This is a genomic window from Lentzea sp. NPDC051838, assembly GCF_040681245.1.
GTDB lineage: Bacteria > Actinomycetota > Actinomycetes > Mycobacteriales > Pseudonocardiaceae > Lentzea.
Map to the genome: position 1 here is coordinate 452,233 of NZ_JBFAYI010000005.1, position 52,614 is coordinate 504,846.

Consider the following 52,614-nt stretch of genomic DNA (forward strand, 5'->3'; position numbering starts at 1 on the left):
TGGCTGCGGCACGAACGCCGTCCGCCGGTAGTACGCGAGCTCCCGGATCGACTCGATGATGTCCGCGAGCGCCCGGTGCGCGAGACCCTTGCCCGGCTGCGCGTAGTAGATGCGCGGGTACCAGCGCCGGCACAGCTCCTTGATCGACGACACGTCGACCATGCGGTAGTGCAGGTGCGCGTCCAACGCCGGCATGTCGCGGGCGATGAACCCGCGGTCCGTGGCGATGGAGTTGCCCGCCAGCGGTGCCGTGCGCGGGTCCGGGACCCACTCCTTGATGTAGGCGAGCACGGCGGCCTCGGCTTCCTCCATCGAGACCGTGGACGCGCGCACCTCCTCTGTCAGGCCCGACTTGGCGTGCATCTCCATGACGACCTCTGGCATCGAGGCGAGCACTTCGTCATCCGCGTGGATCACAATGTCCACGCCGTCGCCGAGCACGTTGAGCTCGGCGTCCGTGACCAGTGCCGCGATCTCGATCAGAGCGTCCTTGCCCAAGTCGAGTCCGGTCATCTCGCAGTCGATCCACACCAGACGATCCATCACGCCCCGAACATTACTGCGCGAGGCGTCAACTTCGAGTGGCGGCGTGCAGCAACCTGGTTACGCTCCTCGTGCATGACGGCTCAGGGTGACATCGCTGCTGGGTACGCGTCCGAGAGCGCGGCCATTGAACTTGGTGCTGTTCTGGTCGACGGATCCGTGGAGTCGACCGCGCACGTCCGCATCCCGTTGTCCATGGTCAACCGGCACGGACTTGTCGCGGGGGCAACAGGAACCGGCAAGACCAAGACCCTGCAGCTGCTCGCCGAGCAGCTGTCCAACAACGGCGTGCCGGTGCTGATGGCCGACGTGAAGGGCGACTTGTCCGGTCTGTCGCAGCAGGGCACCGAGAGCGACAGGACCAAGACGCGCGCCGCGGACACCGGCGACGACTGGCAGCCGCAGAACTTCCCCGTGCAGTTCCTGTCGATCGGCACCGGCGGTCTCGGCGTGCCGCTGCGGGCGACGATCACCAGCTTCGGGCCGATCCTGCTGTCGAAGGTGCTGGGCCTGAACGACACCCAGGAGTCGACGCTCGGCCTGATCTTCCACTGGGCGGACTCGCGCGGCCTGCCGCTGCTCGACACGAAGGACCTGCGCAGCGTCATCCAGCACCTCACCAGCGACGAGGGCAAGGAGGACCTGAAGGGCATCGGCGGTGTGTCGAGCAGCACAGCGGGTGTGATCCTGCGCGCTCTGGTCAACCTGGAGGCGCAGGGCGGCGACCGGTTCTTCGGCGAACCGGAGCTCGACCCGGCCGACCTGATGCGGCAGCGCGACGGCAAGGGTGTCGTGAGCCTGCTGGAACTGGCCGAGCTGCAGGGCAACCCGGCGTTGTTCTCCACGTTCCTGATGTGGCTGCTGGCGGAGCTGTTCGAGACGCTGCCGGAGGAGGGGGACGTCGAGAAGCCCAAGCTCGTGTTCTTCTTCGACGAGGCGCACTTGCTGTTCTCGAACGCGTCGAAGGCGTTCCTCGACCAGATCACCCAGACCGTGAAGCTCATCCGGTCCAAGGGAATCGGCGTCTTCTTCTGCACGCAGCTGCCGACCGACATCCCGAACGACGTGCTGTCGCAGCTCGGCGCGCGCGTTCAGCACGCATTGCGCGCGTTCACGCCGGACGACCAGAAAGCGTTGGCGCGCACGGTGAAGACGTATCCGACGACGCCGCACTACGACCTGGAGAAGGCGCTCACGTCGCTCGGCATCGGCGAGGCGATCATCACCGTGCTGAGCGAGAAGGGTGCGCCGACACCGGTCGCGTGGACTCGTTTGCGCGCACCGAGGTCGTTGATGGACACCATCGGCAACGACGCGATCAAGCAGGCCGCGCAAGGGTCTGATCTCCACGGCAAGTACGCGGAGACCGTCGACCGCGAGTCGGCCTACGAGCAGCTGATGCAGAAAGTCGCGCCACCGCAAGAAGAACAACAAGCCCCGGAAGCTCCTCCGCAAAGGCACGAGAAGGAGGAACCGGGGCTCGTCGAGAAGGTGCTCGGCAACAGTGCCGTCAAGTCGTTCCTGCGGTCAGCCGGCAGCGCCCTGGCGCGCGAGATCACGCGGGGCCTCTTCGGGACTTCGCGCAAGCGACGCTGACAGCACCGCCGCGCCAATGCAGAGCGCACCCGCGACGTACCAGGCCAGGTCGTAGCTGCCCAGGTGGTCGCGGGTGAGCCCGGCCGCGGACGCCGCCAGGGCTGCACCGAGCTGGTGCGACGCGAACACCCAGCCGAACACGACGGGCCCGGACATGCCGAAGTACTGGCGGCACAACGCCACCGTCGGCGGCACGGTCGCGACCCAGTCCAGGCCGTAGAAGATGATGAACACCAGCATCGACGGGTGCGCCGACTCGCCGAACAGCTGGGGCAGCAGCATCAACGACAGCCCGCGCAGCGCGTAGTACGCGGCCAGCAGCAGCCGCGAGTCCATCTTGTCGGTCAGCCAGCCGGACACGATCGTGCCCACGATGTCGAACACGCCGACCAGCGCGAGCAACCCGGCCGCGGTCGTCGTCGGCATGCCGTGGTCGTGCGCGGCGGGGATGAAGTGCGTGCCCACCAGGCCGTTCGTCGAGGCGCCGCAGATCGCGAACCCACCTGCCAGCAACCAGAACGGCTTCGTGCGCGCCGCAGAACCCAACGCGGTCAGCGCGCGTTTCGCGGCCCCACCGGACGGCGGCGGGGGAGGGTTCTCAGTCGCGCCCAGCGGGAAGAGCCCGACGTCCTTCGGGTACTCGCGCAGGAAGAACGCCGCCAGCGGCACCACGGCCAGCGCGGCGACGCAGATCAGCAATGCCGCGGTCCGCCACCCGTAGGAGTCGGCGAGCCACGCCACCAGCGGCAGGAACACCAGCTGCCCGGCCGCGCCACCGGCCGTCAGCACACCCGTGACCAGGCCTCGGTGCTTGACGAACCACCGTCCGGTGATCGTCGCGACGAACGCCAGCGCCATCGAGCCCGTGCCCAGGCCGACGACGACACCCCAGAGCAGGACCAGCTGCCACGACGCCGTCATGAACACCGTGAGCCCGCTGCCGATGGCGACCATCGTCAACGCGAAGGTCACCACGACCCGCACACCGAACTTGTCCATCAGCGCGGCCGCGAACGGCGCGGTCAACCCGAACAGCAACAGGTTGATCGAGATGGCGAGCGAGATCGTGCCGGTCGTCCAGCCGAACTCCGCCCGCAACGGCTCGATCAACGCACCCGGTGCCGCGCGGAACGACGCGGCACCGACCAAGGCGATGAAGGACACGCCTGCGACAACCCAGGCCCAATGCAGTCTCACGCCGACAAGGTTCGGCGATGAGCGGTCCTGCGACCAGTGGCCCGATGGCCAACATGTGAAAGAATCAGGCCATGCACCGCATCGCCGTCCTCGCGCTCGAACCGTCGGTGGCTTTCGACCTCGGCAGCTCGACGCACATGTTCGCCCGGCTCGGCGACCTGTACGAGGTCGTCGTCTGCTCGCCGGACCGCCGCCCGATCCCGACCAGCGGCGGCTTCACCATCGCGCCCGAGCACGGCTTGGAGGCCCTCCAAGACGCCGACACGGTGCTGGTGCCCGGCACCTACTACAAGCCGGCCCGCGAAGGCTGGCTCGAACCGGCCGTCCTCGAGGCGCTGACCACCACGAACGCGCGCCGGATCATGTCGATCTGCACCGGCGCGTTCGTGCTCGCCGCCGCCGGGCTGCTCGACGGCAGGCCCGCGACCACCCACTGGAACACCACCGACGAGTTCCGCGCGCTCTACCCGAAGGTGCGGCTCAACCCGGACGTGCTGTTCATCGACGACGGCGACGTGCTGACCTCGGCGGGAGTCGCCGCGGGCATCGACCTGTGCCTGCACGTCATCAGGTCCGACCACGGCAGCGAGGTGGCGAACTGGATCGCCCGCTACTGCGTCGTGCCGGCGTGGCGGCAGGGCGGCCAGTCGCAGTTCGTCGACCGGCCCGTGCCGAGCTACCCGGACACGTCGACCGCGCTGGCGCGCGAATGGGCCTTGGAGCGCCTCCAAGAACCGCTCGACCTGGCCGGGATGGCCGCGCAGGCGCGGATGAGCGTGCGGACGTTCACGCGGCGGTTCCGCGCCGAGACGGGGATGTCGCCGGGGCAGTGGCTGACGCAGCAGCGGGTGGAGCGGGCGCGGCACCTGCTGGAGTCGACGGACCTGCCGGTGGACCAGGTGGCCCGGCACGCCGGGTTCGGGACCGGGGCGGCGCTGAGGCAACAGCTGGCAGCGTCGATCGGGGTGTCGCCGACGGCTTATCGCCAGACGTTCCGCACGGCCTGACCGCTAGCGCTCCAGCTTTCCGCGCACCCGATCCGCCTCGGACGTCCCCAGCTCGTCGAAGATCTCCAGCGCCTGCTCCCAGTGCTCAGGAGCACCCTCGGCACCGGCGCCGTCCAGCGCGTCCCCGAGCTGCTCCAGCGACGTCGCCTCGTGCATCCGGCTGCCGTGCTCCCGCGCGAGCCCCAACGCGATCAGCGCACTGGTCTGCGCCTCGGCGAAGTGCCCCAGCTCCAACCGCATCTCCGCCAGGTCGTAGTGGCAGTCGATCACGCCGACGTGGTGCCCGGCCTTCTCGTACAGCGGAAATGCCTCGGTGAACTCCTCTTCCGCCTCGCCGTGCCGCCCCACCCGGCCCAGCAGGCGAGCCAGGTTGTGCCGGATCTGCGCCTCGGTACCCGGCTGGTCCGCCACCAGCGCGGCCTCCTGGTAGCGCTGCTCGGCCTCGTCGTACCGCTCGAGCTCCAACAGCGCGTGGCCCATCGACGAGAGAGTCAGCGCCCGTGCGTTCAAAGCGTTCACGGGCAGCTCGGCGGCCACCGGGAGCGCCAGCGAAGCCCACCGCAGCGCCTCCTCGTAGGAGCCCAGCCGGTGGTGCGCGGCGCTGATGTTGAACAACGTCCGCATCCGCGCCTCGGGCACACCTTCCGTGCACGGCAACGCCACCAGGCAGATCCGCAGCCACGTCGACCAGTCCGCGCGCAGCCACAGGTACCGCGACAGCATGTACGTCAGCTGATGTGCGTGCGTGGGGCGGCCACGAGCAGCAGCGAGCTCGATCGCGCCGATGACGTTCGACAGCTCGACGTCGAACCACGCCATCGCGTCTTCGGGCGTGTCCAACGGCGGAGTCGACGAGGGCCGGTGCCGCACGGGGAAGTCGGTGTCGCTGCGGGGCAACGGCATCAGCGCGTCGGCGAGGTCCGCGCAGTGCAGGTAGTAGTCCAGCAGGCGATCCAGCGCGGTCGAGCGGCCCAGGTCCAGCTCCGCCAGTTCGGCCGCGTAGGCGGCCAGCAGGTCGTGACACCCGAACCGGTCCTCGGCGACCATCTCCAGCAGTCGCGCCTGAACCAGCTCCGCGAGTGACGAGCCGACCCCACCTGCCAACGCCGCCAGCGCATGGACGCCGATGGTCCCGCCACCGGGCACCCCGAACAGCCGGAACAGTCGAGCCGCCGCGGGGGAGAGCTGCTGGTAGGACCACGAGAACACAGCCCGGACATCGGTCGGCGAGTCGTCGGAGCTCAGCACGTCGAGGCTGCCGGCCAGCTCGTCCGCGAGGTCGCGCAACGAGAACGGCGTGGTCGCCGCACGTGCCGCCACCACCGCCAACGCCAACGGCAACCCGGCGCAGCGCGAGACCAGATCGCGCACCGCTTCGGGTTCAGCCCGCAGCCGCGCGACGCCGAGATGGCGCGCGAGCACGACCTCGGACTCCGGCCGGGTCAACGTCGAGAGCGTCAGACGAGCACTTTCCAAGCCGGACAGGCGATTGCGGCTCGTCACCACCACGAGACAACCGGGGCTCGACGGCAACAACGGCAGCACCTGGCCGACATCCCGTGCGTTGTCCAGCAGCACCAACACTTTCCGGTCGGCGAGCACTGAGCGGAACAACGACGAACACGCGTCCACAGTGGACGGAACGTCGGCGACCTGCAGGGCGTCGAGAAAGCCGCGCAGCACGTCCACCGGCCGCGCCGGTGCCGAGTGCGGGTCGAACCCGCGCAGGTTCACGTGCAGCTGGCCGCCCGGAAACCGAGACGCCACGGCATGACACCAGCTCACGGCCAGAGTCGTCTTGCCGACACCGGCAGTTCCGTCGATCACCACCACCGAGCCGCCACCGACGGAGTCGAGCAGCTCCAGCTCGGACGAACGGCCGGCGAAGTGCGGGTTCACCGCGGGCAGCTGGTGCGGCACCGGCAGATCGGCCGCGCCGGTGAGGATGCGCTGGTGCAGGTCGCGCAGGTCCTGGCTCGGCGTGGTGCCGAACGAGGCGAGGTACCTGGTCACGGCCAGGTACGCCTCCCGAGCTTCCCCGGACTGGCCGTCGCGGTGCAACGCGAGGATCAGGTGCGCCCAGAACGTCTCCCGCGCCGGGTGCTCACCGGTGAGAAAACGCAGCTCGGACACCACCGACGCATGCCGCCCGTGCGCCAGGTCGTCCGCGATCCGAGCCTCCAGCGCGGCCAGGCGTTCCTCCGCGAGCGGCGCGATCTCCTCGCGCTGCAACGTCTCCGACACGACGTCGGTGAGCACCGGCCCGCGCCACAACGACAACGCGTCGGCCCACTCACCCGAAGCCACGAGCGAGCGGAACCGGGCCAGATCGAGCTGGTCGGGCCGAACCACGGCCATGTACCCGCCCGGCGCGGTGGCGACGACGTTCGCCTCGCCCAGCGCCTTGCGGAGCCGGTTCATGACCATGTGCACGGTCTTGGCAGCACGATCGGGATTGGGCGGCGCACCGCCGAACAGCCAGTGCAGGATCCGCGAGACGGGCACAACCTCGTTGGCGTGCAACAACAATCCGGCGAGAACGACCTTGCCGTGCCCAGCGGGGAGCGGGACGACCCGCCCCCGCACCGACACGGCCAGGGTGCCGAGCACCCGGAACGCAGCTGTCATTCGTTGACGAGGAACGGGCGCAGCAGGTCCGGCACCGCCTCATCAGCCAGTGCCAGTCCATCGGACTCGCCGACGTCCGTCACGTGGTAGACGCCCGCACCCGCCGCGGTGGTCGCGCCGATCGTCATCAACCCGCTGCGGCGCTGGAAGAACGACCGCCGGATGCGCCAGCCGATGATGCCGGTGCGCTGCAACGCCACGGTCGAGCGGACGAGAGAGTTGTTGCGCGTCACCAGATAGCGGTCGTCCAGAGCGTTGCCGAGCGACCGGTAGTTGTCCCAGCCGACCAGCGCGGCGAACGGGAGGATCGCCACCGGGATCGGCCACGCCCACGACGGCGCGAAGATCGCGAGGCCGGCCGCGATCACGATCCACGGCACCACGTGCCGGATGATGCTGCGGCGCAACGCGGCGAACGGGTGCTTGCGCAGCTTGCGGAGCGTCGGGTCGTCGGCGACCTTCAGCACGTCCTGCGACACCTCGTGCGCCACGGACAGCGGCGCGGGCGGCAGCAGCAGGTTGCTCTCGCCCTTCGAACCCAGGCCCGTGGTCACCGCGGCGAGCTTCGCGCCCTTGCCGAGGCGCACCAGCAGCGGTTCCTGGATGTCGACGCCGCGAAGCCTTTGCTCCTCCACCGAAACCGAGCGGGTGGTGAGCAGACCCCGTTGCACGCGCAGGGTTCCGTCCGGCTCACGGGTCAGCTGGTAGTTCCAGAACTGAAGAACGTAGAGCGGGACGGACAGGATCAGCCCGATCACGACCAGCGCGATCACGAACGCGCCGATCAGCGTGAAGCTCGGGTGCTCGAACAGCCACTCCGACAGGTCCTGGATCGGGTGCAGGCCGAGGTCGTCCGCGTAGTTGGACAGCAGGCCGAACACCGCGCCGATCGCGACCAGGCCGGACAGCGACAGCGGCGCGAACTTCAGCCACTTCAGGTCGAGCCGCGAGATCACCTCGGACTCCGCGACCACCGGCGCCACATCAGGCGCGTCGGCGGACGCCGGCCGCGCGACTGCCTTCTGCAGCAACAACACCCGCAGCCGCTCGGCCTCCGCCGACGTCACCGCGTCGAGCGTGAGACCGTCGGTGCCGGGCACGTCCTGCTGCCCCGTGCCGATCCGCACCGCCGACAGGCCGAAGACGCGGTGGCCCGGCTTGGAGGTGAGGTCGACCGTCCTGATGCGATCGCGCGGGACGGCGAGCTGCTTGCGGGTCAACAACCCCGTGTGCAGCTCGACCTGGTCGTCGGTGATGCGGTACTTGGTGGTGCGCCAGATCAGGTAGCTGAACGCGAGAATCGCCGCCACCGTCACGCCGCTCGCGATGAGCCGCCACTTCTCGCCGTTGCCGGTGATCAGCAGGACGCCGATCGGCACCAGCATCGCGATGCCCTCGTTGAGCGGCCGCACGATCAGCATGCGCACGTGCAGGCGGTGCCACTCCGTCAGCGGTTCGGTGAACTCGGGCGCGGCCGGCAGACCCGCGGGCATTTCCGGGGTCACGTGGCATCACCCGGCGTGGCCTGCGTGGTGTTGGTCAGCTCGACCACGAGCTGCTGCGCCACCTCGTGGTCCAGGCCCTCGATCTCGACGGGACCCGCTGCCGACGCCGTCGTCACCGTGACCGTCGCGAGGCCGAGCATCTGCTGGAACGGCCCGCGCTTGGTGTCGATGGTCTGGATCCGCGACACGGGCGCGACCCGCCACTCCTGGTTCAGCCAGCCGGAGAGGGTGTACACGGCGTCCGGCGTGGTCTCCCAGCGGTGCACGCGGTACCGCCAGCTCGGCTCGACCGCGGTGTGCGCGATCCCGACGACCAGCGTGGCGATCAGCAGGGCGAGCTCCCACGTGGGCGGGGTGTTCACCATCAGGTACACGACGAGCTGGGGGATGAACAGCACCAGCCAGAACACGGCCGCCTGCATCGTCCACAGCAGGACGGACTTGGGACTCACCTGGTGACGAGGCGTGCGCAGTTGCAGAGTCACCCCACAAGGGTGCCTCACCGGTACCTGGCGATGTGGCCAGGTGTGTCAATTGGTGTGTCGGTGCAGAGGTGGTCTTGCTTGCGAGGGAGGCAAGACCACCTCTACCGGGCAAAACGATCAGACCGGCTGGCAGTACGGAGGTGTGAAGACCTCACCGGGCCCGTCCGCGGAGGCCATTCCGGCCGCTGCCACCAGCGCCCCCAAACTGAGGATCACTGCGGCGGCGATTCGAGCGATAGTGTTCAACTTCATTGATGGGCTCCGTTCCGATAGGTGGCGGCCGTGGATGAGGGCAGGAAGTCTTTGACGAGGTTCGGTGCGAGGCTGCGAGCGGTCCGGCTGCAACGCGGTTTGTCGCAAAAGGACCTCGCGTGCCCCGGTGTCTCCATGAGCTACGTGTCGCGCCTGGAGTCCGGCGAGCGCGTGCCGTCGCCCGCTGTCGTGCGCAGGCTGGCCGAGGTGCTCGACGTCGACCCGTCCGAGCTGATGGTCGACGAGGACCGCACCGCGATGCAGGACGAGGCGCTGGCGTGGTGCGAGGCTCTCCTCGCCTACCACGACGGTGACCTGGTGATGGCCGTCGACCTGCTGGAAACGCTGGGAAAGCGGTCCGACGAGGAGATGTTCGGCTGGTGCGTGCGCTGGACGCGCCTGGTCATGCTCGCGCGGCAGCGCGACCACGAAGGTCTGCTGCTGGCGGCGGCGAAGCTGCGCAAGTCCTGGTCTCCCGGTCCGGCGGTGGACGCGTTGGTGGAGATCCTGCGCGCATCCTCGTTGCGGCGCCTCGGCCGGACGGCCGAATCCGTGCGCGCCGCGACCGAGGCCGTTGAGCTGGCGAACGGTGACGGCGAACGGGTGCGTCGGGTGAACACGCGCGCGCTCATCGCGTTGTGCGCGGAGCTCACCGCGGCCGGACGTCTGGCTGACGCCGAACAGGTTGTCGACCAGCTTTCCGTGCGGCTGCCCGAACTCGGCCGCGACCGGCTCGCGATCTCCACGTGGTGGGCGCGCGCCAAGGTCGCGGATCGGCTGGGGGACAGGAGCGAGGCCGCGCACTGCATCCGCGAGGCCGTCGCGATGCTCGACGACTTCGACGGCGATCCCGAGTACCGCTGCCGCGTTCGCCTCGCGGGAGCGTCCATCGCGTTGCGCACTCCCGGCGCGAACCTCGACGAGGTCGTGGCGTTGCTGGACAAGGTGGAGACGACGGTCGCCGCGATGCGCCGGCAGGACGGCCTGCTCGCCCACGCGCGGGCGTTGCGCGCCGAGCTGGCGTTGCGCGACGGCGAGGTCGACAAGGCCCGCGAACTGGCCGAGGAGGCTCTCGCGACGAGGCAGCTCGACGCCGAGCAGCAGCTGCGGTGCCACCTGCTGCTGGTGCGGGCGGCGGACGAGGTCGACCCCGAGGGCAGCACCGGCGCGCGCACGGCCCTGGCCGCGCTGCTGGAGCACATCAACCCCGAGGGCGTTGATCCGCTGCTCTGGCGCGACGTGGCGCGGATTGCTCTGCGCAAGCACTGACCGTCGGCGACGTTGCCCGGCCATGACCGCCCCTCGCTCGTTAACTGGACACCTTGTTAACGGAGCATGACACAGACCAGTTACCCGTCACATCACCCAATTCCACGCCGCCGACGTGGGTAAATCACCCAAGAACCGCGACCACCCCGTCGGCGGCAAGCGACCGAACGGGCGATTGCACCCCTGTCTGGTTGGACCAATTGTCAATTACTTGACAATGGATGACTCGTGGGTGGTCAGGCTCATCCACCACACGATGGCGCCGGAGCGGCCGTTGACGTCAAGCGTGGTGTAGATCCGCTGGAGGTGGTTCTGCACGGTCTTGGGGGACAGTCCGAGCGACTCGGCGATCATCGCCGTGCTCGCTCCGGCCGCCACGAGCCGCAGCACCTCGATGCCGCGTTTGGTGAGCCCGGCTCGCAACGCGCTCGCGATCCGGGTGTTCGTGTGCTCCGCGGTACCGGTCTCGTGCAGCTCGCCGGAGTGCGGCACGCGCACCACCGCGTCCTCGCGCTTGGGCTCGAAACGCCTGTGCGCCAACTGTTCCACGAGTCGCGACGACAGGTCGTGCTCGCGCATCCGCAGCAGATCGCGGCCTTCCTGCAGTTCCCACAACCGGTACTGCTCCAGCTGCAGCCGTGCGTGCCTCAACGCCCGTTCCAGGTTCCCAGATCGTTCGTACGCCTCACTTAGTTGCTGATGGGCGTGCACGGCGACCTCGCGCGCCAGGCAGCTCATCGCGAGCTCGGCGGCCTGCGTCAGCTGGGAGATCTGGTCCTGGTACCGCTTGCGTCCGCCGGACAGCCGGGCGCGCGCCATCAGCGCCTCGGCCCGCGCCACCGGGCGGTTCCTTCCGGCAAGCAACTGGTCAGCGCGCTGCCAGCTGCGGTGCGCGCGGTCAAGTTCACCCAGATCGATGCGCACGTGTGTCAGCAGGACGTTGACCATCGCCATCCGCACCGGATCGCCGACCTGCTTCCACCTGTCCCGCACCTGCGCGCACAACGCCTCCGCGCGCCGCAGCTTGCGCACGCACGGTTCGCCGTCGAGGCTGCAGCGGCTCTCCTCGGTGCGGATCATGCAGTGCTCGTGGTACTGCATGCGCATCACGCGGGCCTGTTCGAACAGCACCGAGCCGATCAGCTCGTTGTCGCCGGTGAGCTCCGCGAGACCGAGCGCCCTGGCGAACGAGTTGAAGCTGCGTTCCCGCGAGTCGAGCCGCAGTTCCACCACAGCGCGGGAAAAGCTGCACCGCGCCTGCAGTCCGATGTGGCGGTTCGCGGCCGCGATCTCCTGCACTCTGTCGATGGTGTCGAGCGCGCTGGGCCACAGCCCGCGCTTGCCCAGTGCCACGGACTGCGTCAGCACGCCCTCGGCGACGCCCTCGACGTCGTCCAACCAGGCGAACGCGGCAACCGCTTTCTCGGCGTACTCCAGCGCTTCACCCGGCCTGCCCTCGTCCAGGGCGATGCGTGCCTCGCGCAGGTTGTGCACAGCGTTGGACCGCGGATCCGCCGTCCTGCTTGGAACCGTCATGTGGATCGAGCCCCTCTCCCGGGGCTGAGCCTAGACCTGGTCGCGCAATTGACGTTTCAACACTTTTCCGGCTGCGTTGCGAGGCAGCTCGTTGACGAAGAAAACATCCCGGGGCACCGAGAACCGCGCCAGGTTCGCCTTCACATGTTCACGTATGTGTTCGGCCGTCAGGGTTTTTGCGCCGACAACGAACGCGACCAAACGCTGGCCGAACTCGTCGTCCTCCACCCCGAGCACGGCGACCTCGGTGACGCCATTCAGGTTCGACAGCAGATCCTCGACCTCGCGCGGGTAGACGTTCTCACCGCCGGACACGATCATCTCGTCGTCACGGCCGGCCACGAACAGCAGACCGTCCTTGAGGTAGCCGAGATCGCCGGTGGACATGAGGCCGTTCAACGACTCCTTGCTCGTGCCGTTGGTGTAGCCGTCGAACAGCATCTCGTTGCCCACGAAGATCCTGCCGGTCTCGCCGGGCGCGACGGGCTTGCCCTGATCGTCCACAATGGCCAGCCGGGTGCCGAGCGGCGGCTGGCCCGCGGTGCCGGGCGACCTGAGCATCTCCTCGGGCGTCGCGATGCTCGCCCAGCTCACTTCCGTTGAGCCGTAGAGGTTGTAGAGCACCGGGCCGAACTCCTCCAGCGTGCGTGCGGCGACCTTCGGCGGCAACGAGCTTCCGCTGGACGCGATGATCCGCAGCTTCGGCCGGTGCGAGGTCTCCAGCATGCGTTGCAGCATCACGGGAACGACGAACATCGCCGTGCACTTCTCGGCGTCCTGCAACGTCTGCGCGGGGTCGAACTTGCGACGCAGCACGAGCGTGGCGCCGAGCACGAGGCCGAGCTGGAAGGCGGCGAGGCCCCAGGCGTGGAAGAGCGGTGAGGTGATCGCGATGACCTCACCGTGGCGCAGCGGGATCCGGGACAGCAGCGCGGCGGCGGGGGCGAGCGACGCGGGTTCCGGCCGGCGCGCGCCTTTCGGGGTGCCGGTGGTGCCGGAGGTCAGGATGATCAGCCGGCCGCGCGGAGGCCTGCGGGGGAGCGGGGCGGTGGGCCCGTTGAGGATCAGCGATTCCAACTCGTCGCTGAAGTACACGGGGAGGTCGGGCAGTGCTTCGGCGAACTCGCGGTCGGCGACGATCCTGTCGATCTTCTGGTCGGCGGCGACCTGGGCCAGTTGTCCTTTGCTCAGACCGGTGTTGAGCAGAACCGCGTCGGCGCCGATCTTCGTGCACGCGGTCATCGTCTCGATGAACCCGCGGTGGTTGCGCAGCAGCAGGCCGACGCGTTCCTTGGCGCGGAAGGCATGCGCGAGCCGGCTCGTGCGCTCGTTCACCTCGGCGTACGTGAGCACGCCGTCGTCGTCGACGATCGCGGCACGATCAGGGTGTCGCCCGGCGCCCGTCTGGTAACCCCACGCCAGCGTGATGTCCCACTGCAGATACCCGCGCACGGTCCCGGACAGGCCGCGCGGGCCCAACGGCCGGATCACTCCGGCTTTGACCAGGGTCAGCAGCACGCGGGTCACCATGAGACCCACTCTGCCACGTACCTACTGGTGAGTAGATAACGGTGTGACGGCAGTCACACGTCGGTCTCGGACGCGGCGACGACGGCTTCACGCAGCGCGGCCCGCAGGCGGCCGACCTCCAGTGGCGTCAGCACGGCTGCCTCTCCCGGCGGCACGTTGATCACGATGTGCCCCTGGCTGACGAACACCGTCAAGTCCCGTCGGCGCGAAGCGATGTCGCGGCAGCTCACCTGCCACTCCTCTTTGGCTCCCACGGGTTTCTTCCTCCAGCTCACTCGGCGCGCCGGCCCGGTGGTTCCGGCGCTCGCGTTGATGAGACGCGTGAAGCCGACGGTCGTGACGAAGTTTTCGCGTTCTCCATCGCGCGACCGTGCCGAGCTGCGGATAGCGTCGCACGTGGGATGAGTCTTGGTCACCTGGAGGGGTGAAAATGGCGGAACCGCAACGCATCGTGATTGTCGGGACGGGCCTCGCCGGTGCCTCCGCCGCCGGAGCGCTGCGAGACCGCGGCTACGGCGGCAAGATCACCATGTTCGGCACCGAGCACCATCGCCCGTACGAACTTCCCGCGCTGTCCAAGGACGTTCTGCTGGGAAAGGCCGGCGAACCGGCGTGGGTGCACGAGCCGACCTTCTACGCCGACAACGAGATCGAGCTCAAGCTCGGCGTGTCGGTGCTGGAGCTGCGGCCCGACGATCACGCGATCGTTGACTCCGATGGAGCAGTGCGTTCCTACGATCGGCTCTTGCTCGCGACGGGATCACGGCCTCGTGTTCTTCCTGGCGCGCAAGGACATGTGCTGCGGACGATCGACGACTCGCTGGCGTTGAGGTCGAACCTGCGCGAGGGCAGGCACGTCGTGATCGTCGGCGCGGGCTGGATCGGCTGCGAGGTGGCGTCCGCCGCGCGCGCCCGCGGTTGCCTCGTCACGGTCGTCGACCCGCTGGCCGAACCGCTGGTCCGCGTGCTGGGCGCCGAGATGGGCCGGATGTTCCGCGGCCTGCACGAGGAGCACGGCGTCGACTTCAAGCTGGGCACCGGAGTCGCGGGTTTCTCGCCGTCGGGCTTGCGGCTGGACGACGGCACCGAGCTCCTGCCGGACGTCACCGTGCTGGCCGTGGGCGCGACCCCGCGTTTGGAGCTCGCCGAAGCCGCCGGTCTGGAGCTGGCCGAAGGTGGCGTGGCGGTCGACGCGACGTTGCGGACGTCCGCGCCCGACGTGTTCGCGGCCGGAGACATCGCGGCGCACGACCATCCGCGTTACGGCCACCGCGTCCGGGTCGAGCACTGGGCGAACGCCAAGGACCAGGGCACGTACGTGGCGGGCCCGTTGCTCGGGCTGGACGAGCCGTACCTGAAGTCGCCGTACTTCTTCACCGACCAGTACGACCTGGGCATGGAGTACCGCGGGCTCGCGGATCCGTCGGACGAGGTCGTGGTGCGCGGTGACCTGGCGAAGCGGGAGTTCATCGCGTTCTGGCTGCGCGACGGGCGGCTGCGGGCGGCGATGAACGTCAACGTCTGGGACCACGGCACGGCGTTGAGCGCACTGGTGGACGCGCAAGCAGCGGTGACTCCCGTTCAGCTGCGGGAAGAGGATCTGGGCTCGCTGGTCTAGATGCAGGAGCCGTGCATGGGGCCCTCGCCGCGCGCGAGGTCCCCGAGCACCTTGAGGATGGTCGCCAGCTCTTCCGGGGTGTAGCGGTCGCGGAAGCCGCGTTCGACCTGGGCGAGCGCGTCCGCGGCCTTCTTCTGCAGCTCGCGGCCGTCGTCCGTGATCACCGGCGTGCGCACCCTGCGGTCCTTGGGGTCGGGCACCCGCTGGATCAGGCCCTGGCGCTCCAGCTTGTCGAGCTCGCTCGTCAGCGTCGTCTTGTCGAGGCCGAGCATCGCGCCGAGCTTGAGCTGCGTGCGCTGGACCTCCTCGTTCGCGAGCGCCTGGAGGATCAGCTGGCTGCGCAGCGAGATGCCGAACTTCTCGATCTCGTCGGCGAACGCGGCGCCGACCCGCTGGGTGGCGCGGTGCAGCAGCCAGTTGAAGTCCCACCGCTCCACACAGGCAGAAATCAGCTGCTCCTCCATGTGGTCCATCCTACATCCCAGGAGAGATGTTCTCGGCTCAGAACATCTTGACTCGGAACTTCTTCACTCGTATGTTCTGAGTATGACCAATCTGCTTCACATCGACTCGAGCATTCGGTACGAGGGGTCCGTGACCCGCGAGGTCTCCGGCTCGTTCGCCGACACGTGGCGGGCGGAGAACCCTGGCGGCGGCTACGTCTACCGGGACCTGCACGCGGCGCCGATTCCGCACAAGGACGGCACCGAACAGGGCATCGCGGCCGAGCTGATGGCCGAGATCGACGCCGCCGACGTGATCCTCATCGGCGCGCCGATGTACAACTACTCGATCCCGTCGACCCTGAAGGCCTGGATCGACCAGGTCGCGACGTCCGAGCACTTCGCCCGCGAGGACGGCACGTTCGCGTGGGGTGGCAAGCGCGTCGTCGTCGTGACCGCGCGTGGTGGCTCGTACAAGCCGGGTACGCCGCGCGAAGGCTTCGACTTCCAGGAGCCGTACCTGCGGGCCGTGCTGTCGATGGTCGGGCTCGACCAGAGCCTGGAGTTCGTGCACGCCGAGATGACGCTGGCGAACGTGGTGCCGCAGCTGCACCAGTTCCGCGAGGTGGCCGTCGAGTCGCTCGCCGACGCGCACCGCGTGGTGAAGGAGCTCGCGTCCGCCTAGTGTCGGTGCCGTGATCGACAAGGTGGCTTGGGTGCACGTCGTGGACGGCCGGGTGCTCGTCGCCCGTTCGCACGGCAAGGACACCTTCTACGTGCCCGGCGGCAAGCGCGAGCCGGGTGAGTCCGACGTCGAGACGCTCGTGCGCGAGATCCGCGAGGAGCTGTCCGTCGACGTCTCCGGACCTGAGTTGCTGGGTGTTTTCGAGGCGCAGGCGCACAGTCGCGCACAGGGGGAGACCGTGCGGATGACCTGCTACACGGCGTCTTTCTCCGGGGAGCTGAAGCCGGCGAGCGAGATCGCCGAGCTGGCGTGGTTCACCGCCGCCGACGCGGACCGGGTCTCACCGGTCACGCGGATCATCTTCACTCATCTGTACGGCGCAGGGCTGCTGTCCTAGGCTGGTAAGCGCTTTCCCAATCCTGTCCACCTACCGCCGCCACGCTGTAGGGAGTGACACGCATGGGGTTTCGCAACAGATCAGTGGTGCTGGTGGCGGTGTCCGCCGCCGTCGCCGGTGCACTGGTCGGGACGACTCCCGCCGTCGCAGAATCCGGAGAATGGCGCGTCGGGGCGCCTGTTGGGACGCAATCCGTTGCACCGGAAGCACTTGTACGGCTCGACAAGGGGAGGTTGAGCCTTTCCGTTCAGCGCGGCGGCACCACGGTGCTGGAGCCGTCCGCGCTGGGCCTGCGCACCGCCGACGCCGACCTGACGTCGGGGCTGAAGTTCGTCGGGTCGGCGTCGCGGCTCGTCCAGGACTCGTACACCACGGTGTCCGGCAAGAAACATGAGCATTCCTACGTCGGCACGGAGACGACGTTCCACCTCCAGCGGCTGGCCGAGCGGCTGGATCTGGTGGTGCGCACGTCTTCCGACGGCGTGGCGTACAAGTACGTGCTGCCGTCGGGCAAGTGGACGACCGTTCTCGGTGAGGCGTCGGAGTTCGCGGTGCCCGCTGCGGCCGAGAAGTTCCTGCTGCCGTACGACAACGGGCGCAGCGACTACGAGTCCGCGCACGTTCGCACGCCGGAGAAGGGCGTCGAGTACGGCTATCCCGCGCTGTTCAACGTCTCCGGCTCCTGGCTGCTGCTCGGTGAGTCCGACGTCGACGGGCGCTACGGCGGTTCGCGGGTCGTCTACGACGGGTCGCGCTATCGGCTCGTTCTGCCCGATCCCGCAGAGACGTCCGCCGGTCCGCTGGCGACTCCGTGGCGGGTGCTCGGGGTCGGATCGCTGGCCGAGGTCGTCGAGAGCTCGTTGATCACGTCGCTGGCGCCCGCCTCGAAGATCGCCGATACCTCGTGGATCAAACCCGGCACGGCGGTGTGGTCGTGGTGGGGTGACGGCACGGGGAACCTGGCTCTGCAGAAGCAATACGCGGACTACGCCGCGAAGCAGGGCTACCCGTACAACCTCGTCGACTCCGGCTGGAGCGCCGACTGGATCCCCGAGCTGATCACGTACTCGAAGGCGCGCGGCGTCGACACCTGGCTGTGGGTGCGGTGGCAGACCATCGACACCGACAGCGAACGCGAGCGGCTCTTCGCGCAGTACAGCTCGTGGGGCGCGGTCGGCCTGAAGATCGATTTCGTGGAGTCCGACGGCCAGGACCGCATGCGCTGGTACGACTCGGTGTACGCGGCGGCCGCGAAGTACAGGCTGATGCTGAACTTCCACGGAGCGCCGATTCCACGTGGCGTGCAACGAACCTGGCCGCACGTGCTGTCCGCGGAAGCCGTGAAGGGTGCGGAGGGCACTCGCCCGCGTCCCGGCAGGGAGCCGTTCCCGATCGAGCACTACCTGACGCTGCCGTTCACCCGGAACCTGACCGGGTCGATGGACTTCACCCCGGTGACGTTCTCGGGTGTGCGCCCGAACTCCGACGCCGCCGAGCTCGGTCTGGGCGTTCTGTACGAGTCGGGCGTCCAGCACTTCGCGGACAAGATCTCCAGCTACGCGGCCTATCCCGTGGCCGAGCAGTTCCTGCGAACCGTTCCGGCGGCCTGGGACGAAACTCGGATGGTGGCGGGTGATCCCGGCAAGCTCGCGGTGCTGGCCCGGCGATCCGGCTCGACGTGGTTCCTCGGCGCCGGCGTCGCGGGTGATCCGCGCGACCTTTCGGTCGGAACGGGATTCCTCGGCTCCGGTTCCTGGTTGGTTGAGCTGTACCACGACAGTCCGACGGGCAAGATCGCGTTCGACACCAAACGTGTCGCGGCGGGAGACTCCCTGACGGTGCCCGTGGCTCGCAACGGCGGTTACGCGGCCCGGCTCTGCCAGGTTCCGCCGACCGCCACGACCTGCGGCTGATCACTCCATCTGGTCAGCCGCTTCGCGCGGGGGCCGGCGCGCAGTGAAGCGGCGCGCCCGGCCCCCGCGTGCCCACACCGCGGCGGCCGTCGTCAGGACGGCGATGATCACGTAGATCGCCTCGAAGCTGAGGTGCGAGACGAGTGCCGCACCGGCCGCGAGCCCCAGCGGCGCGGCACCGAACACGATGCTCATCGCGGTCGCACTCACCCGCCCCAGCACCGACGGCGGGGTGCGCTGCTGCACCAGCGTCGCCACCGCGATCACGGCCCACGCGAGCCCGACGCCGGTCACGAACCCGGAGACGAGCACCAGCGGAAGCCACGCGGTCGTCCTGGCCAGCGCGGCCACGGCCATGAGCAGCAGCCCCACCCTCACGTCGGCGCGTTTCCCCAGCAGCCCGGCGAGAACCGAGCCGGCACCCTGGGCGGCGGCGATCGGCCAGGCGAGGGCCTTGAGATGTGGCCAGCTCGGCGATTCGCGCGGATCGGGCGGTGGTTCGTCGACCTTGATCATGCTGGTGGCCGCGGCGGCGAGCACGAACGACAACGCATCGATCGCGATGACCGGCCACGCGCCGTACCCGGCGAACAGCGCTGCGGCCGTCAGTGGCGCTGACCAGGACGGCTTTCACGCCGTAGATCAGCAGGACGGCGTAGATCACCGGCACCTCGTCGGTGAAGAACAGGACCGCGAGCACCGGTGCCATCGCGAGGCTGGTCCAGACGAGCAGGGGTTTGCGGCGGTAGGAGTCCGCGAGCCGGCCGATCCACGGCGACAGCACGCCCGGCGCGTACACGCACAGGATGGCGATCGTGGCGAGTGCGTCGCTGCCCGTCAGGGACTTCACCCAGACGCCGGCGACGAGGTACATCGCGCTCGTTCCGAAGAACGACAGAGCCAACCCCGCGAAGTACCAGCGAACCATCTCTCTCCCCACTTCAACATATAGCGCACACGGGGGCTTGCCACAAGGCCCCGGGCATGCTTCATCATTTCCCGGCCAACGTCATCTACCTGGGGAAATGGGGAACTCCATGATCGACGTCATCATCGCTGGCGGTGGGCCGACCGGCATGATGCTGGCCGGCGAACTGCGGTTGCACGGCGTGGGAGTGGTGCTGCTGGAACGCGACCCGGAGCCGACGAAGGTGGTGCGCGCGCTCGGGATGCACGCGCGCAGCATCGAGATCCTGGACCAGCGGGGGATCGTGGACCGGTTCCTCGCGCTCGGCACGAAGCATCCGCTGGCCGGGTTCTTCGCGGGCATCGAGAAGCCCGCGCCGGACCGTCTCGACACCAAGTACCCGCACACCCTCGGCCTGCCGCAGCCGGTCACCGAACGGCTGCTGACCGAGCACGCGGTGGAGATGGGCGCGGAGATCCGGCGCTCGTGCGAGGTCGTCGGGCTGTCGCAGGACTCCGAGAGCGTGAGCGTGTCGTTGGCCGACGGCACGGTGTTGCGCGCGCGGTATCTCGTGGGCTGCGACGGCGGCCGCAGCACCGTGCGGAAGCTGGCCGGGATCGACTTCCCCGGCGAGCCGACGCGCGTGGAGACGTTGCTAGGCGAGATGGGGATCGGCGTGCCGTGGGACGAGGCGATGCCGATCATGCTGAAGGTCCGCGAGACGCAGAAGCGGTTCGGCCTCGCCCCGTTCGGCGAGGGCGTCTACCGGGTCGTCGTGCCTGCTGAAGGTGTGTCCGAGGACCGCGCGGTGATGCCGACGCTCGAGGATTTCCGGTCGCAGCTGGTCCGGATCGCGGGGACCGACTTCGGGGTGCACTCGCCGCGCTGGATGTCCCGCTTCGGTGACGCGACCAGGCAGGCCTCCCGGTACCGGTCCGGCCGGGTGTTCCTGGCGGGCGACGCGGCGCACATCCACCCGCCGACCGGTGGCCAGGGGCTCAACCTCGGGTTGCAGGACGCGTTCAACCTCGGGTGGAAGCTCGCGGCGGCGGTACACGGGTGGGCGCCCTCCGATTTGCTCGACAGCTACGAGGCCGAGCGGCACCCGGTCGCCGAGGAGGTGCTGAACAACACCCGCGCCCAGATCGAGCTGATGAAGGTCGAGCCGGGGCCGCAGTCGGTGCGCAGGCTGTTCACCGAGCTGGTCGGGTTCGAGGAGGTCAACCGCTACCTGATCGAGAAGATCATCGCGATCTCCGTGCGGTACGACCTCGGTTCCGAGAACGATCTGGTGGGACGCCGGATCGGCGATCTCGCGCTGAAGGAGGGCGGGCTCTACGACCGGATGCACGCAGGTCACGGGATTCTGCTCGACCAGACCGGGTCGTTGTCGGTTGGGGCATGGGCTGATCGGGTCGACCACCTCGTCGACGTGAGCGAGGAGCTGGAGGCTTCCGCGGTGCTGGTGCGGCCGGACGGACACGTGGCGTGGGTGGGGTCGGACCAGGAGGCACTGGACGGGGAGTTGGCCCGCTGGTTCGGCGAGGTCTGAGGTCACCCGTTCGGTGGCCGGGGGCGCGCTGTCACACTGTGCGGCGTGTCCGAGCCGATGACCGCGGTGCTGTTGCGCGCCGCCGAGCTCACCGCCTCGGGGAAACCGCGGCAGGCCATCGACCTGCTGCGGCCCCTGGTGGCGGCGAACCCTCGGCACGCCGAGGCGTGGTGCCGGCTCGCCGCCGCCCACCTCGACCTCGGTGAGGCGGACCAGGCACTCGACTCGGCCAAGCGCGCGATGACCCTCGACGGCGAACCCGCGTGGCCGCAACGGCTGGCGGCGCTGGCGTTGAGCGACCTCGGGCGGCACGCGGAAGCAGCCGTCGCGGCGCGGGAGTCGGTGAGGCGCAAGCCGGGCGACTGGCGGTGCTACGTCGTGCTGGCCGAGGTGCTCGCGGACTCCCCGGACGGTGCCGTCGAGGCGTTCGACTCGGCCCTGCACGCCTCCCAGCTCGCGCCGAGCGAGGCGCGGGCGTTCCAGGTGCTCGGCGACGCGGCCCTGCGCATGCGTGACTGGGGCACCGCTGAGCACGCCTACCGCACGGCGATCAAGCTCGACCCGTCCGACGCGGACTCCAAGGCCAACCTCGCGACCGTGCAACGGCGCCGTGCCACGAAGCCCGCGCCGATGCAGCTGAACAAGGTGCAGGTGTGGCGGGCGCTGCGGATGCTGTCGTTGCTGCTGGTCGGTGGCGGCTTACTCGCGTTGGTCGCCGGCATGCCGCGCCCCACGCCCTACCTGGGCTTCTTCACCGGCGCGCTGGTGCTGTGCTGCCTGGTCGTGGCGTTGCGGCTGCGCCCGTACAAGCTGCTCTTCAGCCTGCGCAAGCTCGCGATCACGGTGTCGCTGCTCGCCGCTTCGGCGCTGATTCTGGTGGGCTGGACCGTCGCGTTGTTCCTCGGAGCAACCACGATGCAGCCACTTGTGCTTTCCTGGTTGTGCGCTGTCGTGGGGGGAGCGCTCGTGTACGTCGGGGGAGGCAGGAAGCGGTGATGCGTCGCAACGCGGTCGCACTGGCGTTCCTGCTGTTCCTCGGACAGCTGTTCATCGTCGCCGCGCCCGCACCGGCGCCCGCCGAGGGTTCCGTCGTCCGGTACGCGCAGAGCATCGCGAACCTGCCGGGCGCCGCACCCAAGCCGCACAACCACCACGCCGCGCAGGTGCCGCAGTCGCAGCTGCCGATGGACGTGCCGCCGGTCGTTCGCCCCGGCCTGCCGTTCCGCTTCGTCGTCTCGTTCGCCCGCCGCGTCCACCGCACGCCCGACGGCATCCGCTGGACGCCGCAGCGAGACCGCTCGCCGCCTTCCGGTCGCTGAATTCCCTTACTCAGCAACCACTTTCCCGGAAGGCTCATTCACCCATGTCGCGCTCTGATGCGCGGCGGGGTCTCCTCGTGCGCGGTCTCATAGCGCTCGGGATCCTCGTCGCATCCGCTTTTCTGCTGCTCACCACTGATCCCCGCCTCGGCCTCGACCTGCGCGGCGGCACCCAGATCGTCCTCGAAGCCAAGGGCGACTCCGACGCCGCCGACCGTTCCTTGGAGGTGTTGAGGCGCCGAGTCGACGCACTCGGCGTCGCCGAACCCGTCATCGCCCGCTCCGGCGAGAACCGCATCGTCGTGGAGTTGCCCGGCGTCCAAGATCCGGCCGAAGCGGTGAAGGTGCTGGGCCGCACCGCTCAGCTCGTGGTGCAGCGCAACGGCCAGACCGTCATGACCGGCGAAGGCATCTCGGACGCCTCCGCCGTCCGCAACCCGCAGGGCGCCGGGTTCGTCGTGAACATCTCGTTCCGCGGCGACGCGCCTTCGGTCTGGCAGAAGGTCACCGGAGAGGCGGCCTGCGAACCGTCCGGCACGCCTGGCCGTCAGATCGCCTTCGTCCTGGACGGCAAGCCGATCTCGTCACCCGAGGTCAGCCTCGACACCGCTTGTGGCGCTGGTCAAGCCGGTGGCTCCACGACGATCACCGGCCGGTTCGGTCAGGCCGAGGCCAAGGAGCTCGCGCTGGTGATCCGTTCCGGCGCGTTGCCCGTGCCGGTCGAGGTGATCGAACAACGCACCGTCGGCGCCACTTTGGGTGCGGAGGCCATCGAGGCCAGCGCGCAGGCCGCGATCATCGGTATCGCTCTGACGTCGGTGTTCTTGATCTTCGCTTATCGTCTGGCCGGTTTCTTGGCCGTCGTAGCGCTGGCGGGCTACGCGGGTGTCGCTTACGCGGGGCTTCTGGCTGTGGGCGCGACGTTGACGTTGCCCGGTCTGGCCGGGTTCGTGCTGGCGATCGGCATGGCGGTCGACGCGAACGTCCTGATCTTCGAACGAGCGCGCGAGGAGTACGCCCGAAAACCAAATCTTCGCCGTGCCGCGGAGGGTGGTTTCCGCGGGGCTCTGAGCGCGATCGCCGACTCGAACGTGACGACGCTGCTGGCCGCGGGCTTGCTGTTCTGGCTGGCCACGGGCCCGGTGCGGGGCTTCGGTGTCACGTTGACCATCGGTGTGCTGGCGTCGATGTTCAGCGCGCTGGTGTTGTCGCGAGTGCTGGTTCTGTGGGTGCTCAGGACTCGGTTCGTCGCCGCCCGGCCTCGGTTGAGCGGCCTGCACACGTTGGGCTGGGTGCGGCAGCGGCTTTCCGTCGTGCTCTACCGCAAGCCTTCTCGCTGGCTGCTGGCCGCGGGTGTGGTGGTGCTGGCGGCGTTCGCGGGCCTGTTCGTGCGCGGCCTGAACCTGGGCGTCGAGTTCACCGGCGGCCGCATGCTCGACTTCACCGCGGGAAGCCCGATCGACTCGGGCCGCGTGCGCAGTGCCTTGTCCGACGCGGGTTTCTCCGACGTCGTGGTGTCCTCCTCCGGCAACGAGGTCTCGCTGCGCACCGGCCCGATCGACGAGGCGCAGTCGTCCCGCATCGGGCAGGTCGTGTCGTCCGCCGTCGACGGTGGCGCCCGCCAGTCGAGCAACGAGCTGATCGGCCCGTCGCTGTCCTCCGAACTGCGCCGCAACGCCGTGATCGGCCTGGCCATCGCCGTCGCCGCCCAGCTGGGCTACCTGGCCGTGCGCTTCGACTGGCGCCTCGGCGTCGCGACGGTCGCCGCGCTGCTCAGCGACGTGCTCGTGCTGATCGGCGTGTTCGCGTGGATGGGCAAGACCGCCGACGGCGTCTTCCTGGCGGCGTTGCTGACCGTGATCGGCTACTCGGTGAACGACTCCGTGGTCGTCTTCGACCGCCTGCGTTCGCTGCGCGGTTCGCGTTTGAAGGCGCCTTACCCGGACGTCGTGTCGGACGCGGTCGTGCAAACCGTGCCGCGCACCGTGAACACCGGCATCGGCGTGCTCTTCGTGCTGTCGGCGTTGCTGGTGCTCGGCGACGGCTCCCTGGCCAACTTCGCCACGGCGTTGCTGATCGGCCTGATCGCGGGCACGGTGTCCACAGTGGTCACCGCCGCCCCGGTAGCCCTGTGGCTGGAGTCGCGGTGGCCACGTCGAGCAGTTTCGAAGAAGCGTCCAGCGGTGGCGCGGGCATAGCTTCTTCGCATGATTACTCATGCGCACTCGGTGACGATCAACGTCCGCTCGCTGGACGACGCGGTGTCGTTCTACGTGGACGTGCTGGGCTGGGAGAAGCGGCAGGACAGCAATGAGGCGGGCATGCGCTGGCTGACCGTCGCTCCTCCCGGCGCCGAGACCGCGTTCGCGCTGTCGCTGAACGACACGCCGAACGTGTCGTTCTCGATGGGCTGCGGCATCTCGCTGATCACCGACGACATCGACGGGGACGTTGCCCGTTTCGCGGAGAAGGGAGTGCAGGTCAAGGGCGCGCCGGAGACCATGCCGTGGGGTGATCGGGCCACCTGGTTCAGCGACCCGTTCGGCAACGAGTTCTTCCTAGTCCAGCTCGCTTCGTAGCAAGCTAGGCGGCATGACCTCCTTCGCCTCGTACCAGAACGAGATCTACCTGCAGGGCCTCGGTGGGGCCGTGCCGCCGTTCACCACCGATCCGGACGCGCTGGAGCAGTCCGCGCGCGACAGGCTGGGGCCGGGGCCGTTCTGGTACGTGGCGGGAGGCGCGGGGTCGGGCGCCACCGTGCGGGCGAACCGCGAGGCGTTCGACCGCGTGCGGATCGTGCCGCGGATGCTGACCAACGCGACCGAACGGCACCTCGGCGTCAACGTGCTGAGCACCGATCTGCCCGCGCCGGTGATGCTCGCACCCGTTGGCGTGCAGTCGATTCTGCATCCTGACGGTGAGCTGGCGACGGCGCGGGCGGCGGCCGAGCTCGGGATTCCGATGGTGTTGTCGACGGCGTCGTCGCACACGATCGAGGAGGTCGCCGAGGCTTCCGGGGACGGGCCGCGCTGGTACCAGCTGTACTGGCCGAACGACCCGGACGTGTGCGCCTCGCTGCTGGAGCGGGCGAAGAAGGCCGGGTACACGGCGTTGGTGGTCACGCTCGACACGTGGACGCTGGCGTGGCGGCCGCACGACCTGGACCAGGCGTACCTGCCGTTCCTGCGCGGGGTGGGGACGGCGATTCCGTTCAGCGACCCCGTTTTCCGGGCCGGGCTGCAGAAGTCGCCGGAGGAGGACCTGCCGATGGCGATCCTGCGGTGGGTGCAGCTGTTCACCGGCACCGACAAGTCGTGGGACCAGCTGGCGTTCCTGCGTGAGCACTGGGACGGGCCGATCGTCCTCAAAGGAATTCAGCACGCTGACGACGCGCGCAAGGCTGTCGAGTCCGGAATGGACGGTGTGATCGTCTCGAACCACGGCGGGCGTCAGGTGGACGGCGCGGTGGGGTCGTTGGACGCGCTGCCGTCGATCGTGGAGGCGGTGGGGGAGCAGGTCGACGTGCTCTTCGACTCCGGCATCCGGACCGGCGCGGACGTCGTGAAGGCGCTGGCGCTGGGAGCCAAGGCCGTGATGGTCGGGCGGCCGTTCGCCTACGGGCTCGCGCACGGCGGGCAGGTCGGGGTGCGGCACGTGCTGCGGAGCCTGCTCGCGGACTTCGACCTGACGCTCGGACTGTCAGGGCACCGCAGCCCGGCCGAACTGGGTCCGGACGCGCTGCGGTTCACCTGATCACGGCATCGTCGCGGTCATCTGGGCCAGGGTGCCGAAGTCGGCAGGCTGCACCCGCAGCCAGCCCTGGTCCTTCGCCGCGATGTAGCGCCCGCTCGGCGTGTCGATGAACGTGAGCGGGGCGACGCAACGCTGCTTGCGGCCGAGGTGGTCGCGCTTGGCCGAGTAGACCTGGCCGGCGCCGGTGCGCGGCTGGTTCATGATCTCCTTGAGCTGCGCGACCAGCTGGTCGTTCGGCGTGCTCGTCGGACGGCTCTGCTGCATGAACGAGCCGGTGTCCTCGTAGGACGGCTGCCGCTTCTGCTCCAGGGCGTCCTCGGGCAACGTGATCGGGTTGCCCTTGCCCGCGGGCGTCGGAGGCAGCGCGCCGACCAGCGCCTGCGGTGCCTCCTCCGGCCGCACCGGCTCCAGCACGAACTGCTGGTCCGGCGTCAGCACGATGCGCAGCGCGTCCTCGCCGTTCGACACGACCAGCGCGCTCTGCTGCGGCCCGTCCTTCAAGCTGAAGTACGCCCAGTACTCGACGCTGGCCTCCACGACGAGCCGCAGTGCGCTAGCCAGGTCCGGGTGGATCTGGCTGCCGCGCGCGAGCCCGTACTGCTCGAGCTGTGCCCACGCCGAACGCTGCAGGCGCTCGAGCTCGCTCAGGTCGCCCGACTCGAGGAGATCGGAGTCGTAGTCGACCTGGGCGAGCAGCGCGCGGTGCAGCGTCGGCAGACCCGCCGCCTGCCACGCCTGGTAAAGCGCGGTGACCGGAATGGCGACCCTGCTTCTCAGCACGTTCTCTCCTTATCCGCCGATGACCGGCGGAGCCACCATCGTGCCGTCGCCGAAGATGTCCTCGGTCTCCTGCAGGTAGGACGCGGACTTGTGCTCCGTGTCCTCGTCCCCTTGTCCCTTGCCGCCGGCGCCGCCCATGCCTCCGGCACCCATGCCGGCCGCGCCACCACGACCAGCCGCACCCGCGGCACCCGCAGGTCCGAAGCCACCGGCACCACGGCCGGCGCCCTCACCGGCGACACCGGCCGCGCCACCGAAGCCGCTGCCCATACCGCCAGGTCCGCCGGCACGCGCCGCCGCGGCCCCACCGAGGCCACCGCCGCCCATGCCGCCACCACGACCGCCACCGGCACCGCCGCCACCGGACTTTCCGCCGGGTCCGCCAGGGCCACCCTGACGGTTGCGCGGGTCGTTGGGGTCGAGCCGGCCGCGGTTGCGCGGGTCGTTCGGGTTGTTCGGGTCCCACCTGCCGCCGGGCGGGATGCCCGTGTCGGTGGGAGGCCTGTTGCGCGGGTCGTTCGGGTCGCCGATGCCCGGCGGCCTGTTGCGCGGGTCGTTGGGGTCGTTCTGCCACGACGGGTTGGTCGTGTCGTCGCCGCTGCCCGGCGGCTTCCAGCCCGACAGGTCGGTGCGGCCGTCCGAGCCGGGAGGCTGGCCGGTGCCGGGCGGGTTGCCCGTCTTGGGCGGCGTGTACGGGTCACCCGTGCCGGGCGGGTCGACCTTCTCGATGATCTTCTTGTTGCCGTCGTCCACCATGCCCGCGTCGCTGGCGGTGGGCGAGATGAAGGTCGGCATGGTGTTGACGCTCGCCTGAACGGCCTGGCCGTACTGCTGGTACGCCCGGACGTTCTGCTCGTTGGCCTTCTGGTTGTTCTCGACGGCCTCGTCGTAGTCGGTCGTCCAGGGCCGCCAGTCGTTCAGCCACGGCTTGTCCGGGATGACGGGCGGCTTCGACATCGAGTTCTTGGCGTCGACGTACGCCTGCCCGATCTGCTCGGTGCTCTTGCCCGCGGAGGTCGCGGACTCACCGGTGACGTCGGCCCAGGTCGCGAGGGGTGACGTCGCGCCACGGGCCGCGTCGGCCGCCGCGCCCTCCCAGCTGGCGCCGGAGTCGCGCACGGCCTGGTTGATCAGGTCCGACACTTCCACGTGGCCCTTGGAGAGCCCGTTCCAGGCGTCCGCGGCCGGTGAGGTGCTCTGGCTCGGGCCCTTGCCCTTCTCGAACCACTTGTACACAGCATCGCCGGTCGCGCAGGGGATCATCACGAAGCCTGCGGTGTTCGGCGCTTCCCCAGTCATATGCCTACCCCTTCAGGTTTGTGATGATCAACTGCGCGACTCGCTCGGCCTCGGGACAGGCCTTCTTGGTGGCCCGCTCGTCCGCGGAGGCGGAGACCTGCACCGTGACCGAGTCGGTCTTGGAGACCTGGACGGAACTCATGCAGGCCAGCTCGCCATCGACCGAATCAGTGGTGATAACCCGGATGCCGTTGAGCTTCTTGTCGGTGAAGACAGGGTCGTTCTTGACGTTGTTGACCATGTCGTCGAAGTCTTTGTCCGCAGTCACGTTGACCGTGTAGGACGAGTTCTTGATGACGTTCTGACCGTCCCAGGTGCAGTTGGGGCCGAGCAGTCCTGTGCCAGGCGCCGGCGCCTTCACAGCGCCGAGCGTGGTCACCTGGTCGGGCTTGAGGATGGTGCACGGAGCGGATACGAACTTGGCGATGCTCAGACCGGTGTCCGACCCGTCGCTCGTGGGCTTGTCGCTCGTCGTCTGGGCGCCCGTCGTAGGGGTCCCGCCGGTCTGGGTGCTCGTGCACCCCGCGAGTGCGCCGAAGGCGAACACCGTGGCCAGCAGAGCGGTCATGCGCTTCAAGATCGTGTCAGCCCTTCAGCGCGGCGTGTGCCGCATCGTCGGTGCCCCGGTACTTGGCCAGAGCCTTCTCGATGTTCTTGACGGTCTGCTCAAGCGCTTTCCGCGCTTCCCTGTTCGCCCACTGGTAGCCACCTGGGTTTTCACCGGCGGTCTTGGTCATAGAGGTCTTCGCTTGTTCGCTGACCGGGTCGGGACCGGGAGCACCCGCGAGCTTGAGCTGGCCGCTCTTCTTCTCCAAGTCGACCAGCTTCTGGATGGCGAGGTTGAGGCCGTCGATCATCTTCTGGGCCTGGTCCGGGTCCACGCTGAACTTCGTGACCCCACCGGCGGGCGCTCCTGCCGCGCCTCCCGCGGCCGCACCGGCTCTCATGGGTACGAGTGCGTCGAACATCAGCATTCCGGCCAGCTCCCCTCAGAACTCCACACCCCTGTTGGAGGATTTTCGCACAAGCGTGGTTCCCCTTGGAGGCGAACGAATCAGCTGATCAGGTCACATGGCCGATTCGTTCAAGACCCAGCGTGATGAGCCGCCTACGGTCGAGACATGATCGAACGAGCGAGGAACTTCATCTGGCACAACGCCCGCACGCTGGAACAACGCTGGTTCGAGCACGCTTTCGACGGCGGCTCGGCTGACGGTGTGGTCCAGGCCGTGCTGGCTTACCGCAACGACGACGGCGGGTACGGGTTCGCCCTCGAACCGGACCACCGCGGGCCCACCAGCCAGCCGCTGCACGCCCTGCGCGCGCTGCAGGTGTTCGGCGAGGTCAACGCCCCGGAACACGCGGAATCGATCCTGAACTGGCTGGAGGCGACCTGCCCGGGCGGGAGCGTCCCGTTCGGCCTGTCCACCTCGAAGGACCACCCCAAGGCGCCGTGGGTGCAGGCCGACGACCAGGGCGGACTCCTGCTCACAGCGCAGATCGCCGCCGCGCTGAAAGCCCTCGGCGTCACCCACCCCTGGCTCGACAGGGCCAGTGACTACTGCTGGCAGGAGATCGACGCGCTCGAGAAGACCCATCCGTACGAGCTCCGGGCAGCGGTGATGTTCCTGGACGAGACGGACGACCGGAAACGAGCCGAGCTCGCGGCCGAAAAGATCAAGCACCTCTACCAGGACGGCAACGAGGAAAACCTGGCCCCGCACCACTACGCGGCCAAACCGACGAGTCTCGCCCGAAGCTGGTTCACCGACGACGAATTCAGCAAGGATCTTGACGAACTCCACGACGGCCAACAGGAAGACGGCGGCTGGAACTTCGGCTTCCCGGCCTTCACACCGGTCGTCAATTTCGAATGGCGTTCCATCGCCACGATCGACGCGTTGTTGACCCTCAAACGCTACGGCCGGATCAGCTGACCCAACGGCACCCCGGCCAGCGACCGCACCTCACGAGCCAGATGCGCCTGGTCCGCATACCCGGCCTCGACAGCCACCGAAGCGAACGGCATACCCCTCCAGGCCAGGCGCATCGCAAGATCGAACCGCAACACCCGCTGCAACACCTTGGGCGGATACCCGAACGCGTCCAGGCAACGGCGACGCAGCTGACGCGAGCTCAACCCGATCTCCCAGGCAGCGGAAGCCACATCGGAAGTCCGCAACAACGACGCCGTGGCCGCCAACGCCGGATCCACCACAACCCGTGACGCGCAGAACTCCACCATCTCCGAGAACGAGGACAGCCGCGCGTCCGGCACCAGGGAAGACAACGGCACCCGCAGATCCCGCACGGCATGCGCAGGCACCCCGAACACCGACGGAAACGCACCGGGCGGCAACCGAACGCCGTACAACGTCCCCGGCGCGACGACAGCGAGCTGCGCGGCAGTATCCGGTCCGGCCACGAACAGCGAACCGGTCGCCGGCGACCACATCAGGTCCGTACACCCGTCCGGCACCACACGCTGCACGGTCTCGGAAGACACCGTGCGCGTCCACAGGCAAGCCAGACCCGCGGGTGCGGGACGTTCCGCGTACACGACCTCCATTATGACCGGCCCGAAAACCGGTCCGCCAGTTCGCTCTCTCCCGTGGTACGCAAGACAAAACACCCGTCGCCACACCACCAGAGGAGACGAACGAAGGACAACTGCATGCAAGGCAAACCCCTGCACAAAGCCTTGGCCGCGCTGGTGCTCGCACTGAGCATCACCCCTGTCGCCAACGCCGCACCGCCGACGTTCACCCACCCCGGAGTGCTCGTCAGCAAGGCCCAGCTCGACGTCGTGCGCACCCGCGTCAACGCCGGCACCCAACCGCAAAAGCGTGCCTACGACTCGATGATGGGCTCCCGGTACGCATCGCTCTCGTACACCCCGCATCCCCGTGCGGTCGTCGAGTGCGGACCGGTGTCCAACCCGAACCTCGGCTGCACCGACGAACGCGAGGACGCGATCGCCGCGTACACCCACGCCCTCGCGTGGTACGTGACGCGGGATGTCAGGTACGCCACCAAGTCCATCCAGATCATGGACGCCTGGTCGGCCACGATCCGCGACCACACCAACGACAACGCGCACCTGCAGACCGCGTGGTCGGGCTCGAGCTGGCCGCGAGCGGCGGAGATCATCAAGCACGTCTACGGGAACTGGCCCAACGCCACCAGGTTCGGCACGATGCTGCGCAACGTCTACTACAACGAGATCCAGGGCAGCGACCCGCGCACCGGCAACTGGGAGCTCAGCATCGCCGAGGCGATCGTCGGCATCGGCGTGTTCCTGGACGACAAGGCCATCTACGACCGCGGCATCTCCCTCTACCGCGCGAGGGTTCCGGCGTTCATCTACCTGACGTCCGACGGCGCGTTGCCGAAAACCGTGCCCAGCAACAACCTCAACACCCGCGAGAAGATCATCGGCTTCTGGCACAACCAGTCGACGTTCGTGAACGGCCTCACCCAGGAGACCTGCCGCGACTTCGTCCACACGGGATACGGCCTGTCGAGCATCTCCCACGTGGCCGAGACGTCGCGCATCCAGGGCGTCGACCTCTACCCCGAGGTCGGCACCCGCCTCAGGGAAGCCCTGGGCTTCCAGACGACGTACGAGCTGACCGGACCGCCGTCCTGGCTGTGCGGCGGAACGGTGAAACGCGGCCTGGGCCCGATCACCGAGGTCGGCTACAACGCGATGCACAACCGGCTCGGCAACCCCATGCCGAACACCGAGACGTGGACCACCCAGCGCCGTCCACACGGAACGAACAACCTGTTCGTCTCGTGGGAGACGCTGACCCACGGTGACAACCCGGCCTAGAACAGCAAGAAGGGCCCGTCAGCGATGACGGGCCCTTCTTCGAGCGTGGACGATACAGGGATTGAACCTGTGACCCCTACCGTGTCAAGGTAGTGCTCTCCCGCTGAGCTAATCGTCCGCAGCAGTACGGACGAGATTCTAGCCCAAGGCGGAGCCGGGCCGCGCTCCCGGGGGTCAGGTTCCGAACTTCACCCAGTTCACGCTCACATAAGGCGCGGGCTGACCGGACGTGAACGTCACGTACACGTCGTGCACCCCGCTGATGTTGGAGATGTTGGCGGGAATGGTTCTCCACGCGTCCCACCCACCGGTGTTGCCGACCGCGAACGTGCCCACGGGCGACGCCGTCCGCGAGTCCAGCCGCACCTCGACCAGGCCGCTCACGCCACCGGAAGCACCCGACGCCACGCGGGCGTAGAACTGCCGGGCCGGACCCGAGCCGAAGTCGACGCCGGAGAACTTCAGGTAGCCGCCGTTCGCGATCTGCTGCACGGCCGAGCCGCCGTCACCGACCCCCACCGAGCCACCGGACCGTTCGGACGCGCTCTCCGCCTGCAGCTCGGAATAGGCCGAGCCGCCGCCACCCGGAGGGGTCGTCGTCGTGGTCGTGGTGGTCGGGGGAGTGGTGGGACCGCCGCCAGACGAGTAGACGGCCACGTAGTCCACGACCATCGAATGCCCGGACTGGGTGGCCGCGACAGGGGTCGGCTGGCCGGGGTTCAGCGCGTCCGGGAACGCGCCGCCGATCGCGAGGTTCAGCAGGACGAAGTACCCCGCGTGCGACGTCATCTGGTTCCACACGCCGGTGCCGACGCGGGCCTGGGTGACCTGGTGGAACTGCTGGCCGTCGACGAACCAGGTGAACGTCTTGGCGGCGTCGTCCCACTCGAAGCGGTAGGTGTGGAAGGCCGACTGGCAGGACGCGCCGGGGCACGCCCGCGAGGCGCCGATGCCGGTGAACTCGCCGCAGGCACCGCCGGGCGCGACGTCGCAGTGCAGCACGCCCCAGACGGAGTTGATGCCGTTGACGTTCTCCATGATGTCGAACTCGCCGATGCCCGGCCAGTTCCAGTAGTTGCCGCGATAGGGCGAGCCGAGCGCCCAGAACGCGGGCCAGTAGCCCAGCGCGGCCTGGCCGGTGACGTTCGGCATCTGGACGCGGCCCTCGATGGCGAGCTTGCCGCCGGGAGCCGGTTTGAAGTTCGAGCGCTGGGTCTCGATGCGCGACGACGTCCAGTTGCCCGCGCCGTCCTTCAGCGCGGTGATCCGCAGGTTGCCGGACCCGTCGAGTTTGATGTTCTGAGTGCTGTTCGTGTAGTTCTGGATCTCTCCGGTGCCCCAGTTCGCGGGGCCTCCCGGGTACGCGTGACCCAGGTCGAAGATCCAGTTGGAGCTCGACGGCAGCGATCCGTTCGGGCCGTTGAAGTCGTCACCCCACACCTGCGTCCATCCCGCAGCAGGGGGTGGGATCGAAGCGTTGGCGGACATGGCGGCGATCGCCAGGGGTACCGCGGCAATAAGAGCTGTCGTGGCCGCGAGGATGCGGCGGCGTTGCCTCATGCGCGAGTGACCTCCTTGTCACGGGTGCAGTCCATTTATGAGAGCGCTCTCACGGAATCGATACAAGCGGCCGTTCGGAGCAACGACGTCGAACGGCGCAGGTCGCGCAGCGTCTCGTTTGGACTTATTTCGCGTCGGCGTAGCAGTCGACGGGCACGGCGGTCATCGGGAAACGCACCGCGGTATCGCCGAACAGCAGTCGCGTCGCCTCACGTCCGGCTTCCGCGATCGCCTCGATCACGGCGTCGGCGTCCTCGCGCGGGCAGTGCACGAGCACCTCGTCGTGCTGGAAGAACACCAGGTGCGCGTCGGCCGGCAAACGGTTGCGCAGCACGCCGAGCAACGCCGCCGTCCAGTCCGCCGCGCTGCCCTGCACCACGAAGTTGCGGGTGAAGCGGCCCCAGTTGCGCGCCGCCTGCCGCGACGAGCTCGACACCTCACCCGAGTCGTCCGCGCCACCGGTCAGCTCGCGCCACGCCTCCGACGGCGCCGGCGAGGTGCGGCCGAGCCGGGTGCGCACCATGCGGCCCTGCTCACCGGCCTGCGCGGCGGACTCGACGTACCCGACGGCCTGCGGGAATCTCTTGCGCAGCACGGCGAGCAGCGGTCCGGCCTCGCCCGAAGTGCCGCCGTACATGGCGGAGAGCATCGCGATCTTCGCCCGCGGCCGTTCACCCTTGAACGAGTCGGCGGCCAGTGCGGCGTACAGGTCGTCGTCCGTGCACACCTCGATCAGCCGCTGATCTCCTGACAGGGCAGCGAGAATCCGCGGTTCGAGCTGCGAGGCGTCGGCCGCCACGAGACACCAGCCCTCGTCCGCGAGCACCGCTTTCCGCATCAGCCGGGGAATCTGCAGCGCCGCACCGCCACGCGACGCCCACCGCCCCGTCACCACGCCGCCGACGACGTAGTCCGGCCGGAACCGCCCGTCGCGCACCCACGCGTCGAGCCACGTCCAGCCGTGCGCCACCCACACGCGGGCGCGCTCCTTGTAGTCCAGCAACGGTTCCACGGCCGGGTGGTCGATCTTCTCCAGCACCCACTTCCGCGTCGACGACACGTCGATGCCTTCGCGCGCGAAGGCTCGCACCACGCTCGCCGGCGCGTCCGGGTTGACCTCCTTGCCGCCGAACGCCTCCCGGATCTGATCCGCCAGCGCCTGCAACAACTTCGGCCGCACACCGGGCGCCGTCCGCGGCCCGAGCATCTCCTCCAGGATCGCGTTGTGCACGTCCACCCGCCACGGCAGCCCGTGGTGCGTCATCTCGGCGGCCACCAACGCCGAGGCCGACTCGGCCGCGATCAGCAACCCCATCGCCGGATTCCGTTGCTGGGCCCGGAAAACCATCGACAACGCGGCCAGCTCGTCCGTGCCGCCGGGCAGCCCCATCGGTTCCGGCGCGAACAACGTCAGCTCGACGTCCTTCTTGCGCGGCCCCAGATCCGGCGGGGCGGGCAGCCTCAGCTCGCGCGCCACCGCCGCGGCCAGCTCCTTCGGCTCGCGGTGCCTGCCCTCGACGCCGAGCAGGATCGCCTCGGTCAGGTGCAGGTCCCAGCACCGGTCGACGCGCACCCCGGCGGCGAGCAGTACCGGATAGGTCTCGCTGGTGTCCGCCCAGACCCAGCGCGGTTTGTGGGCACGCTCCAGCGACGCGACAGCGGAGGCCAACGACGAGGCTGCCATCTCGGGACCCGCGGGCGTCCCGTCGTCGTGCAGCTTCTGCCATCTGCCTGCGCCGTCCGCGTCCGGGACGAGGGCGACCAGCACGAACCGATTGTGCCTCGGGGGTCTGACAGTTTCAGTCCAGGCTGAAAGCGAGTTGGACCGGGAAATGAACCGGGAAGTTTTGGAAAGGTTTACAACAATCGTTTTCTCAGCTGAACTCTATGAATTCACTCGAATTGAACGCACGAAAGGGCATCTCCTAGTGGGAGCGCTGCCACAGTGCGAACCCAAGGAACGCTCACCTTGGGAGAGCCTCATGACCAACGGCAACGCGGCTACCGGCCTGCGCGACCTCAACGCCGGCATCCCCGGCGCTGACCAGATCAAAGGCGCCGTCTCGGCGGTCTACGACGACGTGGCGTCGTGGTCGCGGACAGGCGACTTCTGGAACTGGGGCATGCACTGCCCGGAACTGCTGAATGAACTGACCGGTATTTGCCCGAACTTCAACGCGGGCGTCAGCGACGGTTTCTCGGAGCAGCTCTACTTCCAAACACTGCGCGGCCTGCCGCACAGCAAAAACGAGTTCAGGACGCTCAACGTGCTGGAGGTCGGCTGCGGCATGGGTGAGGGGCTGAACTTTCTCAGCCGCCTCGTCGACCCTGCCCGAGCGGTCGGTCTCGACATCTCCGGTGCGGCCGTCCGCAGGGCCAACGCGCTGCTCGGCCGCGGCGACCGCCTCTCGTACGTCGAGGGCGACGCCGAGCAGCTGCCGTTCGAGGACGGCGAGTTCGACCTCGTGATCAACGTCGAGAGCTCGCACAACTACCCGGACGTCGAGCGCTTCTACGGCGAGGTCGTCCGCGTGCTCAAGCCCGGCGGCCACTTCTCGGTGATCGACGTCTACGACGCGCGCAGCTACGAGCGGTTCGGCAAGCTCCAGCAGGAGATCGGCGAGCTCGCGTGGATCCACGAGCGCGACGTCACGGAGAACGTGAAGAGCTCGATCCGCCAGCGCATGGCTCCGGGCAGCTTCTTCCGCAAGGAGTACTCGCGCAAGCAGATGCCGCTGCGGGCCCGGATCATCGGCGGTCTCAACGGCGCCCACTACGCCGGCGCGGACTTCATCGGCCACCGCGACGCGTTGTCCCGCGTCCTGGAGCTCGCCCGCATCCGCCCGAAGTTCGTCGGCCAGTACGAGAGCTACCGCCACCACCTGGCAAGGCGCAGCTAGCTGTTGGAGGATCTCCAAGCCAGTCAGCAAAGGAGTGAAGGAAAAACGGGAAAACTCCACGATGGTGTGGTCTTCCTACCCCTTGCCTGACCATCAGCCGACTATGAGGCTGTGGACCGAGCACTCAGCGTCGCCGCACTGCTGGACCCCACCCATCAGGTGGTCCCCTTTCACGGCAGAGAATCCGAACTGCAGGCACTCACGCAGTGGCGTGACAGCCCTGCGCTGAAGGCATCTCTGCTGTTGCACGCTCCAGCGGGCGCGGGCAAGACCAGGCTGCTGCAGCGCTTCGAGGAAGACCACGACGAACAGCACGGCAGGCTGCTGATCGTCGACGACGCCGACCGCCTCACCTGGAACGACATCTTCCTGAGGCTGCAGGACACACTCCGGCACGGCCCGGAGCGCACCCGCGTGCTGCTGGCGGCGAGGACCACGGGCTGGTGGTGGTCCTCGACCCGCCAGCGCATCGCGGACTTCGACCACGAGGTCGCCGATCTCGAGCTCGAACCCTCGATGCGAGACCGCGAGGAGTCGTTCACCCTCGCCTGCAGGCACTTCGCGAAACAGCTCAACGTCACGGCGCCGGACGAGCCGCCGCCCAACATCGCCGGCGAGACGGTCCTCGACCTGCACCTGGCCGCGTTGACCGCGGTCCACGGCGACCCGTGCGACGTGAACCGCACGCAGCTCGTCCGCCAGCTCCTCAAGCACGACAACGCCCCCATGTCCGGCCGCATCGCCGAGGACCACCTCGCCGTCGCCACCCCGGACACCCCCGACCCGGACCTGCTCGCCCGCGCCGCCCACCGCTGGCCCCATCTCAGGGCCAGGCTCGACGAACTGATCTCGGACGACCCGAAGGTCGTGCTGGACATGCGGCCCGACAGCCTCCGGATCGCCGTCGAGATCGGCAGCTTCACCACCCTCGACCACATCGCGAGGCAGGTCTTCCGCGACGAACGGTTCGCCACCTGCTCGATCCCCGCCACGCTCACCCAACGCCTCATCGAACGCGCCCAGGACACCCTCGAACGCGCCGAGATGTACGGGATGCTCAGCGCCCGCACGGCACTCTGCGGCCTCAGGGAAGAAGCCGTCGACGCCTCGAAGGCTGAGGTCGAGTGCTACCGCGAGCTGGTAGAGCAGGACCACGAGAACCGGCCGTTGCTCGCGGACTCGTTGGGAGACCTGGGTCTCCGGCTCATCGCCGTGCACCGCAACGAGGAAGTCCTGAAGGTGTCGGAGGAGGCGATCCAGCTCTGGCACGAGATCGCGGTCGACGACCCGGAGACGGTTCCACAGCTCGCGTCGGCGCTGGAGCAGATCAGCTACCGCTACCAGGCACTCGGCATGCCCGAGGCCTCGATGGACGCCATCAGCCGGGCGACGTTGATGTACCAGGAGCTCGCGAAGAACCACCCGGCGCTGTTCCGCGTCGACTTCGCCAGGGTCGCGGCGACGGTCGCGCGCCGGTACCACGCGGAGGGCGAGCACGCCTACGCCGCCGACTCGATGCAGCTCTCGACCGCGAACTGGCGCATCCTCGCCCAGGAAGACCCGCGCTACGAACCGGAACTGGCCCGCAACCTCGCCGCGGCGGGCACGATGCTCGTCGAGCTGCGCCGGGCGGAAGCGGCGAACGAGACTCTCAAGGAAGCCGTCGAGGTCTTCCGCCGGCTCGCCGTGGTGAACCCGCAGACGTTCCAGCCGGAGCTGGCGGACGCGTTGATGCGGCACAGCCAGGCGTTGCGCGACCTGTGCGAGGACCCGGACGCCAAGCTCACCGCGCAGGAAGCCGTGATGCTGTGGCGGGAAACGGACGACCGCAAGGGCCTCGGCACCGCGCTGCTCAACGTCGTGAAGGTCGCGCACGACTTCGACGCCGAACTGCGAGCGGCCCAGGAAGCCGTTGAGGTGTATCGGGAACTGGCCGCCGAGAACACCGTCTGGCACCAGGTCGACCTCGCGGTCGCACTGGCGACGCTGACCGAGCAGCAGCTGATCCACGACGACATCGACCTGGCGCTGATCAGTGCGAGCGAGGTGTTCGACATCGCGCGGCGGCTGCCGTCCCAGCTCGTCGACTTCTTCGGCGTCAAGCTCGCGGTCGCCATGCAGCCCATGACGTCCTCACTGTCCGAAATGGAGTATCACGCGCACGCGCTGGAGTCGTCCGAGCTGATGGTCGACCTCTGGCGGGCGCACAAGGACAAGGCCCCGGCGTCGTACATCAGCGCCGTGCAGCACCACGCGTGCAAGCTCCGCGGCGCGGAACGACGCGTGGAGGCCAGGAACACCGCGCACGCCGCCGTCGTCCTGTGGCACCTGCTCGGCAAGGACCTCGACCGGGAGGTCGGGTACGCCGACGCGCTCACGATCTACGCACGGCTGTGCGCGGAGACCAAGTACCAGCTGCAAAAAGCACTCCGGCTCACCCACCGCGCCGTGGAGATCATGCGCGAGGTGGGTGAGCCGGTGAAGCTGGAGTTCGCTCTCGAAACGGTCGAGGCGCTCAGCTCTTCGTGAGCAGCGACCGCAGGAAGAACGCCACGTTGGCCGGACGCTCGGCGAGCCGGCGCATGAAGTAGCCGTACCACTCGTCGCCGTACGGGACGTAGACGCGCATGCGGTTGCCCTCGGCGGCGATGCGACGCTGCTCCTCGGGCCGGATGCCGTACAGCATCTGGAACTCGTAGGAGTCCTTGGAGCGAGCGGAAGCCAGGTCCGCGGCGATCGCGATCAGGCGCGGGTCGTGCGAGGCCACCATCGGGTAGCCGTCACCCTCCATGAGCACCTTGAGACAGCGCACGTACGACAGGTCGACGTCGTGCTTGTCCTGGTACGCAACGGAAGCAGGCTCCTGGTAGGCGCCCTTGCACAGCCGCACACGCGAACCTGCGTACGCGAGGTCGCGGCAGTCCTGCTCAGTGCGCTTGAGGTAGGCCTGCAGCACCGCGCCGACCCACGGGAAGTCCACGCGCAGCTCGCGCAGGATGCCCAGCGTGGAGTCCGTGGTGGTGTGGTCCTCCATGTCGAGCGTGACCGTGGTGCCGACGACCGCGGCGGCCGAGCAGATGCGCCGGGCGTTCTCCAGCGCGATCTTCTCGCCGTCGATGGCCAGCGACTGGCCGACGGCGGACAGCTTGACCGACACCTCGGCGCCTTCGGTGAGCCCGACTGCGTCCAGGCGGGCCAGCAGCGTCAGGTACGCCTCGACGGTGTCGTTCGCCTGCGACTCCTCGACGGTGTCCTCACCGAGGTGGTCCAGCGTGACCAGTCGGCCGTCGCTCAACACGTCAGCGGTCGCGCGGATGGCGGCCGAGACGTCGTCACCGGCGACGAACCGCTCGACGACCGGCCGGGTCAGCGGCGTCGACTCGACGAGCTTCCGCGCACCCGAGTTCCGGGCCGCGGCGAGAAGAGTGCTGCGCAGCATCAAGCCCCCTGGTGCGGGTGGAGGTGGGTGGTGGGCGCCGCGAAGGTCTCCTTGATGGAGCGCGGGCTGACCCAGCGGAGCAGGTTGTGGACCGACCCCGCCTTGTCGTTCGTGCCGGACGCGCGGCCGCCGCCGAACGGCTGCTGGCCCACGACGGCACCGGTCGGCTTGTCGTTGACGTAGAAGTTGCCGGCGGCGAACCGCAGCTCCTCCTGCGCGTGCGCCACGGCGGCGCGGTCACGGGAGATGATCGAGCCGGTCAGGCCGTACGGCGCCGCGCTCTCCATCTGCTTCAGGACCTTCAGGTAGTCCGCGTCCTCGAAGACGTGGATCGCGAGCACCGGGCCGAAGAACTCGGTGGTGAACACGGAGTTCGACGGGTCGGAGCCGAGGATCACGGTCGGCCGCACGAAGAAACCGTCCGAGTCGTCCGCGGTGCCACCGGCGGCGATCTCCAGCGTGGAGTCGGCACGGGCGGCCTGCAGGACACCGGACAGCTTGTCGAACGAACGGCGGTCGATCACCGCGCCACCGAAGTTGGAGAAGTCGGTGACGTCGCCGTAGGTCAGCGCCTCGACCTCGGCCAGGAACTGGTCCTTGATCTTGTTCCACACCGAGCGCGGCACGTAGGCGCGCGACGCGGCGGAGCACTTCTGGCCCTGGTACTCGAAAGCACCGCGGATCAGCGCGACGCGCAGCACGTCCGGGTCAGCTGACGGGTGCGCCAGCACGAAGTCCTTGCCGCCGGTCTCGCCGACGATCCGCGGGTACGAGCGGTAGTTCGCGATGTTCGCGCCGACCTGCGCCCACAGCTTCTGGAACGTCGCGGTGGAGCCGGTGAAGTGGATGCCCGCGAGGTCGGGGGAGCTCAGCGCCACCTCGGACACCGCGAGACCGTCACCGGGCAGCAGGTTGATGACGCCGGGCGGCATGCCCGCCTCTTCCAGCAGCCGCATGGTCAGGTGCGCGGCGAACGACTGGGTGGGCGACGGCTTCCACAGCACCACGTTGCCCATCAGCGCGGGCGCGGTCGGCAGGTTGCCGGCGATCGCGGTGAAGTTGAACGGCGTGATCGCGTAGACGAAGCCCTCGAGCGGGCGGTGGTCCGTGCGGTTCCACACGCCGGGGGAGGAGATCGGCTGCTCGGCCAGCAGGTTGCGGGCGAACTGCACGTTGAAGCGCCAGAAGTCGATCAGCTCGCACGCCGAGTCGATCTCCGCCTGGATCGCGGTCTTCGACTGGCCGAGCATCGTCGCGGCGTTGAGCGTCTGCCGCCACGGGCCCGCGAGCAGGTCGGCGGCGCGCAGGATGATCGCCGCGCGGTCGTCGAACGACATCGCGCGCCACGCCGGGGCAGCCTCGCGGGCCGCGCGCAGGGCGTCGGTGGTGTCCTGCTGCGTCGCGCCCGCGAGCGTGCCGAGGACGGAGCGGTGGTTGTGCGGCTGGACGACGTCGAAGCGCTCGCCGCCACCCATGCGCTGCTCGCCGCCGATGGTCAGCGTGAGGTCGAGCGGCTCCTTCTGCAGCTCGGCCAGCTTGGCCTGCAGTTCCGTGCGCTCCGGGGTGCCGGGGGCGTACTGCAGGACCGGCTCGTTGACCGGGGCGGGAACCTGGGTGACAGCGTCCACTCGGCAACTCCTCTTCAACGTCGTGGGGTGCCCAAACCGTAAGTCCGCGCAGGTCACCAGCCGTTGTGCAACTGGCCAAGATTCACGCTGACGGATGTACGATCGGACAGGAGATGAGCCTTCGACACCTCCTGATCGCCCTGGGTGATCCGCTCGTGGAACTGCAGGTCGCGCCCAACGGCCTGGAGGTCGACGTGCGCGATGTCGTGATCGTGGATCCGGACGACCCGCCGGACGTGGCGGCCGGAGACCTGGCGCTGGTGATCGGGGCTCGTGGGCGCGCCGCACTGCCGCTGATCAGGGCTGCCGGACGGGCGCGAGCCGCTGCAGTGGCCGTCAAGGAGTCGTCGCAGGCGCTCGAACAGGCCGCTGTCGACGCCGGTGTGGCGTTGCTCGAAGTCCGGCCCGAGGTTCGGTGGGGCCACCTGGAGTCGTTGGCCAAGGGGGTGCTGACGACCACGACCGACGACGGCGAGGTGCTCGGCGACCTGTTCGCGTTGGCGCAAACGATTGCGACCCTGACCGGCGGGATCGTCAGCATCGAGGACACGGCGAGCCGCGTGCTCGCCTACTCGCGGTCGTCCGACGAGGTCGACGAGCTGCGCAGGCTGTCGATCCTCGGTCGGCAGGGGCCAGAGCCGTACCTGAAGATGCTGCGCGAGTGGGGTGTCTACAACCTCCTGCGGTCGTCGGAGGAGGTTGTCCGGATCGACGAACGGCCCGAGCTCGGCATCCGGCGCCGCATCGCCGTCGGCATCCACGCGGGTTCACAGCCTCTCGGTGCGATCTGGGTGCAGGAGGGGGACCAGCCGCTGACCGAGCAGGCCGAACGGGCGCTGCTCGGCGCCGCTCGCGTCACCGCGCCGCACCTGATCCAGCAGCGCAACCAGCCGACGTCCCGGTTCCGGGAGAACCTGCTCGCCGCGTTGCTCACCGGCCGGATGGACGCCGCGACCGTGGCCGGGCAGATCGGCGCCGATCCGTTGAAACCTTGCGCTGTCGTGGTTTTCGCGTTGCGCGGTGGCGAGGGTGACCGAAGCGAGCACGAGCTGCGCCGGGCCGAGATGACCGGGCTGATCTCGGTGCACGCGGCGGCGTACCGGCGCAGTGCGTTGGTGAGCGAGTCCGGTGGGCGCACGTACGTGTTGCTGCCCGACCTCGCCCCGAACGCTCAACTCCTGAGCCTGACGCGGGAAGTCGTCGCCACGGCCCGACGTCACCTGCACACGTCGGTCCAGGCCGCGGTCGGCTCGACGGTGTCCACCTTGGACGACGCGCAGATCTCCCGGCAGGAAGCCGAACGCGTGCTGGACGCGATGGCCCGCGACCTCGACGCCGAGGTGGCGACGCTGGCCGACGTCCGCTCACAGGTGCTGGTGAGCGAGATTCTCGCATTGCTGCAGGACAATCCGCGGATCCGCGATCCCAGGATCTCCGCGTTGGATCCGGAGTCCGCGAAATCGCTGCTGGCGTATCTGGACGCGTTGGGGGACGTGCGAGCCGCTGCGGAACAGCTGCACGTCCACCCGAACACGTTGAGGTACCGGCTCAAGCGGATCGACCTCGATCTGGACGACCCGCTCGTCCGGTTGGTCGCGCAGCTTCAGCTCAGGATGCGGTAGAGCAGCGCCCGTTCCGCGATCGTCCACGTCGTCGTGGTGAGCAGGTACAGCCCGGCGGCGAACGGCAGGTAGGCCGCGACCAGGATCGTCATGAACGGCATCACCTTGATCAGCCCGGTCATGAAGCCAGGGGTCGGGGTCGTCGTCATCCGGGACTGTTGCCAGCGCACGGTCAGATAGGCGACCACGGCCAGCAACCCGAAGAGCACGAAGAAGATCCAGTTGAAAGTGCTCAGGAAATGAGCACTTAGCGGAAGGCCCAAAAACGTACCCGCCAGAAGAGGGCTGGGGGTCGTGGCGACCTGGTACATGACCATGAAGAACGGCATCGTCGCGAGCATCGGCAGCATGCCGGCGAACATCGAGACACCGTTGGCCTTGTAGACCTTCTGCGACTCCTCAGAGAACCGCATCAGGTCCTTGCCGTACTTCTTCTGCAGCTTCTGGATCTCCGGGGCGAGCTTGGCCTTGGCCTTCTCGCCGCGCACGGCCGCGCGGGCCAGCGGGTGCAGCATCAGCCGCACCGCCATGGTGAACAGGACGATGGCGAGCGCGGGCATGCCGAAGCTCGCCAGGGCAGCGCCCAGGTCAGCGAACAAGGGTTGTTTCTCCGTATCGAGTTGGGATTTTCCGGGGACGTCAGAACGTCCCGCATCCCGGTGCTCGAGGACGGGGCCTGCCCGCGGCGTCGGGGTTTCGAAGCCTGAGCTGGGCTGATCGTTGGGCTCGTTCCCTGATCGCGAGCGACCTCGCTGGTGCCACCGACAGCGGCACCAGCGAGACGATCACGATCAACGCGAGGGCGAGCGCGGTCACGGCCGCGACGACCTCGGTCGGTGAGGAGAACAACGTGAAGGCGTAGAGGGCAGGCAGGAAGACCGCGAGCATCAACATCGCTCGGTTCCTGGTCTCCGGCCGCCACATGCCCTGAAGGTTACCCAATCCTGGTGGACTGGGTCCCGAGTTCTTTGCCCTCGTGGTCGTACAACGTGATGGACGTCGCGTCGCCGCGGCTCGGCCACCACGCGAGCAGCCAGCCCTTGCCGATGGTCGCGGTCACCTTCAGGCCGTCCTCGGTGTGCACGACGGCCTTGCCGACCTTCTGGCTGACCATGCCGCTGTAGATGCGCATGGGGTTGCTGCCGTCCCGGTCGGTGCTCATGCTCGCGCCGCCGATCGAGCCGAAGAGCTTGTCGCCGAGCGGCTCCAGCCCCTTCGACGTCCCGCCGCCCGAGACGCTGTGGCCCTGCGGGGTGTGAAAGCACTGCATCTCCGACTCCGGGCCGGTGAACAGCACGAGCGTCATGATTCCCCGTTGGTCGACGACCGACACCTCGGTGGGCATTGCCGGCCAGTCCGGCCGATAGCCTCCTCCGTGCTCGGCGGACGACTCGATCATCGCGCGGCACTCGGCGATCGCGGCATCCGCGTCCGCGCCGGGTGCTCGTGGTTCGGCCGTCCACGACGCGTAGGCGTTCGGGTTCGTCGGTGTCCACAGCACCAGCGTCGCCACGACCGCGGCGACGAGCGCGGTCGCCGGGACGGCGAAGCGCCACCAGCGGCGGGACGGTTTCGTGCTGATCTCGTTGAGCAGTGCGTGTTTGCGGACCTGCAGCCGCATCGGGTCGAGCTGCGGGATGTCGGGTGTGATGTTCACAGTGCCTCCTCAACCAGTGCGCCGCGGACCGTCCGCTGAGCGCGAGCGAGGCGGGACTTCACCGTGCCGACCGGGATGCCGAGCACCTGGGCGATCTGCGCCTGGCTCAGGTCCGACCACGCGGACATCTCCAGCACCTCCCGATCTCCCGCGGGCAGCTTCTCCAGTTCCGCGATCACCGCTTTGGTCCTGGTCTCCGCGTCCACCCGGCGTGCCACGTCATCGGCGTGGTCCTGGTCCGCGTGCTGCGGCGGAACCTTGCCAAGAGCGGCCCTGTACCGCGTCCTGGAGCGTTGGTGGTTGCGGGTGACACCGAGCGCGACGGTGTAGAGCCACGGCAGCAGAGACCCCTCAATCACCACTGACGTGCGTTTGCGCCACGTCTCCATGAACACAACGGACATCAGGTCCTCGGCCGCTGCCCACACGCCGGTGCGGCGCAGGCAGTAGGCGAACACGGCTTGGGCGTGGCGTTCGAACAGCTGTCCAAACGCCTCGCTCTCCCCGGCCCGGACCTGCCCCCAGAGTTCTTCGTCGGTCACGGACCCTCCTCTCTGCCCCGCTTATGTCCGCAGGCGCAGGAGTGGTTCACGACTCGACCAGACCTGGTCGTTCCGGGTGGTCGTAGCGCACGAGGAGGTCGGCCTGGGGTTCGTAGTCGTCGAACGCCGGCAGCGTCCACTGCTCGGTGGTCTTGCGCTTCAGCGCGGCGGGGGAGAGCCAGAGGTGGACGGTCAGCTCGGCCGGGAGCCAGCGGTCCAGCAGCAGCGTGCCGTCGACGATCACCACGCCGTTCTCCGGGACGTCCACGTACTCGGCGCGGCTGGCCCGGTCGGTGGCGGCGTTCCAGAGCGACGGCAGGACTTTGCCGTCGAGTGCCGGGTCGAGCACCTCGCGTTGCAGGCCGTTGATGTCGAACCAGTCGTGGCGGTACGAGTAGGAATCGGTGCGGCCGTGTTCCAGCCGCACCGACGCCGGGCGCAGGAAGTCCTCAGTGGACACCCGTTGTACCGCGCGGCCCAAGGCGCGCAACGGTTCCACGACGGCGTCCGCGAGCTTGCCCGGTTCCGCGGCCGGTGCGCCGTCGATCAGAACTCGCACCCGGCCGTTCAGGGCGTTGATCCGGCCGGCGATCTCGAAGACGAGCGTGTCGAACGTGAGCGGGCGGACTTTCAAGGCGTCCAGTCCGCCCAGGCCGTGTCCCACCAGATGTCGCCGGACGCCAGCATCTTCTCGATCTTCACGCCCTCGGCGCGAATCGCCTCGGCTTCCTCGGCGGAGTACTTGCCGGACGCGACCTGGTCCTCGAACTCGTCGAGGTCGCGCTGCTCCCAGGTGCCGTCGGGCGCCATCGTGTAGTCCAGCGCGTGGTCGAGGGTCTCGAAACCGTCGTCGACGCGGCGATAGGGCGCCTGCAGGTTCAGGTAGTAGTTGCCGAAGACGCGGTCGTCGCCCTTCCAGAACAGGTCGACCGAGTAGGCGTCGTCCGGGCGGTGCAGCATGAGCTTGCCGTGCCCGCGCCAGAAGCCGCGTTCGGGCTTGTCCCACGGGTGCGGGTGGTGGTGGTCGGGGTAGGTGAGCCGGGTGCCGGGTTCCACGAACACCGCGAGCAGGCCCGGCTCGTCGACGACCACCCTGGTCGGCATCTCCGACCAGACCTTGCCGTGCAGCACCTCGCGCCGCACGACCACCTCACCGGGCGTGAACAACCTCATCAGCCGAATTTACGTGATCACGGTGCGCCGCGTCCCGGGCCAGCATTTTTCGCTTCAGCGCGGGGACGGCGTTGGTGACGCGCAGGAACGTCCGCAGGAACGCGAGCACGACCCGGCCGATCACCGGCTTGTGGATCGCGCCGTTGCCGTCCATCTGCTCGCGCGACGCCAGGACGGCCTCGAAGCCGTATTTGACCATCTCCCGCTCGTACTCGGAGATCGCCTGGACGGGGTCTTGGGCCTCGCTGAGCTTGCGGGTGAGCAGTTCGGCGTCCCTGAGCGCGGTGTTCGCGCCGATGCCGCGGCCCGGTGTCATGAGGTGCACCGCGTCGCCGATCAGCGTGACGTTGCTCGCCTCCCACGGCTGCAGCGGTTCCGAGGTGCGGACCTTGATCTCGAACACCGTCTCCGGGTCGGCCAGCTTGAACAGCTCGCGCAGGTTCGGGTGGAACTTCGGGGTCATGCTCAGGACGACCTGCTTGAGCTGCTCCTGGGTCATGCTCTTCAGGTCCGGGAACTTGTCGTGCGAGGCGGCGTAGCCCCACATGATGTAGTCGTCCTCGACACCTTCGCCGTCGAAGCGCATCACGTGGATGATCACGAACGCGCCCTTGGGGCCGTACAGCAGCGTGACGGCGCCGTCGGCCTGCGGTGGCAGCAGCTTCGCGTGTTCGGGGGTGAGCGGCAGCTTGCCCGCGATGGTGGTGATGCCGGTGTCGGCGATCTTGGCGTGCGGCAGGTACTGCCTGCGCACCTTGGACTGGGCGCCGTCCGCGCCGACCAGCACGTCGCCGGTCTCGGAGGTGCCGTCGTCGAAGAACGCGGTGACCGAGCCGTCGTCGTTGCGGCTGAAGTGCGTGAAGGTCTTGTCGAAGCGGACGACGTCGTCCAGGCCGTTGAGCAACGCCGTGCGCATCGCGATGCGGCTGACCGACTGCTCGCTGTGGGCCGGGTCCGAGCCCTGCGGGATCTCGCCGACCAGCAGTTCCCCGTACTTCTCGGTGCGCATGTTGATCCGCACGGCCGGGCGAGCGGTGGTGCGGACGAACTCGGCGAACACGTCCGGCGGTAAGCAGCTGTGGAGGGCTTTGCTGCCGTCCTGGCTGATCCCGACCCGGTAGCCGATCAACATGCTGCGCGGCGTGCGGTCGCGTTCGAACAGCGCCACGTCCACGCCGGCCTTCCTCAGCCCGTGCGCCAAGGCCAGGCCACCGGTCCCCGCTCCGATGATGAGTACGCGCATGATTCCCCCTCAACTAAGTCTCTTAGTTGGGAAGATATTCAGTTGGCGAGACTCTTGTCAATCGTCCTGACTGAGTCTCCTGAGTCGCGCGGAGCCGATGGCGCGGCGGACGTCGTCCACCGGAAGCAGCCTGACCAGCTGTTCCAGGGCTTCGGCGTCGTGTTCGCCCGAGTCGGTCTGGGTGAACGTCCAGATCGCGTTCGCGTCGCCGCGGGACAGCACGGCCTTGCGCATGCCGGTCGCGAGGTCGTCCCGCTCGGCCAGCACGACGGGGGCTTCGGAGCGGCGGAGCAGCGAGCCGCGGTATCGGCTCGCGGCGAGCGGCACGTCGCCGGCCTTGAGCGCGGCCCGCACGGCGAGGAAGTCGGCCTCGACGTCGGCGGTGAGCCGGTAAGGCCTGGTCGCGAGCACATCGGTGCCGAGCTGGGCGCGCAGCCGGTGGAGTTCGGCGCGCACGGTCGTGGGGTTGCCGCGCTCGCCGTAGAGACGCAACGCGAGCTGGTCGGCGGACAGCCTGCCGTGCAACGCCAGCGCGCACAGGATCTCGGCGTGTCGCAGCGAGATCGGCACCTCGCGGCCGTCCAGCACGACCTTCGGCTCGGGCAGCAGGAACGACAGCGACAGCACCGATCTGCGCACGTGCCGCTGTCTCGGGACGCGGAGCAGGTAGCCCTGGGCGAGGGTTTCCAGCACCGCCTCGCGGCCGTCCGGGAGCCGGACGCGGTCGCTTCCGACGTCGACGCGGGACGGCAGCAGCCCGTATGGCTCGACCGCGACGACCCTGCCGGTGGGGCTGAGCAGGGCGCCCGGTTCACCTCGCAGCGCGATCAGGTGGCGCATGTTGCGTGCGCGCAGCTCCTCGTCCTGGGCGTGCATCCTGGCGAACATCTCGGACTCGGCGAGCCTCGCCGACGCCGACACCAAGGCCACCATCGAGGGATGGACGGTCTCGATCGGGCCGCTCAGGTCGACGACGCCGATCGTGGAGCCGCTGTCGGGGTCGCGGATCGGGCTCGCCGCGCACGTCCAGTGGTGGTAGGTCCGCACGAGGTGCTCGGCCGAGTGCACCGTGACGGGTGAGTTGACCGCCAGCGCGGTGCCCATCCCGTTCGTGCCGGCCGCGTCCTCCGACCAGCGGGTTCCTTCGGCCAGGCCGACGTCTTCCGCGCTGGTGCGGGTGTGGTGGTCGCCCTCGCACCAGAGGATGTGGCCCTGCGCGTCCGCGACGATCATGATGTGCTTGGACTCCTCCGCGAAGCCCAGCAAGGTTTCTCGGAGCAAGGGCAGGCTCGGGTGCAGCGGGTGCCGTTCGCGCAGGTCGGGGAGCTCGTCCTGGGCGAACACCGTCGGTGCGGTGTGCAGGTCCGGGTCGACGTTGGCGGCGAGTGACCGTTGCCACGACGCGGAAATCACTGAGCGTGGCGAATCCACCGTGCGAGTACCACTCAACACGGCGTCTCTGACTCGACTCAGCAACAGCGCGTGTTGCCCGGGGTCGTGGGTCACTGATCCATCCACGGCTTGCAACGAGCATGCAACGTTCTGCGGCCTACTTTCTCATTTCCCTCACCCACGTTCGTCAGCGGGAGCAGAAAATGACGCAGTACGCGGCGCCGGGTCAGCCCGGCAGCGTGGTCGCGTACCGGCCGAGGTACGACCACTTCATCGGCGGCGACTACGTGCCGCCCGTGTCCGGTGAGTACGTCGAGAACGTCACGCCGGTGACCGGCGAGGCCTTCACGGAGGTCGCGCGCGGCACCGACGCCGACCGCGCGCGGGCCCTGCACGCGGCCAGTGGCGCCGCACGCGCGTGGGGGCGCACCACGCCACGAGAGCGCGCCACGGTCCTGTGCGAGATCGCCGACCGGGTGGAGGAGCACGCGACCGAGCTCGCGGTCGCCGAGACGTGGGACAACGGCAAGCCGGTCCGCGAGGCCCTGGTCGCCGACATCCCGTTGCTGATCGAGCAGTTCCGCCAGTTCGCCGCCGTCATCCGCACCGAGGTCGGCCAGGTCGAGCAGCTGGGCCGCGACACCTGCGACTACCGCTCGTTCCAGCCGCTCGGCGTCGTGCACGAACGGCTGGCGTGGACGTTCCCGCTGATGAACGCCGGCCGCGTGCTGGCACCGGCCCTGGCCGCCGGCAACGCCGTGGTGCTCGAGCCCGCGCTGCAGACACCCGCGTCGATCCACGTCCTGCTCGGCGTGATCGCCGACCTGCTGCCGCCCGGCGTGCTGAACGTGGTCACCGGCTCCGACGACCACCGCGTCGTCGCGCGCCGCTGCCCGAACATCTTCTTCTCCGATGTCACGGCTTCCCGCGACAGCTTCCTGGACAAGGCGCTGGAAGGCTTCGCGATGTTCGCGGCCAACCAGGGCCAGACCACGGTCGCGCCGTCGCGCGCGCTGATCCAGACCGCCGTGTACGAGGACCTGCTGAACCTGGCCACGGTACGCGCGCAGCAGCTGCGGCTGGGTGACCCGCTCGACACCGACACGATGGTCGGCGCGGTGGTGTCGCTGGAGCAGCGCGACCGGGTGCTTTCCTATGTTCAGCGTGGCAAGGCGGAGGGCGCGCGGCTGGTGACCGGCGGCGAGGCCTCCGGCCACTACGTCCAGCCCACGATCTTCGAAGGCGACCACCGCTCCGCCGTGTTCGCCGACGACGTCCTCGGCCCGATCGTCTCCGTGACTCGCTTCGACGACCGCGACGACGCCGTGAAGATCGCCAACGAGACCGCTCACCAGCGCGGCGCCGGCCTGTGGTGCCGCGATGTCGCGCTGGCGCACACCATCGGCGCCGAGCTCACCGCCGAACGCGTGTGGGTCAACAACTACTACGCGTACCCGGCGAACACCGCAGTGCTCGCCGAGTACCGCCGCGTGAAGCACCTGCTGGTCAGCTACTTCGACCGCGGGCAGGGCTACTTCTGAGGCCTACTTCTTCCAGGGCACCTGAGTGGATGCGTAGTAGTTGATGCCCTGAACCTTCCAGCGCGGTGCCTGCGCACCGAGCCGGGGTGCGAACTTGTCCCAGTTCTGGGTCGCGGCGGTCGCCCAGCCGAGCTCGGCGGCCACCGGCAGCCTCGGGAACGCCATGTACTCGATGTCGGCGGACGTCTTGATGGTCTCCGTCCACAGTGGAGCCTCAACGCCCCGGACGTTGGCTTCTGTGACGCCGTTGAGGTACGCGCCGGGGTTCCAGCCGTAAGCCGTCTTGACTTCGACGAGCCCGGCCCAGTCCTGCCCGAGCTTGGTGTTCTTGTTGTACTTCATGTCGAGGTAGATCTTGTTGGCCGGCGACATGAGGATCTTGTTCCCGCGCTTCGCCGCGGCGGCCACGTTGGCGTCGGAGGTCTCGGTGCCCCAGAACTGCGGCACCGGCGCGGTGTCCGTGGTGGTCTTGATGAACTCGTGCCAGCCGGTCGTGATCTTCCCGTACTTCTTGACGATCGGCAGCACTCGGTTCATGAACTTGACGAAGTCCGCGTCCGGCGTGCTGAGCGCCTCGTCGCCGCCGATGTGGAAGTACGGGCCAGGCGTGATGGCACTGACCTCCCTGACCACGTCCTCGACGAACTTGTACGTGATGTCCTTGCTGATGCACAGGCTCGAGAACCCGACCTCGGTCCCGGTGTAGAGCGGCCGCTTCTTGCCGTCGCAGTTCAGCTCGCCGTAGCTCGCCAGCGCCGCGTTGGTGTGGCCGGGCATGTCGAACTCGGGAATGACCGTGATGCCCCTGTTCTGCGCGTACGCGACCAGGTCCTTGTACTGGTCCTGCGTGTAGAACAGGTTGCCCTTGCGCCCGCCGACCTCGGTGCTGCCACCGATCTTCGTCAGCTCCGGCCAGCTCTTGATCTCCAGCCGCCAGCCCTGGTCGTCGCTCAGGTGGAGGTGGAAGTAGTTGATCTTGAACGCCGCGATCTGGTCGATGTAGCGCTTGACCTGGTCCGGCGTGAAGAAGTGCCGCGCGACGTCGAGCATGGCGCCGCGGTGCTGGTAGCGCGGGTAGTCGAGGATGCTCGCGCCTGGCACGGTCCACGGACCTGACTGCTTCGTCTTGGCTTCGGTCTTCGCCGGGAGGAGCTGGCGCAGGGTGGAGATGCCGTTGAAGTGGCCTTGCGCGCTGTTGGCTCGGATGATCACCTGTTTTGGGGTGACGTCTAGCTGGTAGCCCTCTTGGCCGACCTTGGGGTCGGCGTTGTTGAGCAGGACTATGCCGTCGCCGGTTACGCCGGTTTCCACGGGGAGTGGGAAGCCTGTGGAGGGGCGGAGGATTCCGGCCAGGAGTTCGGCTGGCTTCCTGGCGGAGTCGGTGGCGATCTGGATCTTGGCGGTTGCGGTCAGGTTGAAGACTATGTCCGTGTGGGGCTGGATTTGGACCGGTTGGGGGACCAGCTCTTGGAGACTGGTCGCGGCTGCTGCGGCGTTTGCGGTGGCGGGGGTCGCGGGGGTTGCTGGTGCGGAGTTTGCGGATGGTCCGGTCACCAGCACTCCTGATCCGGCGATCATCAGCGCCGTGAGTGCTGTGCGCACTCTTTTCGTGTTCACGCCAATCCTCCAGGGCAAGGGGGGACCTTGTGGTGGCGGCGAAGGGTTCACGGTTTCAGCCTGGGTGGTGGGTGTCAAGGTTTAGACCAATTGACCGGGACGTGCTGGCTGAGACGCGGCTTTGGTGGGTGGTCGCCTTGCGTTGGGCGTGTTCCGGTTGCGAGTCCGTGCCGTTCCCGGCTTGCGTAGTCAGAGTTCCTGTTGCGTGCTTCCCCTTGGGAGCTCTGCCCCAAACCCCGCCAATCTGATCA

General features: G+C 68.6%; 48 protein-coding genes and 1 tRNA gene (1 of these 49 only partly in view). 19 read left to right on the forward strand and 30 right to left on the reverse strand.

All coding sequences use genetic code 11. The features are described 5' to 3' along the window. Window positions 1-546, reverse strand: the 5' portion of a protein-coding gene (orn, locus tag AB0M24_RS15825) for an oligoribonuclease (protein WP_363766931.1). The gene continues 60 nt to the left of window position 1, outside the view; only the first 546 of its 606 coding nucleotides appear in the window; its start codon is at window positions 544-546; the stop codon falls past the left edge of the window. A 72-nt stretch (window positions 547-618) separates the two neighbouring features. On the opposite strand from orn, the gene AB0M24_RS15830 reads away from it, so the two are divergent. After that, complete coding sequence (locus AB0M24_RS15830) at window positions 619-2,139, forward strand: helicase HerA-like domain-containing protein (protein WP_363766934.1); 1,521 nt, start codon at window positions 619-621, stop codon at window positions 2,137-2,139. Here the strand turns inward: AB0M24_RS15830 and AB0M24_RS15835 are convergent. Further along, window positions 2,071-3,336: an MFS transporter gene (locus AB0M24_RS15835; protein WP_363766937.1), complete on the reverse strand. Its 1,266-nt coding sequence runs from the start codon at window positions 3,334-3,336 to the stop codon at window positions 2,071-2,073. The genes AB0M24_RS15830 and AB0M24_RS15835 overlap by 69 nt on opposite strands. 71 nt (window positions 3,337-3,407) lie before the next feature. Here AB0M24_RS15835 and AB0M24_RS15840 point away from each other — a divergent pair, with 71 nt between their 5' ends. Then, window positions 3,408-4,343: a helix-turn-helix domain-containing protein gene (locus AB0M24_RS15840; protein ID WP_363766940.1), complete on the forward strand. Its 936-nt coding sequence runs from the start codon at window positions 3,408-3,410 to the stop codon at window positions 4,341-4,343. Window positions 4,344-4,346: 3 nt separating this feature from the next. Here AB0M24_RS15840 and AB0M24_RS15845 read toward each other — a convergent pair whose 3' ends face one another. From AB0M24_RS15845 to AB0M24_RS15860, 4 genes are all read right to left on the reverse strand, one after another. Next, window positions 4,347-6,971, reverse strand: a complete 2,625-nt coding sequence (locus AB0M24_RS15845) for a BTAD domain-containing putative transcriptional regulator (RefSeq protein ID WP_363766943.1) — start codon at window positions 6,969-6,971, stop codon at window positions 4,347-4,349. Further along, entirely contained in the window at window positions 6,968-8,476 is a 1,509-nt protein-coding gene (locus AB0M24_RS15850; RefSeq protein WP_363766946.1) for a PH domain-containing protein, read from the reverse strand. The genes AB0M24_RS15845 and AB0M24_RS15850 overlap by 4 nt, the downstream gene beginning before the upstream one ends. After that, window positions 8,473-8,961: a PH domain-containing protein gene (locus AB0M24_RS15855; RefSeq protein WP_363766949.1), complete on the reverse strand. Its 489-nt coding sequence runs from the start codon at window positions 8,959-8,961 to the stop codon at window positions 8,473-8,475. Before AB0M24_RS15855 ends, AB0M24_RS15850 begins: the two co-directional genes overlap by 4 nt. Window positions 8,962-9,078: 117 nt before the next feature. Beyond that, window positions 9,079-9,213: a hypothetical protein gene (locus AB0M24_RS15860; protein ID WP_363766952.1), complete on the reverse strand. Its 135-nt coding sequence runs from the start codon at window positions 9,211-9,213 to the stop codon at window positions 9,079-9,081. Window positions 9,214-9,243: 30 nt separating this feature from the next. Between AB0M24_RS15860 and AB0M24_RS15865 the strand changes: the two genes are divergently transcribed. Continuing rightward, window positions 9,244-10,482 carry a helix-turn-helix transcriptional regulator gene (locus AB0M24_RS15865; protein WP_363766955.1) on the forward strand — a complete coding sequence of 413 codons (1,239 nt, stop codon included), beginning with the start codon at window positions 9,244-9,246 and terminating at the stop codon, window positions 10,480-10,482. A gap of 207 nt (window positions 10,483-10,689) precedes the next feature. Here the strand turns inward: AB0M24_RS15865 and AB0M24_RS15870 are convergent, their stop codons facing one another. Genes AB0M24_RS15870 through AB0M24_RS15880 form a run of 3 tightly spaced genes read right to left on the reverse strand, consistent with a single transcriptional unit; the run spans window position 10,690 to window position 13,802 of the window. Further along, a complete protein-coding gene (locus tag AB0M24_RS15870; protein ID WP_363766958.1) occupies window positions 10,690-12,018 on the reverse strand; it encodes a LuxR C-terminal-related transcriptional regulator in 1,329 nt (442 codons plus the stop codon). Between the two features lie 30 nt (window positions 12,019-12,048). Next, window positions 12,049-13,548, reverse strand: coding sequence for an AMP-binding protein (locus AB0M24_RS15875; protein WP_363766961.1), 1,500 nt, complete (start codon window positions 13,546-13,548; stop codon window positions 12,049-12,051). Window positions 13,549-13,601: 53 nt separating this feature from the next. Continuing rightward, complete coding sequence (locus tag AB0M24_RS15880) at window positions 13,602-13,802, reverse strand: hypothetical protein (protein WP_363766963.1); 201 nt, start codon at window positions 13,800-13,802, stop codon at window positions 13,602-13,604. A gap of 176 nt (window positions 13,803-13,978) precedes the next feature. Between AB0M24_RS15880 and AB0M24_RS15885 the strand changes: the two genes are divergently transcribed. Next, on the forward strand, window positions 13,979-15,166 hold the full coding sequence (locus AB0M24_RS15885; protein ID WP_363766966.1) for an FAD-dependent oxidoreductase: 1,188 nt from the start codon (window positions 13,979-13,981) through the stop codon (window positions 15,164-15,166). Here AB0M24_RS15885 and AB0M24_RS15890 read toward each other — a convergent pair. Then, window positions 15,163-15,630 carry a MarR family transcriptional regulator gene (locus AB0M24_RS15890; RefSeq protein ID WP_363766969.1) on the reverse strand — a complete coding sequence of 156 codons (468 nt, stop codon included), beginning with the start codon at window positions 15,628-15,630 and terminating at the stop codon, window positions 15,163-15,165. The two genes, AB0M24_RS15885 and AB0M24_RS15890, sit on opposite strands and share 4 nt — an antisense overlap. An 82-nt stretch (window positions 15,631-15,712) precedes the next feature. Between AB0M24_RS15890 and AB0M24_RS15895 the strand changes: the two genes are divergently transcribed. The 3 genes from AB0M24_RS15895 to AB0M24_RS15905 all read left to right on the forward strand — a co-directional run bounded on the left by AB0M24_RS15895 (window position 15,713) and on the right by AB0M24_RS15905 (window position 18,604). Continuing rightward, complete coding sequence (locus AB0M24_RS15895; RefSeq protein ID WP_363766972.1) at window positions 15,713-16,294, forward strand: NAD(P)H-dependent oxidoreductase; 582 nt, start codon at window positions 15,713-15,715, stop codon at window positions 16,292-16,294. A 10-nt stretch (window positions 16,295-16,304) separates the two neighbouring features. Further along, the gene (locus AB0M24_RS15900) at window positions 16,305-16,691 is read left to right on the forward strand and encodes an NUDIX domain-containing protein (RefSeq protein WP_363766975.1); all 387 of its coding nucleotides are present in this window, start codon (window positions 16,305-16,307) and stop codon (window positions 16,689-16,691) included. A 62-nt stretch (window positions 16,692-16,753) separates the two neighbouring features. Next, a complete protein-coding gene (locus AB0M24_RS15905; protein WP_363766978.1) occupies window positions 16,754-18,604 on the forward strand; it encodes a glycoside hydrolase family 97 catalytic domain-containing protein in 1,851 nt (616 codons plus the stop codon). Here the strand turns inward: AB0M24_RS15905 and AB0M24_RS15910 are convergent, their stop codons facing one another. Continuing rightward, window positions 18,605-19,144 carry an MFS transporter gene (locus AB0M24_RS15910; protein ID WP_363767124.1) on the reverse strand — a complete coding sequence of 180 codons (540 nt, stop codon included), beginning with the start codon at window positions 19,142-19,144 and terminating at the stop codon, window positions 18,605-18,607. A gap of 497 nt (window positions 19,145-19,641) precedes the next feature. Here AB0M24_RS15910 and rox point away from each other — a divergent pair, with 497 nt between their 5' ends. From rox to AB0M24_RS15940, 6 genes are all read left to right on the forward strand, one after another. After that, on the forward strand, window positions 19,642-21,063 hold the full coding sequence (gene rox, locus AB0M24_RS15915) for a rifampin monooxygenase (RefSeq protein ID WP_363766981.1): 1,422 nt from the start codon (window positions 19,642-19,644) through the stop codon (window positions 21,061-21,063). A 45-nt stretch (window positions 21,064-21,108) separates the two neighbouring features. After that, window positions 21,109-22,059, forward strand: coding sequence for a tetratricopeptide repeat protein (locus AB0M24_RS15920; RefSeq protein WP_363766984.1), 951 nt, complete (start codon window positions 21,109-21,111; stop codon window positions 22,057-22,059). Beyond that, on the forward strand, window positions 22,059-22,382 hold the full coding sequence (locus AB0M24_RS15925; RefSeq protein WP_363766987.1) for a hypothetical protein: 324 nt from the start codon (window positions 22,059-22,061) through the stop codon (window positions 22,380-22,382). Before AB0M24_RS15920 ends, AB0M24_RS15925 begins: the two co-directional genes overlap by 1 nt. A gap of 77 nt (window positions 22,383-22,459) precedes the next feature. After that, a complete protein-coding gene (gene secD / locus AB0M24_RS15930) occupies window positions 22,460-24,580 on the forward strand; it encodes a protein translocase subunit SecD (protein WP_363766990.1) in 2,121 nt (706 codons plus the stop codon). A gap of 9 nt (window positions 24,581-24,589) precedes the next feature. Then, window positions 24,590-24,961: a VOC family protein gene (locus AB0M24_RS15935; RefSeq protein ID WP_363766993.1), complete on the forward strand. Its 372-nt coding sequence runs from the start codon at window positions 24,590-24,592 to the stop codon at window positions 24,959-24,961. A 13-nt stretch (window positions 24,962-24,974) separates the two neighbouring features. Continuing rightward, window positions 24,975-26,135: a lactate 2-monooxygenase gene (locus AB0M24_RS15940; RefSeq protein ID WP_363766996.1), complete on the forward strand. Its 1,161-nt coding sequence runs from the start codon at window positions 24,975-24,977 to the stop codon at window positions 26,133-26,135. Here the strand turns inward: AB0M24_RS15940 and AB0M24_RS15945 are convergent, their stop codons facing one another. From AB0M24_RS15945 to AB0M24_RS15960, 4 genes are read right to left on the reverse strand one after another with little or no spacing between them, the layout of a single operon-like run. Next, window positions 26,136-26,915, reverse strand: a complete 780-nt coding sequence (locus AB0M24_RS15945; RefSeq protein ID WP_363766999.1) for an ESX secretion-associated protein EspG — start codon at window positions 26,913-26,915, stop codon at window positions 26,136-26,138. 9 nt (window positions 26,916-26,924) lie between these two features. After that, window positions 26,925-28,214: a PPE domain-containing protein gene (locus AB0M24_RS15950; RefSeq protein WP_363767002.1), complete on the reverse strand. Its 1,290-nt coding sequence runs from the start codon at window positions 28,212-28,214 to the stop codon at window positions 26,925-26,927. A 4-nt stretch (window positions 28,215-28,218) separates the two neighbouring features. Then, window positions 28,219-28,782, reverse strand: a complete 564-nt coding sequence (locus AB0M24_RS15955; RefSeq protein ID WP_363767005.1) for a DUF3558 domain-containing protein — start codon at window positions 28,780-28,782, stop codon at window positions 28,219-28,221. A 16-nt stretch (window positions 28,783-28,798) separates the two neighbouring features. Further along, entirely contained in the window at window positions 28,799-29,161 is a 363-nt protein-coding gene (locus AB0M24_RS15960) for a hypothetical protein (RefSeq protein ID WP_363767008.1), read from the reverse strand. 174 nt (window positions 29,162-29,335) lie between these two features. Here AB0M24_RS15960 and AB0M24_RS15965 point away from each other — a divergent pair, with 174 nt between their 5' ends. Continuing rightward, window positions 29,336-30,151: a hypothetical protein gene (locus AB0M24_RS15965; RefSeq protein WP_363767011.1), complete on the forward strand. Its 816-nt coding sequence runs from the start codon at window positions 29,336-29,338 to the stop codon at window positions 30,149-30,151. Here the strand turns inward: AB0M24_RS15965 and AB0M24_RS15970 are convergent. Further along, window positions 30,133-30,783: a helix-turn-helix domain-containing protein gene (locus AB0M24_RS15970; protein WP_363767014.1), complete on the reverse strand. Its 651-nt coding sequence runs from the start codon at window positions 30,781-30,783 to the stop codon at window positions 30,133-30,135. The two genes, AB0M24_RS15965 and AB0M24_RS15970, sit on opposite strands and share 19 nt — an antisense overlap. Window positions 30,784-30,888: 105 nt before the next feature. Here AB0M24_RS15970 and AB0M24_RS15975 point away from each other — a divergent pair, with 105 nt between their 5' ends. Further along, on the forward strand, window positions 30,889-32,049 hold the full coding sequence (locus AB0M24_RS15975) for an alginate lyase family protein (RefSeq protein WP_363767017.1): 1,161 nt from the start codon (window positions 30,889-30,891) through the stop codon (window positions 32,047-32,049). Window positions 32,050-32,095: 46 nt separating this feature from the next. On the opposite strand, the gene AB0M24_RS15980 is transcribed toward AB0M24_RS15975, so the two are convergent. From AB0M24_RS15980 to AB0M24_RS15990, 3 genes are all read right to left on the reverse strand, one after another. Continuing rightward, window positions 32,096-32,167, reverse strand: a tRNA-Val gene (locus tag AB0M24_RS15980). Between the two features lie 56 nt (window positions 32,168-32,223). Continuing rightward, a complete protein-coding gene (locus tag AB0M24_RS15985) occupies window positions 32,224-33,609 on the reverse strand; it encodes a carbohydrate-binding protein (RefSeq protein WP_363767020.1) in 1,386 nt (461 codons plus the stop codon). Window positions 33,610-33,733: 124 nt separating this feature from the next. After that, window positions 33,734-35,377 (reverse strand): bifunctional 3'-5' exonuclease/DNA polymerase, encoded by a 1,644-nt coding sequence (locus AB0M24_RS15990; protein WP_363767023.1) that lies wholly within the window; start codon window positions 35,375-35,377, stop codon window positions 33,734-33,736. A gap of 214 nt (window positions 35,378-35,591) precedes the next feature. Between AB0M24_RS15990 and AB0M24_RS15995 the strand changes: the two genes are divergently transcribed. After that, window positions 35,592-36,509 (forward strand): class I SAM-dependent methyltransferase, encoded by a 918-nt coding sequence (locus AB0M24_RS15995; RefSeq protein WP_363767026.1) that lies wholly within the window; start codon window positions 35,592-35,594, stop codon window positions 36,507-36,509. Between the two features lie 111 nt (window positions 36,510-36,620). After that, entirely contained in the window at window positions 36,621-39,038 is a 2,418-nt protein-coding gene (locus AB0M24_RS16000; RefSeq protein ID WP_363767029.1) for a hypothetical protein, read from the forward strand. Here the strand turns inward: AB0M24_RS16000 and AB0M24_RS16005 are convergent. Further along, the gene (locus AB0M24_RS16005; protein WP_363767032.1) at window positions 39,025-39,948 is read right to left on the reverse strand and encodes a proline dehydrogenase family protein; all 924 of its coding nucleotides are present in this window, start codon (window positions 39,946-39,948) and stop codon (window positions 39,025-39,027) included. The genes AB0M24_RS16000 and AB0M24_RS16005 overlap by 14 nt on opposite strands. Beyond that, window positions 39,948-41,576, reverse strand: coding sequence for an L-glutamate gamma-semialdehyde dehydrogenase (pruA, locus tag AB0M24_RS16010; protein ID WP_363767035.1), 1,629 nt, complete (start codon window positions 41,574-41,576; stop codon window positions 39,948-39,950). The genes AB0M24_RS16005 and pruA overlap by 1 nt, the downstream gene beginning before the upstream one ends. 113 nt (window positions 41,577-41,689) lie before the next feature. Here pruA and AB0M24_RS16015 point away from each other — a divergent pair, with 113 nt between their 5' ends. Continuing rightward, entirely contained in the window at window positions 41,690-43,198 is a 1,509-nt protein-coding gene (locus AB0M24_RS16015; RefSeq protein WP_363767038.1) for a helix-turn-helix domain-containing protein, read from the forward strand. Here the strand turns inward: AB0M24_RS16015 and yidC are convergent. Genes yidC through AB0M24_RS16055 form a run of 8 tightly spaced genes read right to left on the reverse strand, consistent with a single transcriptional unit; the run spans window position 43,180 to window position 49,226 of the window. Further along, on the reverse strand, window positions 43,180-43,797 hold the full coding sequence (gene yidC / locus AB0M24_RS16020) for a membrane protein insertase YidC (RefSeq protein WP_363767041.1): 618 nt from the start codon (window positions 43,795-43,797) through the stop codon (window positions 43,180-43,182). The genes AB0M24_RS16015 and yidC overlap by 19 nt on opposite strands. Before the next feature lie 40 nt (window positions 43,798-43,837). Continuing rightward, window positions 43,838-44,122, reverse strand: a complete 285-nt coding sequence (locus AB0M24_RS16025; protein ID WP_363767044.1) for a DUF6412 domain-containing protein — start codon at window positions 44,120-44,122, stop codon at window positions 43,838-43,840. 10 nt (window positions 44,123-44,132) lie between these two features. Then, entirely contained in the window at window positions 44,133-44,855 is a 723-nt protein-coding gene (locus AB0M24_RS16030; RefSeq protein WP_363767047.1) for a hypothetical protein, read from the reverse strand. Beyond that, window positions 44,852-45,397, reverse strand: a complete 546-nt coding sequence (locus AB0M24_RS16035; protein ID WP_363767050.1) for an RNA polymerase sigma factor — start codon at window positions 45,395-45,397, stop codon at window positions 44,852-44,854. Before AB0M24_RS16035 ends, AB0M24_RS16030 begins: the two co-directional genes overlap by 4 nt. Before the next feature lie 46 nt (window positions 45,398-45,443). After that, window positions 45,444-46,031: a uridine kinase gene (locus tag AB0M24_RS16040; RefSeq protein WP_363767127.1), complete on the reverse strand. Its 588-nt coding sequence runs from the start codon at window positions 46,029-46,031 to the stop codon at window positions 45,444-45,446. Beyond that, window positions 46,028-46,570, reverse strand: coding sequence for a DUF402 domain-containing protein (locus tag AB0M24_RS16045; protein WP_363767053.1), 543 nt, complete (start codon window positions 46,568-46,570; stop codon window positions 46,028-46,030). The genes AB0M24_RS16040 and AB0M24_RS16045 overlap by 4 nt, the downstream gene beginning before the upstream one ends. Continuing rightward, window positions 46,548-47,813, reverse strand: coding sequence for an NAD(P)/FAD-dependent oxidoreductase (locus tag AB0M24_RS16050; protein WP_363767056.1), 1,266 nt, complete (start codon window positions 47,811-47,813; stop codon window positions 46,548-46,550). Before AB0M24_RS16050 ends, AB0M24_RS16045 begins: the two co-directional genes overlap by 23 nt. Before the next feature lie 57 nt (window positions 47,814-47,870). Then, on the reverse strand, window positions 47,871-49,226 hold the full coding sequence (locus AB0M24_RS16055; RefSeq protein WP_363767059.1) for a GAF domain-containing protein: 1,356 nt from the start codon (window positions 49,224-49,226) through the stop codon (window positions 47,871-47,873). 182 nt (window positions 49,227-49,408) lie between these two features. Here AB0M24_RS16055 and AB0M24_RS16060 point away from each other — a divergent pair, with 182 nt between their 5' ends. After that, window positions 49,409-50,746 carry an aldehyde dehydrogenase family protein gene (locus AB0M24_RS16060; RefSeq protein WP_363767062.1) on the forward strand — a complete coding sequence of 446 codons (1,338 nt, stop codon included), beginning with the start codon at window positions 49,409-49,411 and terminating at the stop codon, window positions 50,744-50,746. 3 nt (window positions 50,747-50,749) lie between these two features. Here the strand turns inward: AB0M24_RS16060 and AB0M24_RS16065 are convergent, their stop codons facing one another. After that, window positions 50,750-52,324 (reverse strand): beta-N-acetylhexosaminidase, encoded by a 1,575-nt coding sequence (locus tag AB0M24_RS16065; protein ID WP_363767130.1) that lies wholly within the window; start codon window positions 52,322-52,324, stop codon window positions 50,750-50,752. Window positions 52,325-52,614: the final 290 nt, after the last annotated feature.

Bases quoted from the DNA above. Each gene is read 5' to 3' on its own strand.
- AB0M24_RS15840 (WP_363766940.1), top strand. From the start codon at position 3,408: ATGCACCGCATCGCCGTCCTCGCGCTCGAACCGTCGGTGGCTTTCGAC.
- AB0M24_RS15875 (WP_363766961.1), bottom strand. From the start codon at position 13,548: ATGGTGACCCGCGTGCTGCTGACCCTGGTCAAAGCCGGAGTGATCCGG.
- AB0M24_RS16015 (WP_363767038.1), top strand. From the start codon at position 41,690: ATGAGCCTTCGACACCTCCTGATCGCCCTGGGTGATCCGCTCGTGGAA.
- AB0M24_RS16050 (WP_363767056.1), bottom strand. From the start codon at position 47,813: ATGCGCGTACTCATCATCGGAGCGGGGACCGGTGGCCTGGCCTTGGCG.
- AB0M24_RS15960 (WP_363767008.1), bottom strand. From the start codon at position 29,161: ATGAGAGCCGGTGCGGCCGCGGGAGGCGCGGCAGGAGCGCCCGCCGGT.
- AB0M24_RS15830 (WP_363766934.1), top strand. From the start codon at position 619: ATGACGGCTCAGGGTGACATCGCTGCTGGGTACGCGTCCGAGAGCGCG.
- AB0M24_RS15860 (WP_363766952.1), bottom strand. From the start codon at position 9,213: ATGAAGTTGAACACTATCGCTCGAATCGCCGCCGCAGTGATCCTCAGT.
- AB0M24_RS15870 (WP_363766958.1), bottom strand. From the start codon at position 12,018: ATGACGGTTCCAAGCAGGACGGCGGATCCGCGGTCCAACGCTGTGCAC.
- AB0M24_RS16060 (WP_363767062.1), top strand. From the start codon at position 49,409: ATGACGCAGTACGCGGCGCCGGGTCAGCCCGGCAGCGTGGTCGCGTAC.
- AB0M24_RS15940 (WP_363766996.1), top strand. From the start codon at position 24,975: ATGACCTCCTTCGCCTCGTACCAGAACGAGATCTACCTGCAGGGCCTC.
- AB0M24_RS15890 (WP_363766969.1), bottom strand. From the start codon at position 15,630: ATGGAGGAGCAGCTGATTTCTGCCTGTGTGGAGCGGTGGGACTTCAAC.
- AB0M24_RS15975 (WP_363767017.1), top strand. From the start codon at position 30,889: ATGCAAGGCAAACCCCTGCACAAAGCCTTGGCCGCGCTGGTGCTCGCA.
- rox (WP_363766981.1), top strand. From the start codon at position 19,642: ATGATCGACGTCATCATCGCTGGCGGTGGGCCGACCGGCATGATGCTG.
- AB0M24_RS16065 (WP_363767130.1), bottom strand. From the start codon at position 52,324: ATGATCGCCGGATCAGGAGTGCTGGTGACCGGACCATCCGCAAACTCC.
- AB0M24_RS15895 (WP_363766972.1), top strand. From the start codon at position 15,713: ATGACCAATCTGCTTCACATCGACTCGAGCATTCGGTACGAGGGGTCC.
- AB0M24_RS15885 (WP_363766966.1), top strand. From the start codon at position 13,979: ATGGCGGAACCGCAACGCATCGTGATTGTCGGGACGGGCCTCGCCGGT.
- AB0M24_RS15950 (WP_363767002.1), bottom strand. From the start codon at position 28,214: ATGACTGGGGAAGCGCCGAACACCGCAGGCTTCGTGATGATCCCCTGC.
- AB0M24_RS15995 (WP_363767026.1), top strand. From the start codon at position 35,592: ATGACCAACGGCAACGCGGCTACCGGCCTGCGCGACCTCAACGCCGGC.
- AB0M24_RS15935 (WP_363766993.1), top strand. From the start codon at position 24,590: ATGATTACTCATGCGCACTCGGTGACGATCAACGTCCGCTCGCTGGAC.
- AB0M24_RS15985 (WP_363767020.1), bottom strand. From the start codon at position 33,609: ATGAGGCAACGCCGCCGCATCCTCGCGGCCACGACAGCTCTTATTGCC.
- AB0M24_RS15845 (WP_363766943.1), bottom strand. From the start codon at position 6,971: ATGACAGCTGCGTTCCGGGTGCTCGGCACCCTGGCCGTGTCGGTGCGG.
- AB0M24_RS16005 (WP_363767032.1), bottom strand. From the start codon at position 39,948: ATGCTGCGCAGCACTCTTCTCGCCGCGGCCCGGAACTCGGGTGCGCGG.
- AB0M24_RS16045 (WP_363767053.1), bottom strand. From the start codon at position 46,570: ATGAGGTTGTTCACGCCCGGTGAGGTGGTCGTGCGGCGCGAGGTGCTG.
- AB0M24_RS16025 (WP_363767044.1), bottom strand. From the start codon at position 44,122: ATGTGGCGGCCGGAGACCAGGAACCGAGCGATGTTGATGCTCGCGGTC.
- AB0M24_RS15925 (WP_363766987.1), top strand. From the start codon at position 22,059: ATGCGTCGCAACGCGGTCGCACTGGCGTTCCTGCTGTTCCTCGGACAG.
- AB0M24_RS15965 (WP_363767011.1), top strand. From the start codon at position 29,336: ATGATCGAACGAGCGAGGAACTTCATCTGGCACAACGCCCGCACGCTG.
- AB0M24_RS15970 (WP_363767014.1), bottom strand. From the start codon at position 30,783: ATGGAGGTCGTGTACGCGGAACGTCCCGCACCCGCGGGTCTGGCTTGC.
- AB0M24_RS15905 (WP_363766978.1), top strand. From the start codon at position 16,754: ATGGGGTTTCGCAACAGATCAGTGGTGCTGGTGGCGGTGTCCGCCGCC.
- AB0M24_RS15955 (WP_363767005.1), bottom strand. From the start codon at position 28,782: ATGACCGCTCTGCTGGCCACGGTGTTCGCCTTCGGCGCACTCGCGGGG.